The sequence below is a fragment of the Pantoea sp. ABR1s genome (assembly GCF_057812235.1).
In genome coordinates this window covers 2,916,799-2,974,020 of the sequence record NZ_CM173823.1, presented here as the reverse complement: position 1 = coordinate 2,974,020, position 57,222 = coordinate 2,916,799, and the positions used below count along the sequence as shown (strand labels likewise).

Sequence of the window (57,222 nt, the reverse complement as noted above, 5' to 3'; positions counted from 1 at the left end):
GATAGGCTTCTTTCGAACCTGGCGTGTTGAACGGGAAGCGGAAGTGAGCGGTAGCCAGCTGCTGATCGCTGATTTGCTTCGCAGCCACTTCTTTCAGTGAGTCGATCCAGCTGTAACCCACGCCATCCGAGAACTGCTCTTTCTGACGCCACGCCACGCTCTCCGGCAGGTAAGAGGAGAAACATTCACGCAGAATGTGCTTCTCCATTTTACCGTTGCTGCCGCACATTTTATCGGCCGGGTTGATTCGCATCGCCACATCCAGGAATTTTTTATCCAGGAACGGTACGCGGGCTTCAACGCCCCAGGCGGACATCGCTTTGTTGGCACGGGCGCAGTCGAACATATGCAGCGCCTGCAGTTTACGTACGTTTTCTTCGTGGAACTCTTTGGCGTTTGGCGCCTTGTGGAAATAGAGATAGCCGCCGAAGACTTCATCTGCGCCTTCGCCCGACAGCACCATCTTAATGCCCATCGCTTTAATTTTACGTGACATTAAGTACATTGGCGTAGAGGCACGAATGGTGGTGACGTCATAGGTTTCAATGTGATAAATCACATCGCGAATGGCATCCAGACCTTCCTGCACGGTGAAATGAATTTCATGGTGTACGGTGCCCAGATGCTCCGCCACCGATTTCGCCGCTTTTAAGTCGGGTGAACCTTCCAGCCCTACCGCGAAGGAGTGCAGCTGTGGCCACCACGCATCACTTTTATCCTGATCTTCAACCCGCTTCGCCGCGTAACGCTTGGTCACGGCTGAAATGATGGAAGAGTCCAGACCGCCTGACAGCAGCACGCCGTAAGGCACATCTGACATCAGGTGGCTTTTCACGGACTCTTCCAGCGCATGTTTCAGGCCAGCGGCGTCGGTGGTGTTGTGCTCAACGTTTTTATATTCCATCCAGTCGCGCTGCCAGTAACGGCGGATCTCGCCATCGGTGCTGGAGAGGTAGCTTCCCGGCGGGAACTCTTTGATTGAACGGCAGGCAGGCACCAGCGCTTTCATTTCTGAAGCAACAAACAGGTTGCCATGCTCATCGTTACCCATATAGAGCGGGATGATGCCGATGTGGTCGCGACCAATCAGGTACGTTTTTTTAACGGTGTCATAGAGGATAAAGGCGAACATGCCTTCCAGCTCATCGAGGAAATCGACACCTTTCTCCTGATAGAGCGCCAGAATCACTTCACAGTCAGAACCGGTCTGAAACGCGTAACGATCGCTGAGTTCAGCGCGCAGTGCCTGATGGTTATAAATTTCGCCGTTAACTGCCAGTACGTGGGTGTGATCGGCGTTGTACAGCGGCTGTGCGCCATTGTTAACGTCAACAATGGAGAGACGTTCATGCGCCAGAATAGCATGGTCATCGGCGTAGACGCCTGACCAGTCCGGGCCGCGATGACGCATTAAGCGTGAACATTCCAGCGCTTTTTTGCGCAGCTCAACAGGATCGGTTTTCAGATCCAGCACACCAAAAATTGAACACATAACTGACTCCTGAGCTCACCTTACGGCGATGTTATCTTTTGCGTTTGTCCGGCAGCCTGATGCTGCGTAATACATAAGAAAATGCGCTATTTGGTGCATTCAATGCAAGAGGAATCGTGATTTACTGATAAAAAGATTGCTTGCATGGCAATAAAATTGAATAAACGATAATTTTAAAGCCGATTAGTTGATGGATCAGCAATAAAATGGCTTTTTCGAGCAGAAATCAGACAGTAAAAGTGGGAGATATAGCGCAAAAAGGGGTGACGCATCACAGAATAGCCGGATGCGTCATAAGAGAAATGAATCAGAACAGGTCAATATCGGCCACAGAAGGGTAGATCCAGTCCGGACGGAACGGCATGGCATCGATATCACTCAGCGTCGAGACGCCGGAGAGCACCAGCACAGTCTCCAGACCCGCCTGAAAACCGGCCAGAATATCGGTTCGCAGATTGTCACCGACAATCACGGTCTCTTCCGAGTGGGCCTGCATTTTGTTCAGCGCGGCGCGCATGATGTAGGGGCTGGGCTTGCCGACAACAAACGGGCGACGGCCTGATATCTTCTCAATACCCGCACAGAGTGCGCCACAGGCAGGAATAAAACCGCGCGCATGGGTATCCGGATTGGTGGCAATAAAGCGAGCGCCATTAGCCACGAAGAAAGCCGCTTTATGCATCATGTCCCAGTTAAACGAGCGCGTCTCTCCGACAATGACAAAATCGGGATTCACATCGGTAATGGTAAAGCCCGCTTTGTAGAGTTCATGAATCAGTGCGCCCTCACCAATCACATACGCCTTTTTGCCCTCCTGACGGCGCAGGAAGTCGGCGGTTGCCATTGCGGAGGTATAGAAAACGGAGTCGGGCACCTCGACACCGGCCGAGGCAAAGCGGTTTGCCAGATCCTGCTCGGTTTGCGAGGGATAGTTCGTCAGCACCACCAGCGGCATCTCTTTGGCCAGAATGCGCTGTAAAAACTCCTGTGCGCCGGGAACGGCCGTGTTGTCGTGCATCAGCACGCCATCGATATCACAAATTACGCTTTTAATGGTCATAGTCAGATCCGATATGGCCCGCCACAGCAGCGGGTTAGCTTAGAGCCTATCCCATTAGGCTATTTTATTTGTCATTCTGAACCTGGGCAGTGCTCACAATCCTCACGTACTACGTGTACGCTCCGGTTGTTCCGCGCTGTCCGTGTCCAGACTGCCTGCACCAATTACGCCTACTGGGATAGGCTCTTAGTCTTCCAGAAGATGTTGCAGCAGAATGCCGTTAAGCATGGCACGTTTAGCGAGCGCAAAGGCGCCAATAGCGGAACGATGATCCAGGGTGGAACGCACGACCGGCAGATTTTTACGGAAGGCCTCTAATGCCTGAGTATTAATGCAGCCCTCAATCGCGGGCAGCAGCACTTTTTCTGCTTCAGTGATCTCACCCGCCAGCACCACTTTTTGCGGATTAAACAGGTTGATCGCAATCGCGATAGCTTTGCCAAGATAACGGCCAACGTGTTCAACCACTTCGCAGGCCAGTGCATCACCCTGATTGGCCGCTTTGCAGATGTGAGATATCTGGCACGCCTCCAGCGTCAGTACGCTGGGATAGCCCTGATTCAGCAGATGGCGTACCCGATTTTCAATGGCGCCGTTGGCAGCAATAGTTTCAAGGCAGCCAAAGTTGCCGCAGTGACAGCGCTCGCCAAGCGGGTCGACCTGAATGTGGCCGATCTCGCCAACGTTGCCGTTGCTGCCGAGAAAAATATGGCCGTTGGCAATAATGCCGGCGCCCGTGCCACGGTGTAAACGCACCAGAATCGAGTCAGCACAGTCGCGGCTTGCACCGAAATAGTGCTCAGCCAGCGCCAGGCTGCGAATATCATGACCCACAAAACTGGTAACGTTAAAACGTTTTTTCAGGCTGGCGACCAGCGGCCAGCGGCTGACAGAGATGTGTGGCATATAGCGGATCACGCCGTTAATCGGATCGACCAGCCCTGGCAGGATCACTGAAATCGCGATCAGCTCGCGAATTTTACGCTGGTGCTGCTCAATGAAGCTGCTGATGGCGTTAAACAGCGCATGTTCCAGCGTCTCCTGAGTGCGTTCCGGCAGCGCATAATCTTCCTGCGCCAGCGATTTACCGCTGAGGTCAAACAGAGTCAGGGTGGCGTCGTTGCGTCCGAGGCGGACGCCGATGGTATGGAAATGGCGGGTTTCAGTGATGATGGAGATGGCGCGGCGACCACCGGTAGACGCCTGCTGGTCTACCTCTTTGATCAGGCCGCGCTCAATCAACTGACGGGTAATTTTGGTGACGCTGGCGGGCGCGAGCTGGCTAAGTTCGGCAATCTGAATGCGCGATATCGGCCCCTGTTGATCAATCAGCCGGTAAACCGCTGCGCTATTGAGTTGCTTAACAAGATCGACATTTCCTATTTGTGACTGGCCGCCAGTGGTCATTCAGTGCTTACTCGCTCAGGACGTCGTCTCCGTTGACAAACGTCTTTATGATTTTAAAGTCGCGCGTAAACACAGTCAGGTTCGCGATTTTTCCTGCTTCGATCGAGCCTGACTGCCTTTCCACGCCCATCGCCCGTGCCGGGTAGAGTGTTGCCATGCGCAACGCTTCGTCCAGTGCGATCCCTGCATGCTCAACGCTGTTTTGTACCGCTTCAATCATCGTCAGGGCAGAACCACTTAATGTGCCGTTTTCGTCGACACAGAGCCCATCGCGATAATAGATTGTTTTGCCTGCAAAAATAAACTCGCTTATGTCTGCGCCAGCCGGTGCAGTGGCATCCGTGACCAGCACCAGTTTGTCGCCTTTAATGCGTTTTGCATTGCGCACGTTAGCGTAATGTACATGTAAACCGTCCGCAATAATGCCGCAGTATACATCAGGCGAATCAAACAGCGCACCGATAAGCCCGGGTTCACGTCCCGCAAAAGTGGGCATGGCGTTGTAGAGGTGCGTCGCGAAACTCACACCAGCAGAAAAGCCCGCTTTAGCTTCTTCATAGGTCGCATTCGAGTGACCGGCTGAGACAATAATCCCGGCATCAGTCAATTGACGAATCACATGGCTACCCGCATTTTCAGGGGCAAGCGTGACTTTGGTGATGACGTCCGCGTTGTCGCACAGGTACTGCACCATTGCCGCATCCGGCAGGCGAATCAGCGCCGGATCGTGGGTGCCTTTTTTCGCTTTGCTCAGCCAGGGCCCTTCCAGATGCAGACCCAGCGCCTGATTCTGATGTTTCTGCAGGTAGGCGCGCATGGTTTCAATCGCCCGTTTCATCAGGGCGTCGCTGCTGGTGATAAGCGTCGGTAAAAAGCTGGTGCAGCCAGACTTTTCATTGGCGCGCTGCATCGTTTCCAGCGTTTCAATGCTGAGCGCCTCAAGGCTGTCATTGAACTGCACGCCACCGCAGCCATTGAGCTGGAGATCGATAAAGCCTGGCGCAATATTTGCCCCTGCCATATCCCGCTGCTCAATATCCGCCGGGAGTGCTTCACGCGGACAGACGCGCGCTATACGCCCATCGGCAACTACCACCGCGTGATTATCCAGAACCTCATGGCCACTGTAGATTCGACCGTTAACTAATGCGTACATCTCTCTTCTCCCGTCCTGGCCTGCTGTCACTCAGCGTAACAGCAGGGCATGACAATGTTCTGTTACACGCCTTTCATATTTTCCGCTTCCATTTCGCGGAAATATTTCACGGTTTTCACTTTCAGTTCCATGGTGGCCGGCTCATCGCACACTACCACCGATTTCGCGTGCAGCTGCAGGCAGCTGATAGTCCACATATGATTAACGTTGCCTTCAACCGCCGCCTGTAATGCCTGCGCTTTAACATGGCCGGTAACCAGAATCATCACTTCCTCTGCATCCAGCAGCGTACCGACGCCGACCGTCAGCGCATATTTAGGCACCTGATCAACGTCACCGTTAAAGAAGCGGGAGTTCGCCACGCGGGTGTCATGGGTCAGGGTTTTAATGCGGGTACGGGAAGCGAGAGAGGAAGCCGGTTCGTTAAAGGCGATATGACCGTCGTTGCCGACGCCGCCCATGAACAGGTGAATTTTACCCAACGCGCGAATTTTCTCTTCGTACTGACGACATTCTGCGTCAATATCGGGGGCATTACCATTCAGCAGGTTGATATTTTCCGGTTGAATATCAACGTGATCGAAGAAATTGCGATACATGAAGCTGTGATAGCTCTCAGGATGCTCTTTTGGCAGGCCAACATATTCATCCATATTGAATGTCACGACGTTTTTAAAACTGACCTGGCCCGCTTTGTGCATATCAATCAGGTGTTTGTACGCTTCCAGTGGCGTACCGCCGGTTGGCAGCCCCAGGACAAAAGGTTTATCCGCCGTCGGGTTAAACGCATTGATACGATTAACAATATGTCGGGCGGCCCATTTTCCCACCTGGGTTGGTGTCGCTAAAGGAATCAGTCTCATGTTTCACCTCAATTGAAAATAGAAAGGGGATGGCTAAGCCGTTGCGTGAGTCACCAATCTGAACAGATGATTCATTGTCGCCATGGCCAGCGCATAATTCAATATTTCGGATCATAAAATAAGTTTACGGTCATAGCCAGATGTTGCCGTATGAAACGATGTTTTTTAGTGATAAAAATCACATTTACCAGGCTTTTAATTTGCGAGGCGAATTAATTTATCATTACACTTCGCTGCGTGATATGAAGTGTATTAACGATCTTTGCAGCTGACATAACAACATTAAGCAGCGCAAAGCGACAAGTCAGGCTCATAGGGGGGAGGGGATATGTTAGGTTACTTACAAAAGGTGGGGCGCGCACTGATGGTGCCGGTAGCAACCCTGCCAGCAGCAGCGATATTAATGGGCGTGGGCTACTGGATCGATCCAGACAGCTGGGGCGCAGGTAATGCGCTGGCGGCATTGCTGATCAAGTCGGGTGCTGCCATCATTGAAAACATGTCAGTGCTGTTTGCGATTGGTGTCGCGTATGGCATGTCGAAAGATAAAGATGGTGCGGCAGCCCTGACCGGCTTTGTCGGATTCCTGGTAGTCACCACGCTCTGCTCACCGGCCGCGGTGGCGATGATACAGAAGATGCCGGTTGACCAGGTGCCTGTGGCATTTGGCAAAATTAATAACCAGTTTGTCGGTATTCTGGTCGGTATCCTGTCGGCGGAGGTCTATAACCGCTTCAGCCACGTCGAGCTGCCGAAAGCACTCTCCTTCTTCAGCGGACGGCGACTGGTGCCGATTCTGGTCTCGTTCCTGATGATCCTGGTCGCCTTTATCCTGATGTATATCTGGCCGGTTATCTTTAACGGTCTGGTGGGCTTTGGTGAACATATCCAGAAGCTCGGCTCTGCCGGTGCCGGTATCTACGCCTTCTTTAACCGCCTGCTGATTCCGGTCGGTCTGCATCACGCCCTGAACTCGGTGTTCTGGTTCGATGTTGCGGGCATTAATGACATTCCTAAATTCCTTGGCGGTGCACAGTCACTGGCTGATGGCTCGGCAACAGTCGGCATCACCGGTCGTTATCAGGCGGGCTTCTTCCCGATCATGATGTTTGGTCTGCCGGGTGCTGCGCTGGCTATCTACCACTGTGCGCGTCCTGAGAACCGCGTCAAAGTGGGTAGTATCATGCTGGCCGCGGCGTTTGCTGCCTTCTTTACGGGTATTACCGAACCGCTGGAGTTCTCCTTCATGTTCGTGGCACCCGTGCTTTATCTGATCCACGCCGTCCTGACCGGTATTTCTGTCTTCATCGCTGCCAGCATGCACTGGATTGCCGGATTTGGTTTCAGCGCCGGGCTGGTGGATATGGTGCTGTCGACCCGTAATCCGCTGGCGACACACTGGTACATGCTGATCCCGCAGGGTCTGGTCTTCTTCGTTATCTATTATGTGGTGTTCCGCTTTACCATCAAAAAATTCAACCTGATGACGCCGGGCCGCGAGCTGGCGGTTGATGGTGATGAAACTGATGGTTATGACGTTAACGTTGATAAAACGGATAGCGGTGAAAGTGCCACAGAGTCACTGGCGCGCCGCTACATTGGGGCGATTGGTGGTTCAGCTAACTTAACCAGCATCGATGCCTGTATCACCCGTCTGCGTCTTAACGTGAATGACTCGGCGCAGGTGAATGAGGCGGTTGCTAAGCGTCTTGGCGCGTCCGGTGTGATCCGTCTTAACAAACAGAGCGTACAGATCATCGTGGGTACCCAGGCAGAAAGCATCGCCTCGGCCATGAAAAAAGTGCTGACCAAAGGTCCGGTCGCTGCAGCGGCTACCAGCAGTGCGCCGGCCGAGCCGGACGTTAAACCGCAGGCGGTGCTGAACAGTGAGAAGCAGGTCATCGCCACGCTGCTGGCGCCGGTCAGCGGTGAAGTCGTGGCGCTGGATGATGTGCCGGATGAAGCCTTTGCCAGCAAAGCGGTGGGCGACGGTCTGGCGATCAAGCCCAGCGACAAATGGGTAGTGGCACCGATTGCCGGTACGCTGGTGAAAATCTTTAACACCAATCATGCCTTCTGTCTGGAAACCGACAATGGCGTGGAGATTGTGGTGCACATGGGGCTGGATACCGTGGCGCTGGAAGGTAAAGGCTTTACCCGTCTGGTTGAAGAGGGGGCCAGCGTGGTCGCCGGTCAGCGAGTACTGGAGATGGACCTTGAATTCCTTAACGCCAATGCCCGCTCAATGGTGAGTCCGGTCGTGGTCAGCAACAGCGACGATTTCGCCGGTCTGACTTTACTGGCACAGGGTCAGGTAATAGCAGGGGAAACCCCGCTGTATGAAGTGAAAGGCTAATCCCCGCAACAGAACCCCACAGGCAGGAAGCGATTCCTGCCTTTTTTGTTTTAAAGGCTTAACAAACGGTTGTTTCCCTCAGACGCTTTGTGGATCATACTCCGTTACTTCGTGGTACAAATCACCCGTTATTCGTATTGAGGATTTTTGAGATGAGTGAGGCTGAAGCCCGCCCAACTAACTTTATTCGTCAGATCATTGACGAAGATTTGGCGAGCGGTAAGCACAGCAGCGTGCATACCCGTTTTCCGCCGGAGCCCAATGGCTATCTGCATATTGGTCATGCGAAATCGATCTGTCTGAATTTTGGCATCGCCCAGGACTATCAGGGGCAATGCAACCTGCGTTTCGACGATACCAATCCGGTTAAAGAGGATATGGAATTCGTTGAATCCATCAAGCGTGACGTTCAGTGGCTGGGTTTTGAGTGGAGCGGTGAGGTCTGTTACTCATCAAACTATTTCGATCAGCTCTACAACTATGCCATCGAGCTGATTTCCAAAGGACTGGCCTACGTTGATGAACTGAGTCCGGATGAGATTCGTGAATATCGCGGCACCCTGAAAGAGCCGGGTAAAAACAGCCCTTATCGCGATCGCAGCGTGGAAGAGAATCTGGCGCTGTTTGAGAAGATGCGAAACGGTGAGTTTGCCGAAGGCACCGCCTGTCTGCGCGCCAAAATCGACATGGCCTCTAATTTCATCGTGATGCGCGATCCGGTGCTTTACCGCATCAAGTTCGCGGAACACCACCAGACCGGCAATAAGTGGTGCATCTACCCGATGTATGACTTTACCCACTGCATCTCCGATGCGCTGGAAGGCATTACGCACTCGCTCTGTACGCTGGAGTTTCAGGACAACCGCCGTCTCTATGACTGGGTGCTGGACAACATCACTATTCCGGTTCATCCGCGTCAGTATGAATTCTCGCGCCTGAATCTGGAGTATGCGGTGATGTCGAAACGTAAACTCACTCAGCTGGTGACCGAGAAGCACGTAGAAGGGTGGGACGATCCGCGCATGCTGACCGTTTCAGGTCTGCGTCGCCGTGGTTACACCGCCGCTTCTATCCGTGAGTTCTGTCGTCGTATTGGCGTGACCAAGCAGGATAACATCGTGGAGATGGCCTCGCTGGAGTCCTGTATCCGCGATGATCTCAACGAGAATGCGCCCCGCGCCATGGCGGTTTTAGATCCGCTTAAAGTGGTGATCGAAAACCTGCCAGCAGGCCATAGCGAAATCGTCACCATGCCAAATCATCCGGGTAAACCGGAGATGGGCACGCGTGAAGTGCCGTTCAGCCGCGAGATCTGGATCGATCGCGCGGATTTCCGTGAAGAGGCGAACAAACAATATAAGCGTCTGGTGCTGGGCAAAGAAGTCCGCCTGCGTAACGCCTATGTGATTCGTGCTGAGCGGGTCGCCAAAGATGAAGCGGGCAACATTACCTGCATCTACTGCACCAGCGATGTTGATACGCTGAGCAAAGATCCAGCCGATGGCCGCAAAGTCAAAGGCGTGATTCACTGGGTTTCTGCGGATCACGCGCAGCCAGCTGAGTTCCGCCTGTATGACCGTCTGTTCAGTGTGCCAAACCCGGCTGCTGCAGAGGATTTCCTGGCGGTCATTAATCCTGAGTCACTGACCATCAAAAACGGCTTTGTTGAACCCAGCCTGCGCGATGTGGAACCAACAACACCGTTTCAGTTTGAACGTGAAGGTTATTTCTGCGCCGACAGCGTTTACTCGAAACCGACGCAACTGGTGTTTAACCGCACCGTCGGTCTTCGTGATACCTGGACCAAAACGGGCGAATAAATTTTTTGGGGCTGACCTCATAAAATGACAAAAGGGTGATTTATCGCCCTTTTTTATTGCCCCGATTTTTACCATCGCCGACGTTTATTCTGCACTAACCACAACCGGTTCAATACCGCCTTGTGGGAGTAATCTGAGTTTAAAAAAATTAATCAATTTCAGGATGTGAATTGTCAGCTTTCAGGTAGGCTATCCGCTCTCAGAGGTTGCAAAGCGGGTTACAGAAGGAAAAAAAATGACAGTTCTCGCCCAGGAAGCCAAACACAGTGTCGTCGTTTTACATCAGCTCATTGAACGTATTTTTAATCAGCCAGCCGGATCTGATGACAGTTTCCAGCTGCTGATGTCCTATTTTCATCCTGAATTTCGCATGGTGACCCCAAAGGGCAAAGAGTACAATCTGAACGAGGTCGAGGATCTTTTTCAGCAATTACAAGGGCAGCGGGAAGGGATGCGCATTGCCACCTGTGAACATGTCATTCTCTCTCATCATGAAAAAGAGATCGTCGTACAGTATCGCGAAATGCAGATGATGAACGGCAATAACCAGAGCCGCATTTCGCTGGCCATTCTGGATTGCAGCAGCTCCATTCCACGCTGGCGCTATCTGCAGGAGACGCTGGTCGCGTGAGGTGAGGGCAGAAAACAGACGAAAAAAAACCGGTGAATTCACCGGTTTTTTTATTTCAGGCCGCGCCAGCGTTACTGGTCGTGCAGCGTTTCGTCTTCACGGCAATCGCCCAGCGTACAGTGTCCATAGAGATAGAGGCTGTGGTTGGTCAGCTTGATGCCATGGCGGGTCGCGATTTCACGCTGACGCGTTTCAATCGATTCGTCGCTGAACTCGATAACCTTGCCGCAATCCAGGCAGATCAGGTGATCGTGGTGATGCTGCTGCGTCAGTTCGAAGACAGACTTGCCGCCTTCAAAGTTGTGACGAGTCACAATACCGGCATCATCAAACTGGTTCAGAACACGGTAAACGGTCGCCAGGCCAATCTCTTCGCCAATGTCGATCAGGCGTTTATACAAATCTTCCGCACTGACGTGATGGCACTCAGGTTCCTGAAGCACTTCCAGAATTTTCAGTCTGGGCAGCGTTACTTTCAGGCCAGCCTTCTTTAATGCGGTGTTGTTGTCAGTCATGCGGATTTTGTCCTGTTACTAATATTCACTTTTGTGGCTTATCGCCTTGAATGTCGATCTGTGCTCATTCTCATTTGCGTCTCATTATAGAACTGAAGCGATGAAATGAAAACCAGAGGGCGTGTCTGAATCATCATGGGCTATTGGGGATTCGTCACCGGGCCGGGGAAGATTCTGACAGAGGTCTGTTAGCACATCACTTAGTCTTGCCGCCTGAGAAAATAAGCGGAAGATCGATGCGGGTATTCTACAGATTAAACGGAGAAAGTTAAAAAAATGTGGCTATTATTTCTATAGGCATTTTCATTGCCTCAATGTGAGCTGGCGCTCACATTGAGTCGGGCAGGATCAGGCTTCGATGATCTCTTTCAGCTGCAGTTCATCAAAAATCTGCTTAACCCATTGGTCAACACGCTGGCTGGTCAGCTCAGGCTGGCGATCTTCGTCAATGGCCAGGCCCAGGAAGTGGGTGTCATCGGCCAGGCCTTTCGAAGCTTCGAAGTGATAGCCTTCAGTTGGCCAGTGTCCGACAATCACGGCACCGTGCGGTTCGATAATGTCGCGAATCGTGCCCATGGCATCACAGAAATACTCTGCGTAATCTTCCTGGTCGCCACAGCCAAACAGCGCAACCAGCTTGCCGTTAAAATCGATCTCTTCCAGCGTCGGGAAAAAGTCATCCCAGTCGCACTGCGCTTCGCCGTAGTACCAGGTCGGAATACCCAGCAGCAGGATATCAAACGCTTCCAGATCTTCTTTTGTGCTTTTTGCGATGTCATGGACTTCTGCAACATCTGTACCCAGCTGTTTCTGGATCATTTTTGCAATGTTTTCGGTATTGCCGGTATCGCTGCCGAAGAAGATGCCTACGAGTGCCATGAGTAAAATAACCTCTTAAATCCTGATGATGAGATGTGTGCCGCAGCACATTTCAGCGAATAATAGCAGACGAGAGAAAACCGGTGAACGGTTAAAGCCCCGACATTTGCCTCTGCGTGCGATTTGCCCGCATTAATCCAGTTTGAGCTGTGCCAGTAGCATCTGTTCAATCAGTTCGCTACGGCTGAGATTGCGCTGTTCTGCCAGCGTATTGAGTGCATCGACGGCGTCACTGTTCATTTTCAGTTCGACACGACGAAGTCCGCGTCCTTTGTCACGTTTCAGTTGATTGCGCTTGTTAATGCGCAGCTGTTCATCACGCGAAAGCGGACTGGTTTTGGGTCGACCAGGGCGGCGCTCATCAGCAAAGAGATCGAGCGTCGTGCGGTCAGTCTGTTCTTTTGCCATGGCTTAGTAAAACTGAATGGGGGCGGGCGCCAGACACTCACCGCGCAGATTATAAATTATTGGCCATTGCCGCAGCAAAACTGACCCGCGGCAAAATTTTAGCGCGCCATCATACTTCACGCTTACGCCGGACGCCAATCCTAAACCTTTGCCGCCATCTATTTGCTTTTAAAGCGCAAAAAAGCGACGGACACTGCGCAAAACGGCATCGGGTTTCTCTGCATGAACCCAGTGTCCTGCGCCACCGATCACATGCGCCTGAGCAGCCGGGAACTGCTGCAGCAACGCATCGCGATAGCTGTTATCCAGGTAGCTGGAGTCGCCGCCGCGAATAAACAGCGCCGGGTGATTCCAGGCGGGAACCGGCTGCCAGCCAGAGATCGTGGTGTAGTTATCCCACAGCACCGGAACGTTGAAGCGCCACTCCCCCTCCTGGAAGGATTTCAGCAGGAACTGGACCACCCCTTCTTCCTCGATCAGCGTTCGCATGACCTTCGCCGCCTCGCTGCGGGATGAGACGCCCGCATCGGTGACGGCACGAATGCCGGCAAATATCTGGTCATGACGGCGCGTCTGGTAATCCACCGGGGCGATATCGATCATCACCAGGCGCTCAATGCGTTCCGGCACCAGCGCGCTCATGGTCATGGCGATTTTACCGCCCATCGAGTGTCCGATCACCGCGACGCGATCAATGCCATGTGCATCCAGCGTATCGACCATATCCTGCGCCATTACAGCGTAGTTCATCTCGTCGGATCGTGGTGAAAGGCCGTGGTTGCGGACATCTACCTGCAGCAACGGACCGGCATCTTTCAGCCCGCGCGCCAGCACGCCAAGGTTATCGAGACTGCCAAACAGACCGTGAATAAGCAGGATGGGCAGAGAATCAGCAGGGGATTGTTCAGTTTGCAGACGGGCGTTCAAAATCATAGCAAAGTTCTTAAGTTTGAGACCTGAGCTTAGGTTATCATGGTTTCACCTTTTCAGGCGCGCCGGTTCCGGCGGCATTAGGACATATTCTGACTTTTGCCCGTAAACCGTTTGATTGCTAACAACCCGCCTGACTTTAACTTTATAATCCTGATGTTAGAACCCACACACCCTTTGAATTGCCTGACTATACTCAGAGCTTTTCAGGAAACAGGTGGTTCTGTCATGAGAAAGAACCGTACGGAATAAGATGAAAACGATCGAAGTTGACGAAGAGCTCTACCGTTATATTGCCAGCCACACGCAACACATTGGTGAAAGCGCATCCGACATTCTGCGTCGTATGCTGAAGTTCACGGCCGGTCAGACTGCACCCGCTTCGCCTGCACAGCCAGCCTCAAAAGATGCAGCGAAAGAGTCCCAGCCTGCGTCTGTGGGTTCGCGCCCGCAGGATCGTGTCCGCGCGGTGCGCGAGCTGCTGCTTTCCGATGAATATGCGGAGCAGAAGCGGGCGGTGAATCGCTTTATGCTTATCTTGTCAACGCTCTATCGTCTTGATACCGCAGCCTTTGCTGAAGCTACTGCATCTCTGCAGGGCCGCACCCGCGTCTATTTTGCAGGTGATGAGCATACGCTGTTGCAGAATGGCACCCATACTAAGCCGAAGCATGTGCCCGGCACGCCGTACTGGGTGATCACCAACACCAATACTGGTCGTAAATGCAGCATGATCGAACACATCATGCTCTCGATGCAGTTCCCTGCGGAACTGACCGAGAAAGTTTGCGGCACCATTTAAAACTTAAGCGTCAGGGAGCAGCGCCAATGGCCAATCACCCACGTGCCGGGCAACCCGCCCAGCAGAGCGATTTGATTAACGTTGCACAATTAACGTCACAATATTATGTCCTGCAGCCCGATGTGGCGAACCCGGAACATGCGGTGAAATTTGGCACTTCAGGCCATCGCGGCAGTGCAGGGCGTCAAAGCTTCAACGAGATGCACATTCTGGCGATCGCTCAGGCGATTGCCGAAGAGCGTAAAAAGAATGGTATCACCGGGCCTTGCTACGTCGGTAAAGACACCCATGCGCTGTCTGAACCCGCCATCCTGTCTGTTCTGGAAGTGCTGACGGCGAACGGCGTTGATGTGATTGTGCAGCAGGATAATGGCTATACGCCAACCCCTGCGATCTCGAATGCGATTCTTGAGCACAACAAAGCGGGTGGCGCGCTGGCTGACGGCATCGTGATTACGCCGTCGCATAACCCACCAGAAGATGGCGGCATCAAGTACAACCCACCTAACGGCGGACCTGCTGATACCAACGTCACCAAAGTGGTTGAAGATCGTGCCAATCAACTGATCAAAGATGGCCTGAAAGAGGTGAAACGTCTGCCGCTGGAGCAGGCGATGGCCAGCGGTCATGTGGTCGAGAAAGATCTGATCCAGCCTTATGTTGAAGGTCTGGCAGAGATTATCGACTTCCCGGCGATTCAGAAAGCGGGCCTGAAGCTGGGTGTGGATCCACTGGGTGGTTCCGGTATTGCTTACTGGCAGCGTATTGCTGAGCACTACAAGCTGGATCTGACGCTGGTGAATGACGCGGTCGATCAGACCTTCCGCTTTATGCATCTGGATAAAGATGGCGTGGTCCGCATGGACTGCTCGTCTGAAAGCGCAATGGCAGGCCTGCTGGCTTACCGTGACAAGTTCGATCTGGCGTTCGGCAACGATCCCGATTATGACCGTCACGGCATTGTGACCCCGGCGGGTCTGATGAATCCAAACCACTATCTGGCGGTGGCGATCAACTATCTGTTCCAGCACCGCCCACAGTGGGGTCAGGATGTTGCCGTGGGTAAAACCCTGGTCTCCAGCGCCATGATTGACCGTGTGGTCAACGACATTGGTCGCAAGCTGGTGGAAGTGCCGGTGGGTTTCAAATGGTTTGTTGATGGTCTGTATGACGGCAGCCTCGGTTTCGGTGGCGAAGAGAGCGCAGGCGCTTCATTCCTGCGTTTCGACGGTACGCCGTGGTCTACGGACAAAGATGGCATCATCATGTGTCTGCTGGCCGCTGAAATTACTGCCGTGACCGGTAAAAACCCGCAGCAGCACTATGACGAACTGGCAGCGCGCTTTGGCGCACCAAGCTACAACCGTCTGCAGGCATCAGCCACCTCAGCGCAGAAAGCCGCGCTGTCGAAGCTGTCACCGGAGATGGTCAGCGCTGATACGCTGGCAGGTGATCCTATCACCGCTCGTCTGACTGCCGCGCCAGGTAATGGTGCATCTATCGGCGGTCTGAAAGTGATGACGGAGAATGGCTGGTTTGCTGCTCGTCCTTCAGGCACCGAAGACGCTTACAAAATCTACTGTGAAAGCTTCCTGGGCGCTGAACACCGCGCGCAGATTGAGAAAGAAGCCGTTGAGATTGTCAGCGAAGTGCTGAAAAACGCCTGATTAGTCAGGCAGATAAAGAGGCGCATCGCGCGCCTCAGAGCTGCTGACAAACTCACATCAGGGTAAATCTGACCGCAACGGATTTATTTAACGCGCAGGGAACAGGGTCAGAAGAGGAAAGCGTCCCACGCCATGGATGGCGTGGGCCGAGCGTGTCATGGATGACGGCTTTTGCGTCTTTCCGATCTGACCCTGTTTCCTGAGCAAGCTCGGTCTCACAGCGAACCGGGCCAGAATTCGTTGACAGTCTCAGGCGCCTCTGGCGCCTTTTTTTATGGCATAAAGCGATAGCCGATCCCGGTTTCCGTCAGCAGATGAGCCGGTTGTGTCGGATTGGCTTCCAGTTTCTGGCGCAGATGTCCCATATAGATGCGCAAGTAGTGGCTGTGCTCCACCGCATTGGGTCCCCAGACCTGGCTCAGCAACTGCCGCTGCGTCAGCACCTTGCCGGCATTGTTAAGCAGAATACTCAACAGACGAAATTCAATCGGGGTAAGGTGAATCTCGCTGCTGCCGCGCTGTACCCGTCGTGCGGCGAAATCGACGCTGACGTCGGCGAACGTCACCCTGGCATCCGGCTGCTGGCCACTATGACGACGCAGCGCAACCCGGACACGCGCCAGCAGTTCGCCAATGCCAAAGGGTTTAGTCAGATAGTCATCTGCCCCCGCATCCAGTGCGGCGATCTTATCCTGCTCATCGCTGCGCGCTGACAGCACAATCACCGGTATGGCGCTCCACTGTCGCAGGTCACGAATGAAATCGGTGCCATCTCCATCCGGCAGACCCAGATCCAGGATCACTAAGTCCGGCTTGCGGGTCGCCGCTTCAATCAGTCCGCGTTGCAGTGTATCGGCATCAAACACCTTAAGGGCTTCATTTTCCAGCGCCAGCCGGACAAAGCGCCGGATCTCTTTTTCATCTTCAACGATCAAAACCGTGGTCACGCAATACCTGCCTTGAGTGGGGACCGAAGCGCTACTTTATCAACATTTTATGCTGGCGTCCGTGACCATAATCTGTCGGCCCTTTCAACGCTAACGCAACCAAGCGGTAACCTTTTTGTAACTTAATTACAGGTTGATTCTTAAACATCAAAAATAGCGGTAAATAAGTGGTCAGATGAGTAGTAAAATTACACAACCTGGCGTAAAGTTGAACACAGATCACATTCACACTATTTCACTTACCGGGAGGAGAAACCATGTATCGGGCTTATCCACGTTATAAAATTATTGCGCGACGTACGCTGGTGGTTCTTCTCGGCGTACTGGCGCTTCCTGTTATGCTGTTTCGACAGGATCGGGCACGTTTCTACAGCTATCTGCACCGCGTCTGGTGTAAGACCAGCGCCAAGCCGGTCTGGCTGGCGCAGGCTGAAGCGGGTGGTGGCGCGTTCTGGTGATTTCCCCTGCCGCAAAACAGGCCTGGTCAACTGACCGGGCTTTTTTTTGCGTTTTTTCTGAGAATAAGCGATCCGGAATCCCGTTTTAACCCTTTATTCCTGACCATTTTACGCTACACTTAAACCTCTACAAGATTTCGGAGGTTGTACAAGTATGAGCAAAAAAATCCCCGTTGGAATCAGTGCATGCCTGCTCGGCGACCGCGTCAGATTTGATGGTGGGCATAAGCGTCTTACTTTTGCGACCGACGATCTCACCCCATTTGTCCGTTTTGAGCCCATCTGCCCTGAGATGGCGATTGGTCTGCCAACGCCGCGCCCGGCATTGCGTCTGGTGAAGCAGGGCGATGATGAGCTGCATCTCTGCTTCAGCAAAGATGGCGGAGAAGAGGTTACGACGCAGATGCGTGACTGGTCTGCTGAGCGGGTAAAATCGCTGCATCACCTCTGTGGCTATATCCTCTGCGCCAAATCACCCAGTTGTGGCATGGAGCGGGTGCGGGTCTATGAGCCCGATAACAACAATAACCGCAAAGCAGGCACCGGTATTTTTACTGAATTCCTGCAGCGCGAGATGCCCTGGCTGCCGCTGGAAGAAGATGGTCGTCTGCACGATCCCGCCCTGCGTGAGAACTTTATCGGTCGTGTCTGCGCGCTGCATGAATTTAATCAGATGTGGGAAAGCGGTCTGACCCGGCAGGGACTGATCGCCTTCCACAGCCGTTACAAGCTGATGATGCTGGCGCATTCGCAGGAGAAATACCGCGAGCTGGGACCCTTTGTCGCCTCCATGAGCCAGTGGGAGTCGCTGGACGCCTTTGCCTTTGAGTACCGCAATCGCATGATGGAACTGATGTCACGTCCCGCCTCACGTCGCAATCACACCAATGTGCTGATGCATGTGCAGGGCTACTTCCGCACTCACCTGAGTTCACCGCAGCGCCAGGAACTGGCAACGCTGATTGACCGCTATCGTCAGGGCACACAACCGCTGCTGGTGCCGATTACCATTCTCAAACACTACATGGCGGAGTACCCGCACCCGTGGCTGGCCCAGCAACGCTATTTCGATCCCTATCCCGAAGCCTTGTGCTTACGCTACGGACAGTAATACAGGAGGAGTATGACCACCCATCTGGTCTGGCTGCGTAACGATTTACGCGTCAACGACAATCTGGCGCTGCACGCCGCCTGCCGCGACAGCGATGCAAAAGTGATTGCGCTCTACCTTGCCACGCCAGCACAGTGGCAGCAGCATGACATGTCACCGAAGCAGGCGGCGTTTATCCACGCCAGTCTGTTGCAGGTGCAGCGTGCGCTGGCGGAGCGGGGCATTGAACTGCACTACCAGGCGTGTCACGCCTTCAGCGACAGTATTGATGCGCTGGTGCAGTTCTGCGCTAAGCAGCAGGTCGATCAGCTCTTCTATAATTACCAGTATGAAGTTAATGAACGCCAGCGCGATGCGGAGGCTGAAAAGCGTCTCGACGAAGCGGGCGTGATTTGCCAGGGCTTTGATGACAGCCTGTTGCTGCCGCCCGGCAGTGTGCAGAGCGGCGATCGCTCGATGTATAAGGTATTTACCCCGTTCAGCAAAGCCTTTGTCCGCCGCTTACAGCAGGGGCTGCCTGAGTGCGTGCCTGCGCCGAAAGCGCGCGAAGGCGCACCGCTGAAAGCCTCCCCGATTCCCGCCTTTGACTATCCAACCGAAGCCTTTGATCAGAATCTGTTTCCGCCAGGCGAAGCGGCGGCGCTGAAGCGGTTGCGCCATTTCGCCACGCAACCGGTTATCGACTATCCCGCTAAGCGCGACCTTCCGGCGCTGGACGCCACCAGCCGTCTGTCGGTTTATCTGGCGACCGGCGTACTGTCGCCACGTCAGTGCCTGCATCGCGTGCTGCATGAACATCCCGATGCGCTGGACAACAGCCGCGCGTTCACCTGGCTGAACGAGCTGATCTGGCGTGAATTCTATCGTCATCTGCTGGTTGCCTGGCCGGCGCTGTGCCGACACAAGCCGTTTATCGACTGGACGCGAAACGTTGAATGGCAGCGTAACGACGCACATTTCGACGCGTGGAAAGCGGGTAAAACCGGCTATCCGATTGTCGATGCCGCAATGCGTCAGATGAAGGCGCTGGGCTGGATGCACAACCGCTTACGGATGATCACCGCCAGTTTCCTGGTCAAAGATCTGCTGATCGACTGGCGTGAAGGTGAACGCTATTTCATGCAGCAGCTGATTGATGGTGACCTGGCTGCGAACAACGGCGGCTGGCAGTGGGCGGCCTCGACCGGCACGGACGCGGCGCCCTATTTCCGCATCTTTAACCCGACCACGCAGGGCGAGCGCTTCGATGAGAAGGGGGATTTTATCCGTCACTATCTGCCGGAACTGGCCGGGGTGCCTGACAGCGATATTCACCAGCCCCATGTCTGGGCGGAGAAGCATCATAAGAAACTCGATTATCCGGCACCAATCGTGGATCATAAGGTGGCACGCAAAAAGACATTAGACGCCTTTGAGCGCGCCAAAAGCGCAGCCTGAGGCCTCGAAGGAGCCTGAATGAACCATTACGAATTAGAGACGCTGATCAATCAGCAACTCGATAGCCACAGTTTCAGCGATTACGCCCCCAACGGTTTGCAGGTTGAGGGACGCTGCGAGATCAAAACGATTATCACCGGCGTCACTGCCTGTCAGGCGCTGCTGGATGAGGCGGTGGCGCGTCAGGCCGATGCGATTATTGTCCATCATGGCTATTTCTGGAAAAGTGAACCGGCCACGATTAAGGGCATGAAGCGCCGTCGTCTGCGGACTCTGCTGGCCAACGATATCAATCTCTATGGCTGGCATCTGCCGCTCGACGCGCATCCTGAATTAGGCAACAACGCCCAGCTGGCGAAACTGCTGGATATCGAAGTGCGCGGCGAAGTGATGCCGCTGGTGTTCTGGGGTGAGCTGGCTGAGCCCCTGTCCGGCGAACAGCTGGCCCGCCGAATCGGTGAGAGGCTGGGACGTGAACCCCTGCATTGTGGTGACAACGCGCCAGCGCTGATCCGTCGTATTGCCTGGTGCAGCGGGGGCGGGCAGGGCTTTATCGACCAGGCGGCTGCGGCGGGCGTCGATGCCTTTATCACCGGTGAAGTCTCTGAACAGACTATTCACAGCGCGCGTGAGCAGGGGCTGCATTTCTTTGCCGCAGGCCATCACGCCACCGAGCGCGGCGGCGTAAAAGCGCTGGGCGACTGGCTGGCGCAACACCACGATCTTGATGTGACCTTCATCGATATCCCTAATCCTGCCTGACACTCTCCCTTGTCCTGCGCGCCTGCGCAGGACCTAAATCTGTTGACACATCCCTGTCACTTTCGCATAACTGTTTGCTTTACGTAGATAAGCAATGGGTTGCACCGGGCATCCGGTCAGGTCGGCCAGGCGCGATCTCAACTGAGCGGGAGGTAGCTGTTGCAACGAGCACGGTGTTATTTATTGGGTGAACGCGCTGTCGTGCTGGAGCTGGAACCGCCGGTCTCACTGGAGAGCCAGCAACGAATCTGGGGACTGAATCAGCGCCTGCACGACTATGCCAGCGTGCTGGAGGTGATCCCCGGCATGAACAACATCACCCTGATTCTGCGTGATCCCCAGCAGAGCGCGCTGGACGCGATAGAGCGGCTCCAGCGCTGGTGGGAAGAGAGTGAAGCGCAGTTGCCGGAGTCGCGTCAGGTGGAGATCCCGGTGATCTATGGCGGCGAGTCTGGCCCCGATCTGACGGTGGTGGCGGAACACGCCGCGCTGACGCCCCGTCAGGTGGTTGAGCTGCACAGCAGCAGTGACTATGTGGTCTTTTTTATCGGCTTTCAGCCCGGTTTTCCCTATCTGGGCGGACTGAATCCGCGCCTGCACATTCCGCGGCGTGCTGAGCCCAGGGTTGCGGTGCCCGCCGGCTCGGTGGGCATCGGCGGCAGCCAGACCGGCGTCTATCCGCTGGCTTCGCCCGGCGGCTGGCAGTTGATTGGCCAGACGCGCACCGCGCTGTTTGATCCCCTGCAGCAACCGCCCACGCTGCTCCGTCCCGGTGACAGGGTTCGCTTTGTGCCGCAACAGGAGGGCGTATGTTAAACATTCTGCGAGCCGGCCTGGCCGCGACTATTCAGGATGCGGGCCGTTACGGCTGGCGTCAGTATGGCATCAGCCCTGGTGGTGTGCTGGATCATCCCGCGATGTTCACCGCCAATGTGCTGGTGGGCAATGATCCCGACAGCGCGGTGCTGGAGATGGTGCTCGGCCAGTTCAAAGCGGAGTTTACCCGCGATGGCTGGTTTGCGCTGACCGGCGCAGGCTGCCATGCGGAGCTTGACGGCCAGCCGGTCTGGACGGGCTGGCGCACGCCGGTGAAACGGGGGCAGCTCCTGTCACTGGCGATGCCGCGGCGCGGTATGCGCAGCTATCTGGCAGTGCAGGGCGGTTTTGATATCCCCGCGATGCTCGGCTCCGCCAGCACCGATCTAAAAGCAAAATTTGGCGGATTTCAGGGGCGAGCCTTGCAGGATGGCGATCAGCTCCCGCTGGGTAAACCGACCCGCACGTTTGACTGTAAAGTCGGGGTGCGGCAACTGCTGTGGGGCAACCGCATCCGCGCACTACCTGGCCCGGAGTATCACGAGTTCAGCCGCGAAGCGCAGCAGGCATTCTGGCGTACCGCATGGAAACTCAGCCCGCAAAGTAACCGGATGGGATACCGGCTTGAGGGACGCAAGCTTGAGCGCGAGAGCCCGCGCGAGCTGCTGTCACACGGCGTGATGCCGGGTGTGATTCAGGTGCCGCCGAACGGACAGCCTATCGTGCTGATGGCGGATGCCCAGACCACCGGCGGCTATCCGCGCATCGCCTCGGTTATCGAAGCCGATCTCTATCACCTGGCGCAAATCCGGCTGGGTGAGCCGATTCACTTTATTCACTGCACCCTGCCAGAAGCGATGCTGGCACGTCAGCATCAGCAACGCGCCCTGGACCAGATGAAGTGGGGACTCAATGAAAATTGATTTAAACGCCGACCTGGGCGAGGGCTGCGCCAGCGATCAGGCGCTGCTGCAACTGGTGAGTTCCGCCAACATCGCCTGTGGCTTTCACGCAGGTGATGCGCAGACCATGCTGCAGTCGGTGCGCTGGGCACAGGCATCCGGCGTCGCGATTGGTGCACATCCCGCTTTTCCCGATCGGGAGAACTTTGGCCGCAGCGCCATGCAGCTGCCGCCGGAAACGGTCTACGCCCAGATGATCTACCAGATTGGTGCGCTGAAAAGTCTGGCGGAAAGCGAAGGTGCGCGGCTGCTTCATGTTAAACCGCACGGCATGCTCTACAACCAGGCTGCGGCCGATCCGGTGCTGGCGGATGCCATTGCCCGCGCCATCAGGGCGGTCGACAGCCAGCTGATTGTGGTGGGACTGGCTAACAGCGAATCGATTCGTGCGGCGGCGCACTACGGCTTACGCACGCGGGAAGAGGTGTTCGCCGACCGGGGCTATCTCAGCAGCGGTGCGCTGGTGCCGCGCAGCGAGCCGGGCGCGCTGATTGAAGATGAACAGCAGGCTATCAGTCAGACGCTGACGATGGTGCAGCAGGGCAAAGTTAAAAGTATCACCGGAGAATGGGTAGCGGTAAATGCACAGACCGTCTGCTTACATGGCGACGGCGCGCACGCCCTGCAATTTGCACAGCGGTTGCGTGATGCGTTTGCCGATCAGCAGATTCGTGTCACCAGCAACTGAATAACCACACTTAGCCCGGCGTATGCCGGGTTTTTCAACTCTGAGGGAAATCCATGGATAGTGCAGTAAATCTCTGGCCATTACTGGGCATCGCCGCCATCGTCGTCGGCTTCCTGTTACGGTTCAATCCGGTGCTGGTGGTGATTGTCGCCGGGTTTGTGACCGGTCTGGCCGCGATGATGCCGCTGGCGGACATTCTGGAAAAGCTCGGGGCAGGTTTTCTCAACACCCGCAACCTGCCACTGATCCTGCTGCTGCCGCTGGCTGTCATTGGCCTGCTGGAGCGTCACGGACTGAAAGAGCGGGCGCAGGCGTGGATTGCACAGATCAAAACGGCAACCGCCGGACGGCTGCTGATCGTCTACCTGTTTGTGCGCGAAATCACCGCCGCGCTGGGGTTAACCAGTCTCGGCGGACATCCGCAGATGGTGCGTCCGTTGCTGGCACCGATGGCGGAAGGAGCAACTGAAAGCCGCTATGGCGAGATCTCACCTGAGCTGCGCCATCGGCTGCGCGCGATGTCAGCGGCGACCGATAATGTCGGCCTCTTCTTTGGTGAGGATATCTTCGTGGCGTTTGGCGCGATTATCTTTATGCACAACTTTATGCAGGAGTCAGCCGGGATTCAGACCGAACCGCTGCACATCGCCTTATGGGGCATTCCGACTGCCGTCGCCGCGTTCCTGATCCACTCGGCACGTCTGGTGCGGCTGGATCGGCAACTGGCGCGAGAGCTGCAGCAGCTGAACCGTCAGGCGCTGAAAGCCAAAGGAGGTGAGTAATGTTCCAGCAACAATATCTGATGTGGCTGGCGGGCATTATCCTGCTGGTGGTGGCGGTGCTTTCCTGGCGTGACAGCGCGAATCCACGTCGCTTTACCACCGGACTGTTCTGGGCCTTGTATGGCCTGGTTTTTCTGGTCGGTGACTGGACGACGCAACTGATGAGCGCCTGGATGGGGTCAGATGCGGCGGGCACCCGTATGCTGCACATCGGCATCGGTGTCATTGTGGTGGTGATGGCGCTGATTGCCGGGTTTGGCGGTGTCAGGCTGGGTCGCTATCATCAGCGCAGCGATGAAGAGAAACAGGCCAGTGCGCTGCGTCTGCGCAATAAACTGTTTCTGCCTGCACTGTCGATTCCGGTCGTGACCGTGGCCGGTGTGCTGGCGTTTAACCATATTCCCGGTTTGCAGGATGCGGTGTTCGGCCCCGGTAACCACGCCACGCTGGTGACGCTGTTTTCAATGATGGTCGGTTGCGTGATTGGCTGGCTGGTGGCGTTAAAACTGACCCACGAGAAACCGGTGCAGTCGATGCAGGAGACCCGTCGCCTGCTGGATTCGATTGGCTGGGCCTTTATCCTGCCGCAGATCCTCGCCACCCTGGGGCTGCTGTTTACCAGCGCGGGCGTGGGCAGCGCCATTTCGCATCTGACAGAAACCTGGCTGGCGGTAGATAATCGCTTTGTCGCGGTCACCGTCTATGCCGTCGGGATGGCGCTGTTAACCATGATCATGGGTAATGCTTTTGCGGCGTTTCCGATTATCACCGCAGGCGTCGGCATCCCGATTCTGGTGTTGCAGCACGGCGGAAATCCGGCAGTGATGGCGGCAATTGGCATGTTCTCCGGCTATTGCGGCACGCTGATGACGCCGATGGCGGCCAACTTCAATATCGTCCCGGCAGCGCTGCTGGAACTGCCCGATCGTAACGCGGTGATCAAGGCTCAGATTCCGACCGGTGTGCTACTGTTAATCGTTAATATTTTCCTGCTCTATTTCCTGATGTTCCTGTGAGGTTGCATGAAAACTGTCCTGATGACCGCCTTTGAACCTTTTGGCGGTGAAACGATTAACCCTTCATGGGAAGCGGTGCGCGCGCTGGAAGGTAAACAGATTAGCGGGGCGACGATAGTTATCCGCCAGTTGCCGGTGGTATTCAGCGACGTACTCAGGGTGCTGAATCAGGCGCTGGAAGAGGTGAAACCGGATGCGATTCTGTCGGTGGGGCAGGCGGGCGGGCGAAGCGACATTACCGTTGAACGTATTGGTATTAATGTCGATGACGCCCGTATCCCGGACAACGCTGGTCATCAGCCGGTAGATGAGCCCGTTGTAGCAGGTGGCCCGGCAGCCTATTTTTCCCGTCTGCCCATCAAAGCGATTGTGGCGGCGGTGCGGGAAGCGGGGATCCCCGCTTCAGTGTCGCAAACGGCGGGCACCTTTACCTGCAACCGCGTAATGTACGGCCTGCTGCACTGGCTTGAGCAGCATGACAGTCCGGTGCGGGGAGGCTTTATCCATATTCCTTATCTGCCTGAACAGGCGGCGCAGCATCCGGGCGCACCGAGCATGGCGCTGGCGTCCATTATTCAGGCGCTGGAAATTGCGGTAAAGCTCACGCTGGAGACCGGCGAGGATATCAGACAGGCTGGCGGCGCCACCCATTAAGAGGATGAACGATGCCTGAAGGACCGGAAATTCGCCGCGTGGCGGATAAACTTGAAGACGCCATTGTGGGTCAGCCGTTAACGGAAGCGTGGTTCGCGTTTCCTCAGCTCAAAACCTATGAACCGGCATTGATTGGTGAGCAGGTTAATGCGATTGAGACGCGGGGTAAAGCGCTGCTGACTCATTTCAGCAATGGCCTGACGCTCTACAGCCATAACCAGCTTTATGGTGTCTGGCGCATTGTAAAACCCGACACCGAACTGAATTCCACCCGTCAGTTGCGGGTGCGACTGGCGACGGCGGGCAAAGCGATTCTGCTCTACAGCGCCTCTGATATTGAGCTGCTTAATGCGGATACGCTGGCGGCACATCCGTTTCTTAATCGTATCGGGCCGGATGTGCTGAACAGCGCGCTGACAGTGGAAGAGGTGAAAGAGCGGCTGCTGTCACCCCGTTTCCGGCGGCGGCAGTTCAGTGGTCTGCTGCTGGATCAGGCTTTTCTGGCCGGGCTGGGAAACTACCTGCGTGCCGAGATTCTGTGGCTGGCGCAGTTGCTGCCAAATCATCGGGCGCAGGATCTCAGTAACGATCAGCTGACTGCTTTCAGCGAAGCGCTGCTGTCGGTGCCGCGCCATGCCTATCGGATGCGTGGAACCATGAAGAAATATCATGAGGAAGCGGCGTTTCAGTTTGAGGTTTTTCATCGGCAGGGCAAAAAATGCCGACGCTGCGGCACGGTGATTGAGAAGGGCACGCTCTCATCACGGCCTTTTTACTGGTGTCCGGGTTGTCAGAGATAGACAGTAAAGTCAAAAGGGTAAAATGCTCTTACGGCTGACAGAGTCAAACCCGTGTGAATCTTACAGCAATAAAATAGCTTAACGCGCAGAGAACATGGTCAGAAGAGGAAAGCGTCCCGCGCCATGGACAAAAACGCCGGGAGCGTTTTTGAACAACGCAACGCGTTGGCCCGGCAACGGGCGCACCTCAGGGATGAGGTGCGTAATCGCGCGGGCCGAGCGTGTCATGGATGACGGCTTTTGCGTCTTTCCGATCTGACCATGTTCTCTGCGCAGGCGCGGTATCACAGCCAACCGCCCCCGGCTTTAAAGCAACATCAGGCGGAGATCCCTCTCCGCTATTAACTGAGCCTTACTTTTTCAGCTGTGAGCTGAATTCGCGCTCGGTATAACCGGTGTAGAGCTGACGCGGACGGGCAATCTTCATGCCTTCGTCGTGCATCTCTTTCCAGTGTGCAATCCAGCCAACGGTACGGGCCATCGCGAAGATCACCGTAAACATGGAGGATGGAATACCCATCGCTTTCAGAATGATACCGGAGTAGAAGTCCACGTTTGGATAGAGTTTACGCTCGATGAAGTACGGGTCGTTCAGCGCAATGTGTTCCAGCTCCATCGCCACTTCCAGCAGGTCATCCTTCATACCCAGCTCATTCAGGACTTCATGGCAGGTATCGCGCATCACGGTCGCGCGTGGATCGTAGTTTTTGTAAACGCGGTGACCAAAGCCCATCAGACGGAATGAATCATTTTTGTCTTTGGCGCGTTTAACAAATTCCGGAATGTGCTCAACGGTGCTGATCTCTTCCAGCATACGCAGGGTCGCTTCGTTGGCACCGCCGTGCGCCGGTCCCCACAGGGAGGCGATCCCGGCGGCGATACAGGCAAACGGATTCGCGCCGCTTGAACCAGCGGTACGAACGGTAGAGGTTGAGGCGTTCTGCTCATGGTCAGCATGCAGGATCAGGATGCGGTCCATGGCGCGCTCCAGCACCGGATTCACTTTGTACTCTTCGCACGGCGTGGCAAACATCATGTGCAGGAAGTTACCCGCATAGGAGAGATCGTTGCGCGGATAGACAAACGGCTGGCCGATAGAATATTTGTAACACATCGCTGCCATCGTCGGCATTTTAGAAAGCAGACGGAATGCTGCGATTTCGCGGTGGCGCTCAATGTTTACATCCAGCGAATCGTGGTAAAACGCAGCCAGTGCACCAGTGACACCGCACATTACCGCCATCGGATGCGAATCGCGACGGAAGCCGTGGAACAGGCGGGTAATCTGCTCATGAATCATGGTGTGGCGGGTAACCGTGGTACGGAACTCATCAAACTGTTTCTGGTTTGGTGCTTCGCCGTTCAGCAGGATATAGCAGACTTCCAGATAGTTAGAGTGGGTCGCCAGCTCAGAAATAGGGAAACCACGGTGCAGCAGGATACCTTCATCCCCATCGATAAAGGTGATTGCAGATTCGCAGGACGCGGTAGACGTAAAACCGGGATCGAAGGTGAACAGGCCACTTGAACCCAGAGTGCGGACATCAACGACATCCTGGCCCAGCGTACCTTTCAGCACGTCCAGTTCAATAGATGTTCCATCTTGCAGGGTTAGCGTTACTTTTTTATCTGTCATTTTCGTCTCCATAGCGCCTTATGTAGGTAAGGATCTTTAGACACCTGAAACGCGTTCATGTTGCGGTTGGCAAAACTACACAGTATCACTCTGCGGGGATAAAACGGGTGCAGGGTACAGAGTGAGCGGCGCGTTCCCAGCGGGAACCGGTGAGCCATGGACATGCTGCATATCGCGGTTGTTAAAGATCCGGTCAGGACATAACTTCTTGGTAACCAATAACCTGATGCTTTTTAATGCTCATTATCGCAATGTTACATAACTTGCGCTTAGGGGAAAGTGTATCCCCATAACTTTTGCGCATCATAGGAATTTACAGGCTTAGTTTGTAACTGAATTGTTGAACTATTGTCAAATCAGATAATTAAAATTGTATCAATTGTGAAAATCGTGAGTAGGATCACTGTTCCACCTAAAATATACCAAAGAGTTTGTAGGGGAATTGTAATCAGAATGTGATCCTCCTATACTCCAGGCAGGTCTCCGGAACACCCTGACACCAGGAGCCACCCAGCGTTTACTACCGCGTCAATTAACACTGGATGTTGCTTTTTTGGTGACGGTTAAAGTCTGCCACGCGTTGTGATTAGACTCCGCCTCAGGTCCGGAGGAAGCAAAATAAAAAAGAGCTGTGTGGGCAAAACCGTGAAAAAAAAAAGACCTGTCAACTTGGATCTCTCGACGATCCGGTTTCCCGTTACTGCAATATCGTCCATTCTTCACCGCGTCTCCGGCGTAATCACATTGGTTGCCATTGGCATCCTGCTGTGGCTGCTCGGTCTCTCTCTCTCCTCTCCTGAAGGTTTCCAGCACGCTGCGTCCATCATGGATGGCTTCTTCGCGAAGTTCATTATGTGGGGCATCTTAACGGCGCTGGCCTATCACGCGGTGAGCGGGATTCGTCATATGTTGATGGATTTTGGTTATCTGGCCGAAACGCTGCAGGTTGGTAAGCGTTCCGCTCATATGACTTTTGTGATCACTGTCGTGCTGGCAATTCTGGCGGGAGTCCTCGTATGGTAAGCAATGCATCCGCATTGGGTCGCAACGGCATTCAGGACTGGCTGCTGCTGCGGGCAACTGCAATTCTCATAACGCTCTACATCGTCTATATCCTCGGTTTCGTGGTGATGACAGACACGCTGACTTATGACCTGTGGCGTGGCTTCTTCGCTTCCGCATTCACCAAAGTGTTCACGCTGCTGACGCTGTTCTCCATTCTGATCCACGGCTGGATTGGCATGTGGCAGGTGTTAACAGACTACGTTAAATCACTGCCAACCCGCTTGTTGTTGCAGTTTGTGATTGTCGTGGCGCTGTTGTGGTATGCGATTTATGGATTTGTTGTGGTGTGGGGTGTGTAAATGAGTTTGCCAATCAGAGAGTTCGATGCCGTGGTAATCGGCGCAGGTGGCGCAGGAATGCGAGCCGCACTGCAAATCTCCCAGGGCGGCCAGAGCTGTGCCCTGTTATCTAAAGTTTTCCCGACCCGTTCCCACACCGTATCTGCGCAGGGCGGTATTACCGTTGCGCTGGGTAATACCCATGAAGATAACTGGGAATGGCACATGTACGACACCGTCAAAGGTTCCGACTATATCGGTGACCAGGACGCGATTGAATATATGTGTAAAACCGGCCCGGAAGCGATTCTGGAACTGGAACACATGGGTCTGCCTTTCTCGCGTCTGGAAGATGGTCGAGTCTATCAGCGTCCGTTTGGTGGCCAGTCAAAGAATTTCGGTGGCGAGCAGGCGGCACGTACGGCGGCTGCGGCTGACCGTACCGGTCACGCATTGCTGCACACCCTTTATCAGCAGAACCTGAAAAACAAAACCACTATCTTCTCTGAGTGGTATGCACTGGATCTGGTGAAAAACGCCGATGGCGCAGTCGTGGGTTGTACCGCTATCTGCATCGAAACCGGCGAAACCGTTTATTTCAAAGCGAAAGCGACCATTCTGGCCACCGGCGGCGCGGGCCGTATCTATCAGTCCACCACCAATGCACACATCAACACCGGTGACGGCGTAGGTATGGCACTGCGTGCGGGCGTACCGGTGCAGGATATGGAGATGTGGCAGTTCCACCCAACCGGTATCGCCGGTGCGGGCGTGCTGGTCACCGAGGGCTGCCGTGGTGAAGGCGGCTATCTGCTGAACAAACATGGCGAACGCTTCATGGAGCGTTATGCGCCGAACGCCAAAGATCTGGCGGGCCGCGACGTGGTTGCGCGCTCAATGATGATTGAAATCCGTGAAGGTCGCGGCTGTGATGGCCCGTGGGGTCCACATCTCAAACTGAAACTGGATCATCTGGGTAAAGAGGTGCTTGAGTCACGTCTGCCTGGCATCCTTGAGCTGTCACGCACCTTTGCGCACGCCGATCCGATTAAAGAGCCGATTCCGGTCATCCCGACCTGCCACTACATGATGGGCGGTATACCGACCAAAGTGACCGGCCAGGCCCTGCGCGTCAATGAGCAGGGCGAAGATGTAGTGATTCCAGGCCTGTTCGCCGTCGGTGAAATCGCCTGCGTATCGGTGCATGGTGCCAACCGTCTGGGCGGTAACTCACTGCTCGACCTGGTGGTCTTTGGCCGTGCAGCGGGTCTGCATCTGCTGGCGAGTATTCAGGAGCAGGGCGACCTGCGTGATGCCACAGAAGATGAGATCGCCGGGGCGATGGCGCGTTTCAACCGCTGGGAAAATAACACCACGGGTGAAGATCCGGTTGAGATTCGTAAAGCGCTGCAACGCTGCATGCAGAATAACTTCTCGGTATTCCGTGAAGGCGAAGCGATGGCACAGGGTCTGGAAGAGCTGAAAGAGATTCGCCAGCGCCTGAAGTCAGCGCGTCTGGATGACCGCTCACCGGATTTCAACACCCAGCGTATTGAGTGCCTGGAGCTGGATAACCTGATGGAGACGGCCTTTGCCACGGCGGTAGCGGCTAACTATCGCACCGAAAGCCGCGGTGCGCACAGTCGCTTCGACTTCCCGGATCGTGATGATGAAAACTGGCTGTGCCACAGTCTTTATGTCCCGGAAACCGAAAGCATGACGCGCCGTGAGGTGAACATGCAGCCGAAACTGCGCGCGGCCTTCCCGCCGAAAGTGCGTACCTACTAATTTCGGAGACGATCATGAGACTCGAGTTTTCAATTTATCGCTACAATCCGGACGTCGATGACAAACCGCGCATGCAGGATTACACCCTGGAAGCGGAAGATGGTCGCGACATGATGCTGCTGGACGCACTGATTCGCCTGAAAGAGAAAGATCCGACCCTGGCGTTTCGTCGCTCCTGTCGTGAAGGCGTCTGCGGTTCCGATGGCCTGAACATGAACGGTAAAAACGGACTGGCCTGCATTACGCCCGTCTCGGCGCTGGGCAACGGCAAACAGAAAATTGTTATCCGTCCGCTGCCAGGTTTACCGGTGGTGCGTGACCTGGTTGTAGACATGAGCCAGTTTTATGCACAGTATGAGAAAATTAAGCCTTTCCTGTTGAATAATGGGGAAAATCCGCCAGCTCGTGAACATCTGCAGTCGCCGGATGAGCGTGAACACCTGGATGGCCTGTACGAATGTATACTCTGTGCCTGCTGCTCAACCTCATGCCCATCATTCTGGTGGAATCCTGAGAAGTTCATCGGTCCTGCTGGCCTGCTGGCCGCGTACCGCTTCCTGATTGACAGCCGCGACACCGAAACCGAGGCGCGTCTCGACAATCTGAATGATGCTTTCAGCGTATTCCGCTGCCATAGCATCATGAACTGTGTGAGCGTATGTCCGAAAGGGCTGAACCCGACGCGCGCCATCGGCCATATCAAGTCGATGCTGCTGCAGCGCGGCGCATAAGCAGTTTCTGCCGGGAACCTCAGGTTCCCGGTGTTTTACGGAAGCCTCTGTAAGCGCGGTGATTACCACGTTTACAAAGGTTCCCTTACGGGCCACGCGCGCTGCGCAAAGTGCTCGTATCGCTGAACTCACTACGGCAAACCGCGAAAGCGGCAACAAATGAAACCTCAAAAAAGCATAGCAATGCTTAAGGGATCACAATGCAGAACAGCGCGATGAAGCCCTGGCTGGACTCTTCCTGGCTGGCCGGCGCGAATCAGTCTTACATAGAGCAGCTCTATGAGGATTTCCTGACCGATCCTGACTCTGTCGATGCAGTGTGGCGCTCGATGTTCCAGCAGTTACCGGGCACCGGAATGAAACCTGAGCAGTTTCACTCCACCACACGTGAGTACTTCCGTCGCCTGGCGAAAGACGCATCTCGTTACACCTCATCTGTCTCCGATCCTGAAATCAACTCCAAGCAAGTAAAAGTGCTGCAGCTGATTAACGCGTTTCGTTTCCGCGGTCATCAGCACGCCAATCTTGACCCGCTTGGTCTGTGGAAACAGGACCGGGTAGCCGATCTCGATCCCGCTTTTCACGATCTGACCGAGGCCGATTTTCAGGAAAGCTTTAACGTCGGCTCTTTTGCCATTGGCAAAGAGACCATGAAGCTGGCCGAACTGTTCGAGGCGCTGAGTCAGACTTACTGCGGCTCGATCGGTGCAGAATATATGCACATCAACAACACTGATGAGAAACGCTGGATTCAGCAGCGTCTTGAGTCAGTCGCGGGCCGTGCAGCCTTCAGCAATGAAGAGAAAAAAGGTTTTCTGAAAGAGCTGACCGCGGCCGAAGGGCTGGAAAAATATCTCGGAGCGAAATTCCCGGGTGCCAAACGCTTCTCGCTGGAAGGCGGCGATGCACTGGTTCCGATGCTGCGCGAAATGATCCGTCATGCCGGTAAGAGCGGAACCCGTGAAGTCGTACTGGGTATGGCGCACCGTGGCCGTCTCAACGTGCTGATCAACGTGCTGGGTAAAAAGCCACAGGATCTGTTCGACGAGTTCGCCGGTAAGCACAAAGAGCATCTGGGCACCGGTGACGTGAAGTACCACATGGGCTTCTCGTCTGACGTGGAAACCGAAGGCGGCCTGGTTCACCTGGCGCTGGCGTTTAACCCGTCGCACCTGGAGATCGTCAGCCCGGTGGTCATGGGTTCAGTGCGTGCCCGTCTGGATCGTCTGGATGAGCCAGCCAGCAATAAAGTCTTACCGATCACCATTCATGGTGATGCGGCCGTAATTGGCCAGGGCGTGGTTCAGGAAACTCTGAACATGTCACAGGCGCGCGGTTATGAAGTGGGCGGTACCGTTCGCATCGTCATCAACAACCAGGTTGGCTTCACCACCTCCAACCCGAAAGATGCGCGTTCGACCCCTTACTGCACCGATATCGGCAAAATGGTGCTGGCACCGATTTTCCACGTCAATGCTGACGATCCGGAAGCGGTCGCGTTTGTGACCCGCCTGGCGCTCGACTATCGCAACACCTTTAAGCGTGATGTGTTTATCGATCTGGTCTGCTATCGCCGTCATGGTCACAACGAGGCGGATGAGCCAAGTGCGACCCAGCCGCTGATGTACCAGAAAATCAAAAAACACCCGACGCCGCGTAAAATCTATGCCGACCGTCTGGAAGGTGAAGCCATTGCCACGCAGGAAGATGCGACCGAAATGGTCAATCTCTACCGTGACGCGCTGGATGCGGGTGAGTGCGTGGTGCCGGAATGGCGTCCAATGAGCCTGCACTCCTTTACCTGGTCACCTTACCTGAATCATGAGTGGGATGAACCTTACCCGGCTCAGGTCGACATGAAACGTCTGAAGGAGCTGGCGCTGCGTATCAGCCAGGTGCCGGAAGAAGTGGAAGTGCAGTCGCGTGTTGCCAAGATTTACAACGACCGTCGTCTGATGGCTGAAGGCGAGAAAGCCTTTGACTGGGGCGGCGCGGAAAACCTGGCATATGCCACGCTGGTTGATGAAGGCATTCCGGTGCGTCTGTCGGGTGAAGATACCGGTCGCGGAACCTTCTTCCATCGTCACGCGGTGGTCCATAACCAGGCGAACGGCTCAACCTATACCCCTCTGCACCACGTGCACAGCGGACAGGGTCAGTTCAAGGTGTGGGACTCCGTGCTGTCAGAAGAGGCGGTACTGGCCTTTGAATATGGTTATGCCACCGCAGAGCCGCGCATCCTGACCATCTGGGAAGCGCAGTTTGGTGACTTCGCCAACGGCGCACAGGTTGTTATCGACCAGTTCATCAGCTCCGGTGAGCAGAAATGGGGCCGGATGTGTGGCCTGGTGATGCTGCTGCCGCACGGTTATGAAGGTCAGGGGCCAGAGCACTCCTCTGCGCGCCTGGAACGTTATCTGCAACTCTGCGCTGAGCAGAACATGCAGGTCTGCGTGCCGTCTACCCCTGCGCAGGTTTACCATATGCTGCGTCGTCAGGCGCTGCGCGGTATGCGCCGTCCGCTGATTGTGATGTCGCCGAAATCACTGCTGCGTCATCCGCTGGCGATCTCCACGCTGGATGAACTGGCTAACGGCAGCTTCCAGCCTGCGATTGGCGAAGTCGATGATCTGGATCCGCAGGGCGTGAAACGCGTCGTGCTGTGCTCCGGTAAAGTCTATTACGACCTGCTGGAGCAGCGTCGTAAAAATGAGCAGACCGATGTGGCTATCGTGCGCATCGAGCAGCTCTATCCGTTCCCGCATCACGCGGTACAGGAAGCATTAAAAGCGTATGCTCACGTGCAGGATTTTGTCTGGTGTCAGGAAGAGCCACTGAATCAGGGCGCCTGGTATTGCAGTCAGCATCATTTCCGTGAAGTTGTGCCGTTTGGTGCCACTTTACGTTATGCAGGCCGCCCGGCATCCGCCTCACCGGCCGTGGGTTACATGTCCGTACACCAACAACAGCAGCAAGACCTGGTTAATGACGCGCTGAACGTTAATTAATTAAAAGGAAAGATAATGAGTAGCGTAGATATTCTCGTTCCCGACCTGCCTGAATCGGTTGCCGATGCCTCTGTGGCAACCTGGCATAAAAAACCAGGCGATGCAGTCACTCGCGATGAAGTGCTGGTCGAAATCGAAACTGACAAAGTTGTACTGGAAGTGCCAGCCTCTGCGGACGGTATCCTGGAAGCCGTTCTGGAAGAAGAGGGCGCCACCGTCACTTCCCGCCAGATCCTGGGTCGTCTGAAAGAGGGCAACAGCGCCGGTAAAGAGAGCAGCGCGAAGTCTGAAAGCAAAGAGTCTACCCCGGCTCAGCGTCAGACTGCATCACTGGAAGAAGAGAGCAACGATGCGCTCAGCCCGGCTATCCGCCGTCTGATTGCAGAGCACAATCTTGATGCCTCGCAGATCAAAGGCAGCGGTGTTGGTGGTCGTCTGACCCGTGAAGATGTTGAAAAACATCTGGCCAACAAACCGCAGGCTGCCAAAGCCGCTGCACCAGCTGCTGATGCGGCCGCCGCGCAGCAGCCAGTGGCTAACCGCAGCGAAAAACGCGTGCCGATGACCCGTCTGCGTAAGCGTGTTGCCGAGCGTCTGCTGGAAGCGAAGAACAGCACCGCGATGCTGACCACCTTCAACGAAATCAACATGAAGCCCATCATGGATCTGCGTAAGCAGTATGGTGAGGCCTTCGAGAAGCGTCACGGTGTACGTCTGGGCTTTATGTCCTTCTACATCAAAGCGGTTGTTGAAGCGTTGAAACGCTATCCGGAAGTGAATGCTTCTATCGATGGTGAAGATGTGGTTTACCACAACTACTTCGACGTCAGCATTGCGGTCTCTACGCCACGTGGTCTGGTTACACCCGTCCTGCGTGACGTGGATGCGCTGAGCATGGCGGACATCGAGAAGAAAATCAAAGAGCTGGCAGTGAAAGGCCGTGACGGCAAACTGACAGTTGAGGATCTGACCGGCGGTAACTTTACCATTACCAACGGCGGCGTTTTTGGTTCACTGATGTCCACCCCGATCATCAACCCACCGCAGAGCGCCATCCTGGGCATGCACGCCATCAAAGATCGTCCGATGGCGGTCAATGGTCAGGTTGTGGTGCTGCCGATGATGTATCTGGCGCTCTCCTACGACCACCGTCTGATCGATGGCCGTGAATCAGTTGGTTATCTGGTTGCAGTGAAAGAGATGCTGGAAGATCCGGCGCGCCTGCTGCTGGATGTCTGATTTTCACCGGGCGCGCCTTGCCGCGCGCCCAACCTCATTACTCTTTTCAGACCTGAATGGATAGAACATCATGAACTTACACGAATACCAGGCGAAACAACTGTTTGCACGGTATGGCATGCCGGCACCAACGGGTTACGCCTGTACTACACCACGTGAAGCGGAAGAAGCAGCCTCTAAAATTGGCGCAGGCCCGTGGGTAGTTAAATGTCAGGTTCATGCCGGTGGCCGCGGTAAAGCGGGCGGTGTGAAAGTGGTTAACAGCAAAGAAGAGATTCGCGCTTTTGCTGAAAACTGGCTGGGCAAACGCCTGGTTACCTATCAGACAGACGCAAACGGCCAGCCGGTAAACCAGATTCTGGTTGAAGCGGCGACCGATATCGATCAGGAGCTCTATCTGGGCGCTGTGGTCGATCGCGCAACGCGTCGCGTAATTTTCATGGCCTCCACTGAAGGCGGTGTGGAAATTGAAAAAGTGGCGGAAGAGACCCCGCACCTGATCCACAAAATGGCGCTGGATCCACTGACCGGCCCGCAGCCTTATCAGGGTCGTGAGCTGGCGTTCAAACTTGGCCTGACTGGCAAGCTGGTTGGCCAGTTCACCAAGATCTTCATGGGTCTGGCGACACTGTTCCTGGAGCGCGATCTGGCGATGGTTGAGATCAACCCGCTGGTGATCACCAAACAGGGCGACCTGATCTGCCTGGATGGCAAACTGGGTGCCGATGGCAATGCCCTGTTCCGTCAGCCAGAGCTGCGCGAAATGCGCGATCCAAGCCAGGAAGATCCGCGTGAAGCCCATGCTACACAGTGGGAACTGAACTATGTTGCGCTGGAAGGCAACATCGGTTGTATGGTTAACGGCGCAGGTCTGGCGATGGGCACCATGGACATCGTTAAACACCACGGCGGTCAACCGGCCAACTTCCTTGATGTCGGCGGCGGCGCAACCAAAGAGCGCGTGACCGAAGCCTTCAAAATCATCCTGTCTGACGATGCGGTTAAAGCCGTATTCGTTAACATCTTCGGCGGTATCGTACGCTGCGACCTGATTGCCGACGGCATCATCGGCGCAGTCGCTGAAGTGGGTGTGAACGTACCAGTTGTGGTACGTCTGGAAGGTAACAACGCCGAGCTGGGCGCCCAGAAACTGGCGGACAGCGGTCTGAACATCATTGCAGCAACCAGCCTGACAGACGCCGCACAGCGTGTTGTTGCTGCCGCGGAGGGTAAATAATGTCCATTCTGATCGACAAAAACACCAAAGTCATTTGCCAGGGTTTCACCGGTGGCCAGGGGACTTTCCATTCTGAGCAGGCGCTGGCATACGGCACCCAACTGGTTGGCGGCGTGACGCCAGGCAAAGGTGGCACGACCCATCTCGGCCTGCCTGTGTTCAACACCGTTCGCGAAGCGGTAGAAGCAACAGGCGCGACCGCCACTGTGATCTACGTTCCGGCTCCTTTCTGTAAAGATGGCATCCTGGAAGCGATCGACGCGGGCATCAAACTGATCATCACCATCACCGAAGGCATCCCGACCCTGGATATGCTGACCGTGAAAGTGAAGCTGGATGAAGCAGGCGTGCGGATGATCGGTCCAAACTGCCCAGGGGTTATCACCCCAGGCGAATGTAAAATCGGCATTATGCCGGGTCACATTCACCAGCCGGGCCGCGTCGGTATCGTGTCACGTTCAGGCACCCTGACCTATGAAGCGGTTAAGCAGACCACGGATATCGGCTACGGCCAGTCAACCTGCGTTGGCATCGGTGGTGACCCGATCCCAGGCTCTAACTTCATCGACATCCTGAAAATGTTCCAGGATGATCCACAGACTGAAGTTATCGTGATGATCGGTGAGATCGGCGGTAGCGCAGAAGAAGAAGCTGCAGCCTTCATTAAAGAGCACGTGACCAAGCCGGTTGTAGGCTACATTGCTGGCGTCACCGCGCCAAAGGGCAAGCGTATGGGCCATGCTGGCGCCATCATTGCCGGTGGTAAAGGTACAGCAGATGAGAAATTTGCTGCGCTGGAAGCGGCAGGCGTGAAAACCGTCCGCAGCCTGGCGGATATCGGTGACGCAGTTAAAGCCGTATTACCTGCTAAATAAGTCAGCGTCATCTGAGACTAAGCCACCTTTGGGTGGCTTTTTTTATGGCTGTAAATGAGAGCTATAACGCAGGAAGCTAAAGAGAATAGTGCGGGGTAAAATAGCTGGCCCGCGGCTCATTACGTTAAGAAAAAGTGTCAAAGGTAAATTATTTCTTCGCGCTTTATTTCATTACTGACATCTCATTAACAAGAAACCTACCTGACCCTATCTGGAAACTTATTGCGTTAATCCAGATCAATTAATCGCGACTTATATCCAACTATATCTCTGGCAAAGCGCAACGCTAAGGGCGTAAATTGCGCTGCATCAATCCAGCCTTTTACATAAATTTTCAAACGTCTGCTCAACCCGGGATAACACCCGCTTTCCTCCTGTTAAAGCACGCGTTAACGAAAGCGCTGATTGACAATTTTCTGAGCTGCTTCATTCGCTACTCGCCTGTTCGGGCAGCTCACAGACCTGTTCTGCGGGTAATAAAAAACTGGAATCAATAAACAGTCGTTGCTGACTCTGATTGCGTTCGATCTGTTCGCGCGCGTGACGGAGACAAAGCGAGGAGCAAGGAGTCCTTATGTTAGATATCGTCGAGCTGTCGCGGTTACAGTTTGCCTTAACGGCGATGTACCATTTTCTGTTCGTCCCTTTAACGCTGGGTATGGCGTTTTTGCTGGCGATCATGGAAACGGTATATGTCCTGAGCGGCAAACAAATCTATAAAGATATGACGAAGTTCTGGGGCAAGTTATTTGGTATTAACTTTGCGCTGGGTGTCGCCACCGGCCTGACCATGGAATTTCAGTTCGGGACTAACTGGTCATATTACTCTCACTACGTCGGCGATATCTTCGGCGCGCCGCTCGCCATCGAAGGTCTGATGGCGTTCTTCCTGGAATCCACCTTTATTGGCCTGTTCTTTTTTGGCTGGGATCGCCTGGGCAAAGTGCAGCACCTCGCCGTCACCTGGCTGGTGGCGCTGGGCTCAAACATGTCGGCGCTGTGGATTCTGGTGGCTAACGGCTGGATGCAGAACCCGATCGCCTCTGAGTTCAACTTCGAAACCATGCGCATGGAGATGGTCAGCTTCTCAGAGCTGGTGCTGAACCCGGTCGCGCAGGTGAAATTCGTGCACACCGTGGCAGCCGGTTACACCACCGGAGCGATGTTTATTATGGGCATCAGCGCCTGGTACATGCTGAAAGGCCGTGACTTCGCCTTTGCTAAACGCTCGTTCGCTATCGCGGCCAGCTTTGGCATGGCGGCGGTGCTGTCAGTCATCGTTCTGGGCGATGAGTCAGGTTACGAGATGGGGGACGTGCAGAAAACCAAACTGGCCGCTATCGAAGCGGAGTGGGAAACCCAGCCGGCACCGGCCTCGTTTACCCTGTTTGGCCTGCCCGATCAGGCAACTCAGGAGAACCGATACGCAGTACAGATCCCCTGGCTGCTGGGCCTGATCGCCACCCGATCTACCGATACGCCGGTAACCGGCCTGAAAGATCTGATGGCACAGCATGAAGTGCGCATCCGCAACGGCATGAAAGCCTATGCCCTGCTGAATGAGCTGCGCGGTGGCAGCCAGGATCCGGCGGTGCGTGACGCGTTCAACAGTCACAAACAGGATCTCGGCTACGGTCTGCTGCTGAAGCGTTATACCGACAACGTGGCTGATGCAACCGAAGCGCAGATTAAACAGGCGACGCAGGACTCTATCCCGCGTGTCGCTCCGCTCTATTTTGCCTTCCGCATCATGGTGCTGTGTGGCGTATTGCTGCTGGGCATTATCGCGCTGGCGTTCTGGAGCGTACTGCGTAACCGCATCGGCAAAAATCGCTGGTTACTGAAAGCGGCGCTGTTTGGTATTCCGCTGCCGTGGATCGCTATCGAATCAGGCTGGTTTGTGGCGGAGTATGGTCGTCAGCCGTGGGCTATCGGTGAAGTTCTGCCGACTGCGGTGGCCAACTCCTCCCTGACCGTTGGCGATCTGCTGTTCTCCATGATCCTGATCTGCGGACTCTACACAATGTTCCTGGTGGCTGAGATGTACCTGATGTTCAAATTCGCCCGCCTTGGGCCGAGCAGCCTGAAAACCGGGCGTTATCATCATGAGCAGATCACGGCAATCACCCAGCCGGTACAGGGATAAGGAGAGCGACCATGTTTGATTATGAAGTTCTGCGCTTTGTGTGGTGGCTGTTGATTGGCGTACTGCTGATTGGCTTTGCCGTCGCAGATGGTTTTGATATGGGTGTCGGGATGCTGACACGCATCCTGGGCCGGAATGATACTGAACGTCGCATCATGATTAACAGTATCGCACCACACTGGGACGGTAACCAGGTCTGGCTGATCACCGCAGGTGGCGCGCTGTTTGCCGCCTGGCCGATGGTTTACGCGGCAGCCTTCTCTGGCTTCTACGTGGCGATGATTCTGGTGCTCGCGTCGCTGTTCTTCCGTCCGGTTGGCTTCGATTACCGTTCGAAGATTGAAGACAATCGCTGGCGCGGTGCCTGGGACTGGGGGATTTTCATTGGCAGCTTCGTGCCGCCGCTGGTGATCGGCGTAGCGTTTGGCAACCTGTTACAGGGCGTGCCGTTCCATGCCGATGAGTATCTGCGCCTGTTCTATACCGGTAACTTCTTCCAGCTGCTGAATCCGTTTGGTCTGCTGGCAGGTGTGGTCAGTGTGGCGATGATTCTGGCGCAGGGTGCAACCTATCTGCAGATGCGCACTACCGGCGAACTGCATCTGCGTTCACGCACCGCAGCACAACTTGCCGCCCTGGTGATGATGGTCTGCTTTATCCTGGCGGGCGTCTGGGTGAAATATGGTATCGATGGTTATGTGGTGACCAGCACTATGGATCACTTCGCCGCCTCTAACCCACTGGGCAAAACCGTGGTGCGCGAAGCGGGTGCCTGGATGGTCAACTTCCAGAACCACCCTGTGTTGTGGCTGTTCCCGCTGCTGGGCGCTGTGCTGCCGCTGCTGACCATACTCTGCTCGCGGGTTGAGAAGGGCGCCTGGGCGTTCCTGTTCTCCTCACTGACGCTGGCCTGCGTCATCATGACAGCCGGTATTGCAATGTTCCCGTTCATCATGCCATCCAGCACGGTGCCGGGTGTGAGCCTGACCATGTGGGACGCAACGTCCAGCCTGCTGACGCTGCAAACCATGACCGTTGCCGCCGCTATCTTTGTGCCGATCATTCTGGCCTACACCACCTGGTGCTACTGGAAGATGTTTGGTCGTATCACCAAAGAGCATATTGAAAGCAACAGTCACTCACTCTATTAATTAAGGAGACGTCGCATGTGGTATTTTGCCTGGATTCTCGGCACGTTGCTGGCCTGTGCCTTTGGTATCGTGACCGCGCTGGCGATTGAGCACATTGAAGCGCAGGATGAGCCTCACTGATGCGAACGCTAATTCGGATGCTGTATGATCTGATGGATAAGGGCCCGTTACGGGCCCTTTCACTGCTGCTGGCGCTGCTGACCGCAGGCGGCGTGATGTGGGATCCGACACGCTTTGCCAATCAGGCAGGCCAGTTACCGGCTCTGCAGGGGCTGGTGCTGATCTGGGCGGTCTGCAGTGGGGTGATCCACGGTGTGGGCTTCCGGCCACAGCAAACCCGATGGCAGGCGCTGTTTGCCCCGTTACCCGCCATGCTGGTGCTATTTATTGCGCTTTACCGTTTTTATCTTTAAGACCCCGTCTCATCGGCGCTGTCAGTGAATTTTTGTCAGCGTCTGGTCAATTAATCTCCCTGAAATCGTTCCGTTTGTTACGGAGCGATAATTATTTTCGCCTGGCTCTGACGAGCCATTCCCAACCCCAATTCTCTTGCGTATAGTAACAACGTTTAAAACGAGGCCGGGATGTAGAGTGAGTACAACGCTGTTTCGCTGGCCGGTTCGGGTCTACTACGAAGATACTGATGCCGGTGGTGTGGTTTATCACGCCAGCTATATCGCTTTTTATGAACGAGCACGTACTGAAATGTTGCGACAGCACCATTTCAATCAGCAGACGCTGTTAGAACAGCAGATCGCTTTTGTGGTACGGCGTATATCGGTGGACTATCTGGCGGCGGCGCGTCTTGATGACCTTCTGGAGATCCAGAGCGAGGTCACATCAATGACACGGGCTACCATGACGTTCACTCAGCGTATCGTGAATACTGAAGGCAAAGTGCTCAATGAGGCAGAAGTCCTGATTGCCTGCATTAACCCACATCTAATGAAGCCGATTGCGCTTCCCAAGTCTATTGTCGCGGAGTTCAAGCAGTGACTGACATGAACATTCTTGATTTGTTCCTGAAGGCGAGCCTTCTGGTCAAACTTATCATGTTGATTTTGATCGGCTTTTCTATTGCCTCCTGGGCCATCATTATTCAGCGCACACGTATTCTGAATGCGGCGGGAAGAGAAGCGGAGGCGTTTGAAGACAAATTCTGGTCCGGCATCGAACTCTCGCGCCTCTATCAGGAGAGCCAGGAGCGCCGGGAAGAACTGGGTGGTTCGGAGCAGATTTTCTATTCCGGCTTTAAAGAGTTCGCCCGCCTGCATCGCGCCAACAGCCATGCGCCGGAAGCGGTCATTGATGGTGCGAGCCGTGCGATGCGTATCTCAATGAACCGTGAGCTGGAAGCGCTGGAAAACCACATTCCATTCCTCGGCACCGTCGGTTCTATCAGCCCTTATATCGGACTGTTCGGCACCGTCTGGGGGATCATGCACGCCTTTATCGCACTGGGTGCCGTGAAGCAGGCAACCCTGCAGATGGTTGCACCGGGTATCGCTGAAGCGTTGATTGCGACCGCTATCGGTCTGTTTGCCGCAATTCCGGCGGTGATGGCGTACAACCGTCTGAACCAGCGCGTAAACAAACTGGAGCAGGGCTACGACAACTTCATGGAAGAGTTCACTGCCATTCTGCATCGCCAGGCTTTCTCCAGCGATAGCGCTAAGTAAATAGAGGTTAATGATGGCCAGAGTACGTGGTCGCAAACGCCGCGACCTGAAGTCGGAAATCAACATCGTTCCGCTACTGGACGTCCTGTTGGTGCTGTTGCTGATCTTCATGGCAACGGCGCCCATTATTACCCAGAGCGTGGAAGTGGATCTGCCTGATGCGACCGATTCGAAAACCGTTGCCAGCGATGATAATCCGCCGGTGATTGTCGAAGTGGCGGGCGTGGGTCAGTACAGCCTGGTCGTGGATCACGATCGTATGGATCAACTTCCACCAGAGCAGGTCATCAGCGAAGCGCAGCGTCGACTGGAAGCGAATCCTAAGACGGTCTTTTTGATCGGGGGCGCGAAAGAGGTGCCTTACGATGAAATTATTAAAGCGCTCAACCTGCTGCACCAGGCGGGTGTTAAATCTGTCGGTTTGATGACGCAGCCGATTTAAAATCGAACCGTTTTTTGGGAACCGAGTGTGTCGAAGGCAACCGAGCAAAACGAGAAGTTAAAGCGCGCGATAATCATTTCGGTGATTCTGCATATCGTGCTGATCGCGCTGCTGATTTGGAGCTCGTTTAATGAGCACATTGACGCCAGCAGTGCGGGTGGCGGAGGCAGTGATATTGATGCAGTGATGGTCGATCCCGGTGCCGTCGTGAGTCAATACAATCGCCAGCAGAACCAGCAAAGTGACAGCCAGCGGGCTGAGCAGCAGCGTAAAAAGCAGGCGCAGCAGCAGGCTGAAGAGCTGCAACAGAAACAGGCTGCTGAACAGCAGCGTCTGAAAGCGCTGGAAAAAGAGCGTTTAGCCGCGCAGGAAACCGCGAAAGAAGAGGCAAAACAGCAGGCTGAGCAGCAGAAGGCTGCCGAAGACGCTGCTAAGCAGGCGCAGGAGCAGCAAAAAACGGCGGAAGCGGCGGCTGCCAAAGCCAAAGCGGATGCAAAAGCTCAGGCAGATGCGCAGGCAAAAGCCGCGGCTGAGCAGGCGAAACAGGCCGCAGCCGAAGCAAAGAAGCAGGCTGATCAGCAGGCGAAAGCCGCCGTTGCCGCTGCTGCAAAAGAGAAAGCCGTTGCGGAAGCGAAGGCGAAATCTGAAGCAGATGCGAAAGCCGCAGCTGAAGCCAAAGTGAAAGCGGCGGCGGATGCCAAAGCCAAAGCGGCTGAAGAGGCTAAACAAAAAGCTGCTGAAGCCAAAGAAAAAGCCGCAGAGGCGGCGAAAGAGAAAGCCGCAGAAGCAGCAAAAGAGAAAGCGGAAGCGGCTAAAGAGGCCGCCAAAGAGAAGGCAGAAGCTGCCGCGAAAGCGAAAGCCGATGCCGCGGCGAAAGCCAAAGCCGATGCTGCCGCTAAGGCCAAAGCGGATGCTAAAGCCAAAGCCGCCGCCGATGCTGCCAACGACAGCGATGTCGATGATTTGCTGGGTGGACTCGCTTCCGGTAAAAATGCACCGAAAAGCGGCACCTCTGGCGGCGCAGCAGGGCAGGGAAACCAGAAGAAAGCGGGTGCATCAGGCGCGGAAATCAACTCCTACATGGGTCAGGTTGTGAGTGCGATTCAGAGCCGATTCTATGATGCGGATCTGTATCGCGGAAAAACCTGTGATTTGCGGATTAAACTTGCGCCTGATGGCTTGTTGATTGATGTTAAGTCAGAGGGTGGCGATCCCGCGCTCTGTCAGGCCGCGATTGCTGCCGCAAAACAGGCACGTATTCCGAAGCCGCCTTCGCAGGCGGTCTACGAAGTGTTTAAAAACGCCCCAATGCGTTTTAAACCGCAATAATGCAGTAACGGGCGGCAAGTTGATCTATGTTTAGCGTGCCGTACTTAAGTTGTACTCGTGGTTTCCAGGAACAGTGCCAATTATCGTGGACTGAGGTTCAGATAAGGGAGATAAAATGAAGCAAGCTCTTCGCGTTACGTTAGGCTTTTTTATCCTGCTGTGGGCAGCCATGCTGCATGCAGAAGTTCGAATTGAGATCACCCAGGGTGTCAACACTGCGCGCCCGATTGGCGTGGTGCCGTTTAAATGGGCCGGTGCTGGCGCAGCGCCGGAAGATATCGGCGGCATCGTTGCAGCTGACCTGCGCAACAGTGGCAAATTTAATCCACTGGATCGCTCGCGTCTGCCACAGCAGCCTGCCAGCGCGCAGGAAGTTCAGCCTGCCGCGTGGAGTGCACTCGGCATTGATGCCGTGGTCGTCGGTCAGGTCGCGTCTAACCCGGATGGCAGCTATCAGGTTTCGTACCAGCTGGTCGACACCGGCGGTGCACCCGGTACCGTGCTGGCACAAAACAGTTATAAAGTGACGAAGCAGTGGCTGCGTTATGCCGCTCACACGGCCAGTGACGAAACGTTCCTGAAGCTGACCGGTATCAAGGGCGCTTTCCGTACCCGTATCGCCTATGTGGTGCAGACCAACGGCGGCCAGTTCCCGTATGAACTGCGCGTTGCTGACTACGATGGTTACAACCAGTTTGTCGTGCATCGTTCACCACAGCCTCTGATGTCGCCAGCCTGGTCTCCGGATGGCAGCAAAGTCGCTTACGTGACCTTTGAAAGCGGCAAATCTGCGCTGGTGGTACAGACGCTGTCGAACGGTGCTATCCGTCAGATCGCCTCCTATCCACGTCACAACGGTGCCCCAGCGTTCTCGCCGGATGGCTCTAAGCTGGCGTTCGCGCTCTCTAAAACCGGCAGCCTGAACCTCTATGTGATGGATCTGGCCTCAGGTCAGACGCGTCAGATTACCGATGGTCGCTATAACAGCACCGAACCAACCTGGTTCCCGGACAGCCAGACGCTGGCTTACACCTCCGATCAGGCTGGTGCTCCACAAATCTACAAAGTCGGACTTAACGGTGGCGCGCCACAACGTATTACCTGGGAAGGCGGTCAGAACCAGGATGCGGATGTCGCAACAGATGGTAAGTCAATGGTGATGATTAGCACCAACGGTGGTGCTCAACACGTCGCCAAACAGGATCTGGAAACGGGAGCCGTTCAAACGTTAACGGACACGTTCCTGGATGAAACGCCGAGCCTGGCACCCAATGGCACAATGGTAATCTACAGCTCTACTCAGGGTATGGGTTCCGTGTTGCAGTTGGTTTCTACCGACGGCCGTTTCAAAGCGCGTCTTCCGGCAACTGATGGACAGGTAAAATTTCCTGCCTGGTCGCCGTATCTGTAATGTCTGACAGTTCAGACATCACAAACAATAAACAATAATGGGATTTTGAAATGCAACTGAACAAAGTGCTGAAGGGTTTGATGCTGGCTCTGCCGGTTCTGGCAGTAGCGGCTTGTAGCTCACACAAGAACAACAACAATGACCAGACTGGCATGGGCGCTGATGGCGGCGCTTACGGTGCAAATTCTGGCATGAACGGCAACGGCGGCAACATGTCTTCTGACGAGCAGGCTCGTCTGCAGATGCAGCAGCTGCAGCAGAACAACATCGTGTACTTCGGCCTGGACAAGTATGACGTTCAGTCTGATTACGCACAGATGCTGGATCAGCATGCAACCTTCCTGCGCAGCAACCCGTCATACAAAGTGACCATCGAAGGTCATGCGGATGAGCGCGGTACGCCGGAATACAACATCGCCCTGGGCGAACGTCGTGCTAACGCGGTTAAAATGTACCTGCAGGGCAAAGGCGTGTCGGCTGATCAGATGTCTATCGTATCTTACGGTAAAGAGAAGCCAGCCGTTCTGGGTCATGACGAAGCAGCGTATTCTAAAAACCGTCGTGCCGTTCTGGTCTACTAAGAGAATCACATGGTTAGTAACTTCAGACATCACCTGTTGAGTCTGTCGTTACTGATTGGCGTAGCGGCCCCCTGGGCCGCTAATGCCCAAGCGTCAATCAGTAGCGTTGGCTCCGGCTCGGTCGAAGACCGTGTCACCACTCTTGAACGAATTTCTAATGCCCAGGCACAACTGATGCAGCAATTGCAGCAGCAGATGAGCGATAACCAGCGTGATATCGACGCGCTGCGTGGGCAAATCCAGCAAAACACGTATCAGTTAAATCAGGTGGTTGAGCGGCAGAAGCAGCTTTACCAGCAGATTGACAGCCTGAGCAGCACCAGCACCAGCGGCGGTCAGCAGGCAGCGGGCAGTAATGCCGCAGCGGATACCGGCGCAGCAGCAACCGCAGGCGCGGCAGCATCAACGGATAGCGCACCTGCGCAGACCGGTGACGCTAACAGCGATTACAATGCGGCTGTGGCGCTGATTCTGGAGAAGAAACAGTATGATCAGGCGATCAGCGCGCTCCAGGCGTGGGTAAAACGTTACCCGGATTCGACCTATCAGCCGAACGCCAATTACTGGCTGGGACAGCTGAACTATAACAAAGGCAAAAAGGACGACGCGGCTTACTATTACGCCACGGTAGTGAAAAACTATCCGAAGTCGCCGAAAGCTGCAGAAGCGTTGTTGAAAGTGGGCGTCATCATGCAGGAGAAAAAAGACACAGCGAAAGCTAAAGCGGTCTTCCAGCAGGTGATCAAACTTTATCCAGACACCGAATCTGCTAAGCAGGCGCAAAAACGTCTGACAAGTCTGTAATCTGTACGGTTCAGGCCAGATATCGTGTGATTTCTGGTCTTGCCGTATGAAAGGTAAGCAACTGAAGCATTTAGCAGAAATAAGAGTTGCGCTACCCCGCTAAATCAGTAATATATGCCGCCGTTGCCGGGACACATTGCAAAGTGTCTGGTAAGCCTGAAGATGGGTCGTTAGCTCAGTTGGTAGAGCAGTTGACTTTTAATCAATTGGTCGCAGGTTCGAATCCTGCACGACCCACCATCTTCCTCAGACGCGCTTTTACCGCGCAGTTTTAAGAAGAACACTTCAGCATTGCTTCACAACCTAAGATGGGTCGTTAGCTCAGTTGGTAGAGCAGTTGACTTTTAATCAATTGGTCGCAGGTTCGAATCCTGCACGACCCACCATCTTATCTCAACCGCCTGGCGTGTTGAACGGTTGTAAGCCCCCAGCGGGTCGTTAGCTCAGTTGGTAGAGCAGTTGACTTTTAATCAATTGGTCGCAGGTTCGAATCCTGCACGACCCACCAATTAAGAAAAAAGCGCCCTCAGGGCGCTTTTTTTGTTTATGCGGCACGGCGTTCCCCGTGCAGGGTGAGAACCTGCAGCAGGTTCGACTGAATCGCCAGGCGATTCAGGCTGATGCGACAGCATCACCCGAAGGGCGAGGCCCCGGATGGGCCGAGGCAATCCTGCACGACCCACCAATTAAGAAAAAAGCGCCCTCAGGGCGCTTTTTTTGTTTCTGCGGTATCTGAAAACTTTTTCAAAGCAAAACGTCACTGGTTTTTGAAGTTGTTGGCAAACTCTGGCCCGTTCCGCTGAGAGATCGAGCCTGCGCAGAGAACAGGGTCAGATCGGAAAGACGCTAAAGCCAATCCCTGACCTGCTCGACCCGCGCGATTACGGCCCGTAGCCGGGCCAACGCGTTGGGTTGTTCAAAAACGCTCCCGGCGTTTTTGTCCCAGGCGCGGGACGCTTTCCTCTTCTGACCCTGTTCCCTGCGCGTTGAGCATCTGTATTGCTGGCAGATTTGCCCCCACTCTAGCCGTCACGGCTTTTTCTTTGCCTTTGCCACTGCCAGGCTCTCCCAGATATGCATCACTGCATAGCTGCGCCAGGGACGCCATGACTGCGATCGCGCCTCCGCTTCTTTCGATGACATGCCGCCCAGGTTATTCCGGATGGCAATATCTTCTTTGGGAAAGGCATCCGGCCAGCGCAGGGCGCGCATCGCGATGTAGTGCGCGGTCCAGGGACCAATGCCCGGCAGGCTAATAAGTTTTTTTATGACCTCGTCTGGCGCCTGAGCGGCGCTGAGACGCAAATCTCCGCTGGCGCAGGCAGTTGCAAAGGCGATGATGGCGCGGGAGCGGGCGGCACTGACAATCCCCATCGGCGCGACATCGTCTACCGTCAGTCCGGCGATGCGTTCAGGATGGGCGGTGTAGCGGGTCAGATCGGCGAACGGCGTCTCACAGGGTTCGCCAAAGGCGGCGGCAAAACGGCTGCTGACCGTGGTGGCCGCTTTGACCGTCACCTGCTGGCCGATAATGGCGCGCACGCCCAGCTCAAAGGCGTCGAATGCGCCAGGCACACGCAGACCCGGATGCGAGATCAGGCTGGGTGCCAGCAGTGGGTCCTGCGCCAGACAGGCGGCGATACGCTGCGGCTGTGCGTCGAGATCGAACAGATCGCGCAGACGGCGCAGCAGCAGAGGCAGAACCGGCGTCAGCGAGGTTGAGAGCGTCACCTGCAACGCATTCTTTTGCGGCAGATGCGAAACAGAAACCCAGCCCCGGCAGCGGCCCAGCACCACGGTGCGTCGCCAGCTGCCATCTTCCACCGCCTCGACCTCTTTCATCAGATGCGTCTGCAAAAACCAGAGCATCGCCGCCCAGTCATAGGGAGGGCGATAGGCCAGCCGCAGCGTCACGCGGTCGCCGGGCTGCGCGCATTGAGTGCCCGTATCGTCCCTGCGCAGCGCGCCTGGCGTCATGCGGTAACGCGCCTGGAACACATCATTAAAGCGCCGCAGGCTGCCAAAGCCGCTGGCATAGGCAACGTCAATAATCGGCAGTCGGGTTTCGGTCAGCAGTTGTTTAGCCAGCAGCATGCGCCGCGTCTGCTTCAGCTCCAGCGGCGAGACACCCAGCTCCTGCTGCACGATACGGCGCAGCTGACGCAGGCTGATACCGAATTCAGCGGCAATCGCCTCCAGTCCTTCACGTTCCTCCAGCATGCCTTCCTCGATACGCTGCACCAGCCGCTCGGCCACACGGTGCGGCTGATCAACCGGCGCATTACCGGGTGCCAGTTCGGGCCGACAGCGCAGGCAGGGGCGAAAGCGGGCTTTCTCCGCCGCTTCGGCGCTGCTGAAGAAAAGGCAGTTCTTCTGCATCGGCGCTTTGACCGGGCAGACCGGACGACAATAGATACCGGTTGAGGTCACGCCAACAAAGAAAACGCCGTCAAAGCGGGTATCACGAGAGGTCAGCGCCTGATAGGCAATGTCGGGATCGAGCATGGCAGTTCTCCGGTAAATAAGCGCAGCCTACACCGGTGAATCCCGGCAGACTGGCTGTTTTCGGACAGCACAACAGTTTATCGCCATGACCGAAAACAGCCAGTCAGGCTGATGAAAAGTGCGATAATAGGCGACAGAACCGTGACGGGAGAATCACCATGTACTACTTCAAACCGATAGTCACCCCGGTGGGTGAACTGAAACTGGTCGCCAGCGATAGCGGCCTGGCGGGTATTTTGTGGGAAAACGACGATCCAAAACGCACCCGGTTTTTGCCGCAAACGCGCGATGACGATCATCCCATTCTGATCGAAACTGAGCGTCAGCTCAGCGAGTACTTCACCGGTGCTCGTTGCTGCTTTGAGCTGCCGCTCGATTTTGTCGGCACTGAGTTTCAGAAAAAAGTCTGGCAGGCGCTGGTGGCGATCCCGTTTGGTGAGACGCGCAGCTACAGCCAGATTGCGCGGGAGATCGGCCATCCGCTGGCGGTGCGTGCCGTCGGGGCGGCCAATGGGCGTAATCCGCTCTCGATTGTCGCACCGTGCCACCGCGTGATTGGAGCCAACGGCAAGCTGACCGGCTTTGCGGGCGGACTGGATATCAAAGCCTTTCTGCTGGCACTGGAAGCGCCGCAAAAACCGCTGGTACTGGCAGATGAAACGCAGCCCGGCAGGGTCGGCGCTGTGATGCAGACAGAATAAATATCGCACGACACAGCCAGGCTTTTCCGCTATCGTGTTTAGCATATAAAACACGATGGCGGATTGGACGCCATAAGTCGCCGGAACAGGCGATTTTCGTTAATTAGACAAAACGAGAGCTGTGTCATGAGTGTGATGTTCGATCCAGAAAGCGCCGTTTATCCCTTTCCGCCCAAACCCGCTCGCCTGAGTGACGACGAGAAGGCGTTCTACCGTGAGAAAATTAAAGCGCTGCTGAAGGCGCGAAACGCGGTGATGGTGGCGCACTACTACACCGATCCGGAAATTCAGGCGCTGGCAGAAGAGACGGGCGGCTGCGTTTCGGACTCGCTGGAGATGGCACGCTTTGGCAGCAACCATTCGGCGACGACACTGCTGGTGGCCGGCGTGCGCTTTATGGGGGAAACCGCCAAAATCCTCAGCCCGGAGAAAACCGTACTGATGCCGACGCTGCAGGCAGAGTGCTCACTGGATCTCGGCTGCCCGATTGAAGAGTTTAACGCCTTTTGCGACGCCCATCCCGATCGCACTGTGGTGGTCTACGCCAATACCTCGGCGGCGGTAAAAGCGCGGGCCGACTGGGTGGTGACCTCAAGCATTGCGGTCGAGCTGATTGAGCACCTCGACAGTCTGGGCGAAAAAATTATCTGGGCGCCGGATCGCCATCTTGGCCGCTACGTTACCCAAAAATCGGGCGCGGACGTGCTCTGCTGGCAGGGCGCGTGCATTGTGCACGACGAGTTCAAAACCCAGGCGCTGCAGCGTATGAAAGCGCTCTATCCCGACGCGGCAGTGCTGGTGCATCCTGAGTCACCGCAGGCGATTGTCGATCTGGCCGATGCGGTCGGCTCGACCAGCCAGCTGATTCAGGCCGCCAAATCCCTGCCGCATCCGCAGATGATTGTGGCGACCGATCGCGGCATCTTCTACAAAATGCAGCAGGCGGTGCCGGATAAAGAGCTGCTTGAAGCGCCGACCGCCGGTGAAGGTGCCACCTGCCGCAGCTGTGCTCACTGTCCCTGGATGGCGATGAACGGCCTTAAAGCCATCGCAGAGGCGCTGGAGTCGGGTGGGATGGAACATGAGATTCAGGTGGATGAGGCGCTGCGTGAGGCGGCGTTACTGCCGCTTAATCGCATGCTATCCTTTGCAGCGGAACTTAAACTCAACGTGAAGGGAAACGCGTAAGCGTTTTCCGGACAGGTGCTCAGCATGGACTTCTTCAGCACACACAATATTCTGGTTCACATTCCTCTGGGTGCCGGAGGCTACGATCTCTCATGGATTGAGGCTATCGGCACGCTGGCGGGCTTACTCTGCATCTGGTTTGCCAGCCTGGAAAAAATCATCAACTATCCCTTTGGCCTGATTAACGTCACGCTGTTTGCGGTGATTTTCTTTCAGATCCAGCTCTACGCCAGCCTGCTGCTGCAGCTCTTCTTTTTTGCCGCCAATATCTACGGCTGGTACGCCTGGAGTCGGCAAACCTCCGATCATCAGGCGGCGCTGAAAATCCGCTGGCTGCCGCTGCCTAAGGCGCTGGCCTGGACGGCGGGCTGTGTGATTGCGATTGCGCTGATGACCCTCTATATCGATCCGGTGTTTGCGCTGTTAACCCGTGCGGCCGTCACGCTGATGAACGGCGTTGGCCTGTCGGTGGCGATGCCCGCGCTGCAGCCGGATGCGTTCCCGTTCTGGGACTCCTGCATGATGGTGTTGTCGATTGCGGCGATGGTGCTGATGACGCGCAAATATGTTGAGAACTGGCTGCTGTGGGTCATCATCAACGTGATTAGCGTGATGATTTTTGCCCGTCAGGGCGTCTATGCGATGTCGCTGGAGTATGTGATTCTGACGCTGATTGCGCTGAACGGCTCACGCATGTGGATCCGCAGCGCGCGGCAACAGGGTTCCCGCGCGCTGTCGGCTCAGTGAGTGTGCACTTCGCCTTTAGCGTGAGCATGCTTATGGTCGTGTGAATGGCTATGGTCATGGCCGGTGGCGGCAGCACCGCTTAAGCCGAGTTCACACTCGGCACCGGCACAGGGCTGATACTCCATCTGCACGGTCGCATGCGCAATCTGATAGTGCTGGCGCAGATAGTCGTGGATACGATGCAGCAGCGCATCGTGATCGTAAGGCGGGATCACCTGCGCATGCAGCGTCAGCAGCGGCTTTTCGCCCACCTGCCACAGATGCACATGGTGAACATTGCGCACCTCTGCGATGTTCAGGGTGAGATCCCGTATCAGCCGGTTCACATCCAGCGATCGCGGCGCCCCTTCCAGTAACTCCTGCAGACTCTCACGCAGCAGCGCCCAGGCGCTGCGCAGCACCAGCAGTGACACCAGTAACGACAGAATCGGGTCGATTGGGGTCCAGCCGGTCAGCATAATAATCACCGCCGCGACAATCGCACCCACCGAGCCAAGCAGGTCGCCCATCACATGCAGCGCCGCGGCCCGCACGTTGAGATTCTTCTCTTCGCTGCCGTGATGCAGCAGCCAGAACGACAGAATATTGGCCAGCAGGCCGCCAATAGCAATCCCCAGCATCAGGCCGCCGGTCACCGGTTGCGGGTCGGCAAAGCGGCGCACCGCCTCCCAGACGATCAGTGCGGTAATGCCCAGCAGCGCAATGGCGTTAACAAATGCGGCCAGCGTGGTCAGACGCAGCAGGCCGAAGGTGTGGCGTGCATTGGGTTTACGGCGCGAGAACTGCACCGCCAGCAGGGCCATCAGCAGCGCGGCGGCATCGGTCAGCATATGCCCGGCGTCCGCCAGCAACGCCAGTGAACCCGAGAGCCAGCCGCCAATCACTTCAGCCACCATAAAGACAACGGTCACCCCGAAGGCGGCCGCCAGACGCGTGCGATTACTATCCTGCCCGCTATGAGTGTGGGTATGTGCCATAAGATTCCAGTTTTTTCAGTAACCTGTTTGCTAATAATATCAGTAATTGCCACGTCTCAGACGTGTCCTGATGCTGTTTTGCCTGCTCCGCCAGTTGCTGGCTGAGCTGTGCGCCGTGATCCAGTCCCACCAGTAACCAGCTTCCTTTCATCCGGTGCGCCGCTTCGGCGAACGGCATCCACTCCTCGCGCTCGCGTGCTTCGCGCATCACGGCCAGATCCTGTGTCACCGTGCTGTGCAGCGTCTGGCTCAGACGGCGGAGGAATTTCTCATTCTGCTGCGCCAGTTGCCATAGATTATCATCCAGTGCCGCCAGCGGATCTTCCTGCCACTCTGCCAGCAGCGCGCTGAGATCGGCTAACTGCACCGGTTTGATCACTACCCGCTCCCGCGCCTCCAGCGGTCGCGACAGCAGCTGGGCATCCGCGGAGCAGAGCACCCGCATCGCCTGACGCTTCCGCTGACGGTCACGCCGCCGCAATATCCGCAACAGCAGTGTGCCGTCAGGCCGCGGCATCATCTGGTCGATAAACAGCAGGTCATAAGGCTGTTGCGCATCGGCCTGCAGCAGCGCGCGTCCCTGCTCAAAGATGTCAGCCTGAATCGCAAAACGCGACAGCTGCTGCTGCATCACCAGCAGATTGGTCGGATGGTCATCGACAATCGCCACCCGCAGCGGTGGAAGGTCGGGAAGGGCGGTTTCATCCACGTGGTTTGCTGGTGCGCAGACCTCCAGTGGCAGCGTCACGGTGACCTGGGTGCCGTGACCGGGTTCAGAGGCGAGCCGGATGTCGCCGCCCATCCGCTGCACCATTTCCCGGCAGATAAACAGCCCCAGGCCGCTGCCCTGCACCGAAACCGATTTACCGGACGGCGCCTGATACCAGGGATCGAACAGCTTCTGCTGCTCCTCTGGCGGAATGCCGCTGCCGCTGTCGCTCACCGTCAGAATCAGCTGTTGTTGCTGTGCGGCCAGCGTCAGGCGAATCGCGCCGTGGCGGGTAAATTTCAGCGCATTGGTCATCAGGTTGTTGACCACCTGCTGCAGGCGATCGGCATCGATCATCACGGCATCAGGCAGCGGCGTCAGCGCCTCGACGATCAGATGCGGGCCGTCTTCGCGCATTAACGGATGATAAAAGTGCTGCTGCTGATTGAGCCACTGCGCCAGCGCCAGCGGACGGGGCGCCAGGGTAAAACTGTTGCTCTCGATGCGCGCATGATCCTGCAGATCATTCAGCAACGTCAGCAGCGATTGCGCACTGCTGTGCAGCAGCGTCAGGTTCTGGCTGCTGTGCTGCTGCTTCTCCAGCTCCAGCAGTCCGAGGATCGCCTGCATCGGCGTGCGCAGCTCATGGCTGACGGTCGCCAGGAACTGGCTCTTCATCGCATTGGCGTGCTCAGCCTGTTCACGCTGCTGACGCTCCCGACGCTGTTGCCAGTAGCGGCGCGCCAGCAGCAGCAGCAGCAGCGCAATGGCCGCACCTGCCACCGCCAGCACCATCATCGGCAGCGAACGCATCACCATCACGCTGCCGGGCTGTGGCGGGGTTGACCAGCTGTCGCGCATCTGACTCTGTGTGTCAGCCGGGATCTGCTGCAGCGCGCGATCCAGCAGGGTGCGCAGCACCGGCTGGTCAGGTGTCACACCCAGCGCGATCGGCCAGGCGATGTCGCTGGCGGCAAAGGCGAGGTGGATGCGCGCATCATCGCGGCTGGCGATACGCCAGCGGGCGGAGAGCACGTTATCGACCAGCGCATCGATCTGCCCTTTTGCCAGCGCGTCATAGAGGCTATTACGATCGGCAAACTGCAGCGGCTGCAGATCCGCAGGCAGCAGACGCAGCGCCAGGTCATCCTGTAACACGCCGACCCGCTTGCCGCGCAGGTCGCGCCAGTGCGCCAGCGTATCGGGCTGGAGGGTGTAGATGCCCCACAGCGCGCGCCACACCGGCAGCGAGGTGCTCTGCATCGCATCGCCGTTCAGCGGCTGCATCAGCTGCAGCATCGCCTGCTGCTGGCCTATCAGCGTGTTCGCCTGACGCGGATTGCTGACCCACACCGGTTCAAACTGCAGGCCGGTGCTCTGAGCTATCGCTTTCAGCAAATCCACGCCATAGCCTCTGGCGGTCCCGCTGGCATCGCGATAACTCCAGGGATAGTTGTCCGGTTCGGCGGTGTAAGTAATACGCGGATGATCGGCAATCCAGGCGCGTTCAGTGGGGCTGAGCATCAGGGTCTGCGTATCCTGATAGCGCGGCAGGGTACTGCTCCAGCGCGCCTGCAGCGTGTTCATCAGTTCTGCTGGCAACTGACGCAGGCTCTGATTAATCCAGCTGATAAGCTCCGGATCGCGGGAGACCGCGCGCAGGTTGAGCTGTCCGGCCTCGATGTGTGAGGCGATCTGATAAATCTGGCCTTGTTGCAGCTGGCTCAGCAGAAAACCGGCGCTGGTCTCATCCGCCACCACATAATCATTCTGCTGATTCAGCAGGGTATAGAGCGCCTGCAGATCACTGCTGTAGTGTCGCCAGCTGTGGCGGGCCGCCAGCGCAGGCGGCAGTTGTGCCAGCGTGCTTTCGCTGATCGCCAGTTGGGCATTCTGGCTGTTAAACATCACGGCACGCTGGTTTTGCTGATTGCGGTAGACCCGAAGCGGGCTGCTGTACCAGTTATCGCTGCTCAGCGCGCCGGCTGGCAGGGGAGAAATCCACATGCCAAGCGCAAAATCGATCTGGCCGCTGTTCAGCGCCTGCATCAGATGCGGCTGATCGCTGTAGAGGTTGAGGCTGAACTGCGCGCCAGTCAGCTGGCGCAGTGCGGAAAGATAGTCAGCATTGATGCCATACAGGTCGTTGCCGATGCGCATCGCCCAGGGGGCGTGGTTCTCTTCCAGCAGGCCAACACGCAGAATTTTGCCCTGCATGGTTTCCGCGTGTGTCACCGGCAGCATCATCGGCAGATTGATGCTGCTCACCGGACGCACCTCAGCCAGAACGGAGCCGCATAGCAACAGCAGCATCAGCAGGAGAGTTCTCACTGCTGCGCCTTCCACAGGTCAGCCAGTTCCACCACCGAACGAGCGCCGGTTTTTTCCAGAATGTTCTTTTTATGGGTGCTGACCGTTTTGTTACTGATGTGCAACTGGGCGGCGATTTGCAGATTGGACAGGCCGCTGGCCAGCAGCGCCAGAATCTGACGCTCTTTCTGGGTCAGCGGGAGTTCCGGCTCATCATCCATCACCGGAAACGCCGTCTGACCGCCCAGCACCGCCAGGATAGCGCT

53 protein-coding genes, 3 tRNA genes and 1 other RNA gene (2 of these 57 cut by a window edge) are annotated in these 57,222 nt (G+C 55.7%); 42 read left to right on the top strand and 15 right to left on the bottom strand.

Features of this window, described 5'->3' with window-relative positions; all coding sequences use genetic code 11:
- The 5 genes from asnB to nagB form a co-directional block, all read right to left on the bottom strand.
- Nucleotides 1–1,492: the 5' portion of an asparagine synthase B gene (asnB, locus tag ACXKZD_RS14010; RefSeq protein WP_010671283.1), read on the bottom strand. 176 nt of this gene lie to the left of the window's left edge; the window shows 1,492 of its 1,668 coding nt (coding positions 1–1,492); the start codon lies at nt 1,490–1,492; its stop codon lies beyond the left edge, outside the window.
- A 307-nt stretch (nt 1,493–1,799) separates the two neighbouring features.
- Complete coding sequence (locus ACXKZD_RS14005; RefSeq protein WP_010260664.1) at nt 1,800–2,552, bottom strand: HAD-IIA family hydrolase; 753 nt, start codon at nt 2,550–2,552, stop codon at nt 1,800–1,802.
- A 186-nt stretch (nt 2,553–2,738) separates the two neighbouring features.
- Nucleotides 2,739–3,959 (bottom strand): DNA-binding transcriptional regulator NagC, encoded by a 1,221-nt coding sequence (nagC, locus tag ACXKZD_RS14000; protein ID WP_010260667.1) that lies wholly within the window; start codon nt 3,957–3,959, stop codon nt 2,739–2,741.
- Between the two features lie 7 nt (nt 3,960–3,966).
- A complete protein-coding gene (nagA, locus tag ACXKZD_RS13995) occupies nt 3,967–5,115 on the bottom strand; it encodes an N-acetylglucosamine-6-phosphate deacetylase (protein WP_159227180.1) in 1,149 nt (382 codons plus the stop codon).
- A 62-nt stretch (nt 5,116–5,177) separates the two neighbouring features.
- A complete protein-coding gene (gene nagB / locus ACXKZD_RS13990; RefSeq protein WP_010260676.1) occupies nt 5,178–5,978 on the bottom strand; it encodes a glucosamine-6-phosphate deaminase in 801 nt (266 codons plus the stop codon).
- A 328-nt stretch (nt 5,979–6,306) separates the two neighbouring features.
- Between nagB and nagE the strand changes: the two genes are divergently transcribed.
- The 3 genes from nagE to ACXKZD_RS13975 all read left to right on the top strand — a co-directional run bounded on the left by nagE (nt 6,307) and on the right by ACXKZD_RS13975 (nt 10,785).
- Nucleotides 6,307–8,334: an N-acetylglucosamine-specific PTS transporter subunit IIBC gene (nagE, locus tag ACXKZD_RS13985; protein WP_031293061.1), complete on the top strand. Its 2,028-nt coding sequence runs from the start codon at nt 6,307–6,309 to the stop codon at nt 8,332–8,334.
- A 152-nt stretch (nt 8,335–8,486) separates the two neighbouring features.
- Nucleotides 8,487–10,154 carry a glutamine--tRNA ligase gene (glnS, locus tag ACXKZD_RS13980; protein ID WP_010671287.1) on the top strand — a complete coding sequence of 556 codons (1,668 nt, stop codon included), beginning with the start codon at nt 8,487–8,489 and terminating at the stop codon, nt 10,152–10,154.
- A 235-nt stretch (nt 10,155–10,389) separates the two neighbouring features.
- The gene (locus ACXKZD_RS13975) at nt 10,390–10,785 is read left to right on the top strand and encodes a hypothetical protein (RefSeq protein ID WP_010260686.1); all 396 of its coding nucleotides are present in this window, start codon (nt 10,390–10,392) and stop codon (nt 10,783–10,785) included.
- Between the two features lie 71 nt (nt 10,786–10,856).
- On the opposite strand, the gene fur is transcribed toward ACXKZD_RS13975, so the two are convergent.
- From fur to ybfF, 4 genes are all read right to left on the bottom strand, one after another.
- On the bottom strand, nt 10,857–11,300 hold the full coding sequence (gene fur, locus ACXKZD_RS13970; RefSeq protein WP_009091454.1) for a ferric iron uptake transcriptional regulator: 444 nt from the start codon (nt 11,298–11,300) through the stop codon (nt 10,857–10,859).
- A gap of 348 nt (nt 11,301–11,648) precedes the next feature.
- A complete protein-coding gene (fldA, locus tag ACXKZD_RS13965) occupies nt 11,649–12,179 on the bottom strand; it encodes a flavodoxin FldA (RefSeq protein ID WP_010260687.1) in 531 nt (176 codons plus the stop codon).
- Between the two features lie 132 nt (nt 12,180–12,311).
- Nucleotides 12,312–12,587 carry a LexA regulated protein gene (ybfE, locus tag ACXKZD_RS13960; RefSeq protein WP_010260688.1) on the bottom strand — a complete coding sequence of 92 codons (276 nt, stop codon included), beginning with the start codon at nt 12,585–12,587 and terminating at the stop codon, nt 12,312–12,314.
- Between the two features lie 168 nt (nt 12,588–12,755).
- Nucleotides 12,756–13,520 carry an esterase gene (gene ybfF / locus ACXKZD_RS13955; protein ID WP_187499861.1) on the bottom strand — a complete coding sequence of 255 codons (765 nt, stop codon included), beginning with the start codon at nt 13,518–13,520 and terminating at the stop codon, nt 12,756–12,758.
- A 250-nt stretch (nt 13,521–13,770) separates the two neighbouring features.
- Here ybfF and seqA point away from each other — a divergent pair, with 250 nt between their 5' ends.
- Nucleotides 13,771–14,319 carry a replication initiation negative regulator SeqA gene (gene seqA / locus ACXKZD_RS13950; RefSeq protein ID WP_010260690.1) on the top strand — a complete coding sequence of 183 codons (549 nt, stop codon included), beginning with the start codon at nt 13,771–13,773 and terminating at the stop codon, nt 14,317–14,319.
- A 26-nt stretch (nt 14,320–14,345) separates the two neighbouring features.
- Nucleotides 14,346–15,986 (top strand): phosphoglucomutase (alpha-D-glucose-1,6-bisphosphate-dependent), encoded by a 1,641-nt coding sequence (gene pgm, locus ACXKZD_RS13945; RefSeq protein ID WP_132499465.1) that lies wholly within the window; start codon nt 14,346–14,348, stop codon nt 15,984–15,986.
- Nucleotides 15,987–16,258: 272 nt separating this feature from the next.
- Here pgm and kdpE read toward each other — a convergent pair whose 3' ends face one another.
- A complete protein-coding gene (kdpE, locus tag ACXKZD_RS13940) occupies nt 16,259–16,933 on the bottom strand; it encodes a two-component system response regulator KdpE (RefSeq protein ID WP_010260694.1) in 675 nt (224 codons plus the stop codon).
- A gap of 257 nt (nt 16,934–17,190) precedes the next feature.
- On the opposite strand from kdpE, the gene ACXKZD_RS13935 reads away from it, so the two are divergent.
- The 11 genes from ACXKZD_RS13935 to nei all read left to right on the top strand — a co-directional run bounded on the left by ACXKZD_RS13935 (nt 17,191) and on the right by nei (nt 26,419).
- Nucleotides 17,191–17,391, top strand: a complete 201-nt coding sequence (locus tag ACXKZD_RS13935; RefSeq protein WP_010671290.1) for a DUF2517 family protein — start codon at nt 17,191–17,193, stop codon at nt 17,389–17,391.
- Between the two features lie 154 nt (nt 17,392–17,545).
- Complete coding sequence (locus ACXKZD_RS13930; RefSeq protein ID WP_010260698.1) at nt 17,546–18,502, top strand: YbgA family protein; 957 nt, start codon at nt 17,546–17,548, stop codon at nt 18,500–18,502.
- 12 nt (nt 18,503–18,514) lie between these two features.
- Complete coding sequence (gene phrB, locus ACXKZD_RS13925) at nt 18,515–19,939, top strand: deoxyribodipyrimidine photo-lyase (protein WP_346448839.1); 1,425 nt, start codon at nt 18,515–18,517, stop codon at nt 19,937–19,939.
- Between the two features lie 18 nt (nt 19,940–19,957).
- A complete protein-coding gene (locus tag ACXKZD_RS13920) occupies nt 19,958–20,701 on the top strand; it encodes a type 2 GTP cyclohydrolase I (RefSeq protein WP_488981687.1) in 744 nt (247 codons plus the stop codon).
- 159 nt (nt 20,702–20,860) lie between these two features.
- A complete protein-coding gene (gene pxpB, locus ACXKZD_RS13915) occupies nt 20,861–21,517 on the top strand; it encodes a 5-oxoprolinase subunit PxpB (protein ID WP_122459049.1) in 657 nt (218 codons plus the stop codon).
- Nucleotides 21,511–22,440, top strand: coding sequence for a 5-oxoprolinase subunit PxpC (pxpC, locus tag ACXKZD_RS13910; protein ID WP_488981686.1), 930 nt, complete (start codon nt 21,511–21,513; stop codon nt 22,438–22,440). Before pxpB ends, pxpC begins: the two co-directional genes overlap by 7 nt.
- Nucleotides 22,430–23,167, top strand: a complete 738-nt coding sequence (pxpA, locus tag ACXKZD_RS13905) for a 5-oxoprolinase subunit PxpA (RefSeq protein WP_010260713.1) — start codon at nt 22,430–22,432, stop codon at nt 23,165–23,167. The genes pxpC and pxpA overlap by 11 nt, the downstream gene beginning before the upstream one ends.
- Before the next feature lie 53 nt (nt 23,168–23,220).
- A complete protein-coding gene (locus ACXKZD_RS13900) occupies nt 23,221–23,949 on the top strand; it encodes a DUF969 domain-containing protein (RefSeq protein WP_010671295.1) in 729 nt (242 codons plus the stop codon).
- Entirely contained in the window at nt 23,949–24,965 is a 1,017-nt protein-coding gene (locus tag ACXKZD_RS13895; protein WP_488981685.1) for a DUF979 domain-containing protein, read from the top strand. The genes ACXKZD_RS13900 and ACXKZD_RS13895 overlap by 1 nt, the downstream gene beginning before the upstream one ends.
- Nucleotides 24,966–24,971: 6 nt before the next feature.
- Nucleotides 24,972–25,619 (top strand): pyroglutamyl-peptidase I, encoded by a 648-nt coding sequence (gene pcp / locus ACXKZD_RS13890; RefSeq protein WP_033756900.1) that lies wholly within the window; start codon nt 24,972–24,974, stop codon nt 25,617–25,619.
- 11 nt (nt 25,620–25,630) lie between these two features.
- The gene (nei, locus tag ACXKZD_RS13885) at nt 25,631–26,419 is read left to right on the top strand and encodes an endonuclease VIII (protein WP_010671297.1); all 789 of its coding nucleotides are present in this window, start codon (nt 25,631–25,633) and stop codon (nt 26,417–26,419) included.
- A gap of 352 nt (nt 26,420–26,771) precedes the next feature.
- On the opposite strand, the gene ACXKZD_RS13880 is transcribed toward nei, so the two are convergent.
- The gene (locus ACXKZD_RS13880; protein WP_010260725.1) at nt 26,772–28,055 is read right to left on the bottom strand and encodes a citrate synthase; all 1,284 of its coding nucleotides are present in this window, start codon (nt 28,053–28,055) and stop codon (nt 26,772–26,774) included.
- Between the two features lie 633 nt (nt 28,056–28,688).
- Here ACXKZD_RS13880 and sdhC point away from each other — a divergent pair.
- From sdhC to ACXKZD_RS13765, 23 genes are all read left to right on the top strand, one after another.
- Nucleotides 28,689–29,078, top strand: a complete 390-nt coding sequence (gene sdhC, locus ACXKZD_RS13875; RefSeq protein ID WP_488981684.1) for a succinate dehydrogenase cytochrome b556 subunit — start codon at nt 28,689–28,691, stop codon at nt 29,076–29,078.
- Nucleotides 29,072–29,419: a succinate dehydrogenase membrane anchor subunit gene (gene sdhD / locus ACXKZD_RS13870; RefSeq protein WP_009091417.1), complete on the top strand. Its 348-nt coding sequence runs from the start codon at nt 29,072–29,074 to the stop codon at nt 29,417–29,419. The genes sdhC and sdhD overlap by 7 nt, the downstream gene beginning before the upstream one ends.
- On the top strand, nt 29,420–31,186 hold the full coding sequence (gene sdhA, locus ACXKZD_RS13865; RefSeq protein WP_022626042.1) for a succinate dehydrogenase flavoprotein subunit: 1,767 nt from the start codon (nt 29,420–29,422) through the stop codon (nt 31,184–31,186). It abuts the gene before it with no gap.
- Nucleotides 31,187–31,200: 14 nt separating this feature from the next.
- Nucleotides 31,201–31,917 carry a succinate dehydrogenase iron-sulfur subunit gene (locus ACXKZD_RS13860; RefSeq protein ID WP_010260736.1) on the top strand — a complete coding sequence of 239 codons (717 nt, stop codon included), beginning with the start codon at nt 31,201–31,203 and terminating at the stop codon, nt 31,915–31,917.
- A gap of 200 nt (nt 31,918–32,117) precedes the next feature.
- Nucleotides 32,118–34,925: a 2-oxoglutarate dehydrogenase E1 component gene (sucA, locus tag ACXKZD_RS13855; protein WP_033785471.1), complete on the top strand. Its 2,808-nt coding sequence runs from the start codon at nt 32,118–32,120 to the stop codon at nt 34,923–34,925.
- A 15-nt stretch (nt 34,926–34,940) separates the two neighbouring features.
- Nucleotides 34,941–36,164 (top strand): 2-oxoglutarate dehydrogenase complex dihydrolipoyllysine-residue succinyltransferase, encoded by a 1,224-nt coding sequence (odhB, locus tag ACXKZD_RS13850; protein WP_010260740.1) that lies wholly within the window; start codon nt 34,941–34,943, stop codon nt 36,162–36,164.
- A 70-nt stretch (nt 36,165–36,234) separates the two neighbouring features.
- Nucleotides 36,235–37,401, top strand: a complete 1,167-nt coding sequence (gene sucC / locus ACXKZD_RS13845) for an ADP-forming succinate--CoA ligase subunit beta (RefSeq protein WP_003853151.1) — start codon at nt 36,235–36,237, stop codon at nt 37,399–37,401.
- Nucleotides 37,401–38,276: a succinate--CoA ligase subunit alpha gene (gene sucD / locus ACXKZD_RS13840; protein WP_010260744.1), complete on the top strand. Its 876-nt coding sequence runs from the start codon at nt 37,401–37,403 to the stop codon at nt 38,274–38,276. Before sucC ends, sucD begins: the two co-directional genes overlap by 1 nt.
- Before the next feature lie 574 nt (nt 38,277–38,850).
- Nucleotides 38,851–40,422 carry a cytochrome ubiquinol oxidase subunit I gene (cydA, locus tag ACXKZD_RS13835; protein ID WP_192033405.1) on the top strand — a complete coding sequence of 524 codons (1,572 nt, stop codon included), beginning with the start codon at nt 38,851–38,853 and terminating at the stop codon, nt 40,420–40,422.
- A gap of 11 nt (nt 40,423–40,433) precedes the next feature.
- Nucleotides 40,434–41,573 (top strand): cytochrome d ubiquinol oxidase subunit II, encoded by a 1,140-nt coding sequence (cydB, locus tag ACXKZD_RS13830; RefSeq protein ID WP_010260752.1) that lies wholly within the window; start codon nt 40,434–40,436, stop codon nt 41,571–41,573.
- Nucleotides 41,574–41,588: 15 nt separating this feature from the next.
- Nucleotides 41,589–41,693: a cytochrome bd-I oxidase subunit CydX gene (cydX, locus tag ACXKZD_RS13825; RefSeq protein WP_010260755.1), complete on the top strand. Its 105-nt coding sequence runs from the start codon at nt 41,589–41,591 to the stop codon at nt 41,691–41,693.
- A complete protein-coding gene (ybgE, locus tag ACXKZD_RS13820) occupies nt 41,693–41,986 on the top strand; it encodes a cyd operon protein YbgE (RefSeq protein ID WP_061704228.1) in 294 nt (97 codons plus the stop codon). Before cydX ends, ybgE begins: the two co-directional genes overlap by 1 nt.
- Nucleotides 41,987–42,164: 178 nt before the next feature.
- The gene (gene ybgC / locus ACXKZD_RS13815; RefSeq protein ID WP_010260759.1) at nt 42,165–42,569 is read left to right on the top strand and encodes a tol-pal system-associated acyl-CoA thioesterase; all 405 of its coding nucleotides are present in this window, start codon (nt 42,165–42,167) and stop codon (nt 42,567–42,569) included.
- On the top strand, nt 42,566–43,252 hold the full coding sequence (gene tolQ, locus ACXKZD_RS13810; RefSeq protein WP_010260762.1) for a Tol-Pal system protein TolQ: 687 nt from the start codon (nt 42,566–42,568) through the stop codon (nt 43,250–43,252). The genes ybgC and tolQ overlap by 4 nt, the downstream gene beginning before the upstream one ends.
- Nucleotides 43,253–43,265: 13 nt before the next feature.
- A complete protein-coding gene (gene tolR / locus ACXKZD_RS13805) occupies nt 43,266–43,694 on the top strand; it encodes a colicin uptake protein TolR (RefSeq protein WP_010260764.1) in 429 nt (142 codons plus the stop codon).
- Between the two features lie 27 nt (nt 43,695–43,721).
- Nucleotides 43,722–45,023, top strand: a complete 1,302-nt coding sequence (gene tolA, locus ACXKZD_RS13800) for a cell envelope integrity protein TolA (protein WP_223564146.1) — start codon at nt 43,722–43,724, stop codon at nt 45,021–45,023.
- Between the two features lie 115 nt (nt 45,024–45,138).
- Nucleotides 45,139–46,434 (top strand): Tol-Pal system beta propeller repeat protein TolB, encoded by a 1,296-nt coding sequence (tolB, locus tag ACXKZD_RS13795; protein WP_010260769.1) that lies wholly within the window; start codon nt 45,139–45,141, stop codon nt 46,432–46,434.
- Nucleotides 46,435–46,484: 50 nt separating this feature from the next.
- On the top strand, nt 46,485–47,015 hold the full coding sequence (gene pal, locus ACXKZD_RS13790) for a peptidoglycan-associated lipoprotein Pal (RefSeq protein ID WP_010260771.1): 531 nt from the start codon (nt 46,485–46,487) through the stop codon (nt 47,013–47,015).
- A 9-nt stretch (nt 47,016–47,024) separates the two neighbouring features.
- Nucleotides 47,025–47,819 carry a cell division protein CpoB gene (cpoB, locus tag ACXKZD_RS13785; RefSeq protein WP_443485170.1) on the top strand — a complete coding sequence of 265 codons (795 nt, stop codon included), beginning with the start codon at nt 47,025–47,027 and terminating at the stop codon, nt 47,817–47,819.
- Nucleotides 47,820–47,983: 164 nt separating this feature from the next.
- A tRNA-Lys gene (locus ACXKZD_RS13780) sits at nt 47,984–48,059 on the top strand.
- Nucleotides 48,060–48,129: 70 nt separating this feature from the next.
- Nucleotides 48,130–48,205, top strand: a tRNA-Lys gene (locus ACXKZD_RS13775).
- Nucleotides 48,206–48,251: 46 nt separating this feature from the next.
- Nucleotides 48,252–48,327 (top strand) — tRNA-Lys (locus ACXKZD_RS13770).
- A gap of 43 nt (nt 48,328–48,370) precedes the next feature.
- Nucleotides 48,371–48,504: non-coding RNA, RtT sRNA (locus tag ACXKZD_RS13765), on the top strand.
- 344 nt (nt 48,505–48,848) lie between these two features.
- On the opposite strand, the gene ACXKZD_RS13760 is transcribed toward ACXKZD_RS13765, so the two are convergent.
- On the bottom strand, nt 48,849–50,324 hold the full coding sequence (locus ACXKZD_RS13760) for an AlkA N-terminal domain-containing protein (protein ID WP_488981683.1): 1,476 nt from the start codon (nt 50,322–50,324) through the stop codon (nt 48,849–48,851).
- A gap of 158 nt (nt 50,325–50,482) precedes the next feature.
- On the opposite strand from ACXKZD_RS13760, the gene ACXKZD_RS13755 reads away from it, so the two are divergent.
- From ACXKZD_RS13755 to pnuC, 3 genes are all read left to right on the top strand, one after another.
- The gene (locus ACXKZD_RS13755) at nt 50,483–51,025 is read left to right on the top strand and encodes a methylated-DNA--[protein]-cysteine S-methyltransferase (protein ID WP_033771153.1); all 543 of its coding nucleotides are present in this window, start codon (nt 50,483–50,485) and stop codon (nt 51,023–51,025) included.
- 126 nt (nt 51,026–51,151) lie between these two features.
- Nucleotides 51,152–52,213, top strand: a complete 1,062-nt coding sequence (nadA, locus tag ACXKZD_RS13750) for a quinolinate synthase NadA (RefSeq protein ID WP_010260151.1) — start codon at nt 51,152–51,154, stop codon at nt 52,211–52,213.
- A gap of 24 nt (nt 52,214–52,237) precedes the next feature.
- Nucleotides 52,238–52,960: a nicotinamide riboside transporter PnuC gene (gene pnuC / locus ACXKZD_RS13745; RefSeq protein WP_033785474.1), complete on the top strand. Its 723-nt coding sequence runs from the start codon at nt 52,238–52,240 to the stop codon at nt 52,958–52,960.
- Here pnuC and zitB read toward each other — a convergent pair.
- The 3 genes in view from zitB to ACXKZD_RS13730 are tightly spaced (at most 14 nt apart) and all read right to left on the bottom strand, a layout consistent with a single transcriptional unit that may run on beyond the window.
- Nucleotides 52,954–53,937 carry a CDF family zinc transporter ZitB gene (gene zitB, locus ACXKZD_RS13740; RefSeq protein WP_122889089.1) on the bottom strand — a complete coding sequence of 328 codons (984 nt, stop codon included), beginning with the start codon at nt 53,935–53,937 and terminating at the stop codon, nt 52,954–52,956. The genes pnuC and zitB overlap by 7 nt on opposite strands.
- A complete protein-coding gene (locus tag ACXKZD_RS13735) occupies nt 53,915–56,959 on the bottom strand; it encodes a hybrid sensor histidine kinase/response regulator (RefSeq protein ID WP_488982088.1) in 3,045 nt (1,014 codons plus the stop codon). Before ACXKZD_RS13735 ends, zitB begins: the two co-directional genes overlap by 23 nt.
- Before the next feature lie 14 nt (nt 56,960–56,973).
- Nucleotides 56,974–57,222, bottom strand: the end of a protein-coding gene (locus ACXKZD_RS13730; RefSeq protein WP_033756983.1) for a response regulator transcription factor. Its footprint extends 333 nt past the window's final position; only the last 249 of its 582 coding nucleotides appear in the window; the start codon falls outside the window, past its right edge — the gene reads right to left on this strand; the stop codon is at nt 56,974–56,976.

Excerpts from the sequence above, each read along its gene's own strand:
- ACXKZD_RS13755 (WP_033771153.1), top strand. The coding sequence starts at position 50,483 with ATGTACTACTTCAAACCGATAGTCACCCCGGTGGGTGAACTGAAACTG.
- seqA (WP_010260690.1), top strand. The coding sequence starts at position 13,771 with ATGAAAACGATCGAAGTTGACGAAGAGCTCTACCGTTATATTGCCAGC.
- nagA (WP_159227180.1), bottom strand. The coding sequence starts at position 5,115 with ATGTACGCATTAGTTAACGGTCGAATCTACAGTGGCCATGAGGTTCTG.
- nadA (WP_010260151.1), top strand. The coding sequence starts at position 51,152 with ATGAGTGTGATGTTCGATCCAGAAAGCGCCGTTTATCCCTTTCCGCCC.
- pal (WP_010260771.1), top strand. The coding sequence starts at position 46,485 with ATGCAACTGAACAAAGTGCTGAAGGGTTTGATGCTGGCTCTGCCGGTT.
- sucD (WP_010260744.1), top strand. The coding sequence starts at position 37,401 with ATGTCCATTCTGATCGACAAAAACACCAAAGTCATTTGCCAGGGTTTC.
- pxpA (WP_010260713.1), top strand. The coding sequence starts at position 22,430 with ATGAAAATTGATTTAAACGCCGACCTGGGCGAGGGCTGCGCCAGCGAT.
- ybfE (WP_010260688.1), bottom strand. The coding sequence starts at position 12,587 with ATGGCAAAAGAACAGACTGACCGCACGACGCTCGATCTCTTTGCTGAT.
- nagB (WP_010260676.1), bottom strand. The coding sequence starts at position 5,978 with ATGAGACTGATTCCTTTAGCGACACCAACCCAGGTGGGAAAATGGGCC.
- pxpC (WP_488981686.1), top strand. The coding sequence starts at position 21,511 with ATGTTAAACATTCTGCGAGCCGGCCTGGCCGCGACTATTCAGGATGCG.
- cydB (WP_010260752.1), top strand. The coding sequence starts at position 40,434 with ATGTTTGATTATGAAGTTCTGCGCTTTGTGTGGTGGCTGTTGATTGGC.
- ACXKZD_RS13760 (WP_488981683.1), bottom strand. The coding sequence starts at position 50,324 with ATGCTCGATCCCGACATTGCCTATCAGGCGCTGACCTCTCGTGATACC.
- sdhD (WP_009091417.1), top strand. The coding sequence starts at position 29,072 with ATGGTAAGCAATGCATCCGCATTGGGTCGCAACGGCATTCAGGACTGG.
- nei (WP_010671297.1), top strand. The coding sequence starts at position 25,631 with ATGCCTGAAGGACCGGAAATTCGCCGCGTGGCGGATAAACTTGAAGAC.
- fur (WP_009091454.1), bottom strand. The coding sequence starts at position 11,300 with ATGACTGACAACAACACCGCATTAAAGAAGGCTGGCCTGAAAGTAACG.
- ACXKZD_RS13895 (WP_488981685.1), top strand. The coding sequence starts at position 23,949 with ATGTTCCAGCAACAATATCTGATGTGGCTGGCGGGCATTATCCTGCTG.
- ACXKZD_RS14005 (WP_010260664.1), bottom strand. The coding sequence starts at position 2,552 with ATGACCATTAAAAGCGTAATTTGTGATATCGATGGCGTGCTGATGCAC.
- cpoB (WP_443485170.1), top strand. The coding sequence starts at position 47,025 with ATGGTTAGTAACTTCAGACATCACCTGTTGAGTCTGTCGTTACTGATT.
- tolR (WP_010260764.1), top strand. The coding sequence starts at position 43,266 with ATGGCCAGAGTACGTGGTCGCAAACGCCGCGACCTGAAGTCGGAAATC.
- cydA (WP_192033405.1), top strand. The coding sequence starts at position 38,851 with ATGTTAGATATCGTCGAGCTGTCGCGGTTACAGTTTGCCTTAACGGCG.
- fldA (WP_010260687.1), bottom strand. The coding sequence starts at position 12,179 with ATGGCACTCGTAGGCATCTTCTTCGGCAGCGATACCGGCAATACCGAA.
- nagC (WP_010260667.1), bottom strand. The coding sequence starts at position 3,959 with ATGACCACTGGCGGCCAGTCACAAATAGGAAATGTCGATCTTGTTAAG.
- ACXKZD_RS13920 (WP_488981687.1), top strand. The coding sequence starts at position 19,958 with ATGAACCATTACGAATTAGAGACGCTGATCAATCAGCAACTCGATAGC.
- sucA (WP_033785471.1), top strand. The coding sequence starts at position 32,118 with ATGCAGAACAGCGCGATGAAGCCCTGGCTGGACTCTTCCTGGCTGGCC.
- phrB (WP_346448839.1), top strand. The coding sequence starts at position 18,515 with ATGACCACCCATCTGGTCTGGCTGCGTAACGATTTACGCGTCAACGAC.
- tolB (WP_010260769.1), top strand. The coding sequence starts at position 45,139 with ATGAAGCAAGCTCTTCGCGTTACGTTAGGCTTTTTTATCCTGCTGTGG.
- nagE (WP_031293061.1), top strand. The coding sequence starts at position 6,307 with ATGTTAGGTTACTTACAAAAGGTGGGGCGCGCACTGATGGTGCCGGTA.
- glnS (WP_010671287.1), top strand. The coding sequence starts at position 8,487 with ATGAGTGAGGCTGAAGCCCGCCCAACTAACTTTATTCGTCAGATCATT.
- zitB (WP_122889089.1), bottom strand. The coding sequence starts at position 53,937 with ATGGCACATACCCACACTCATAGCGGGCAGGATAGTAATCGCACGCGT.
- pcp (WP_033756900.1), top strand. The coding sequence starts at position 24,972 with ATGAAAACTGTCCTGATGACCGCCTTTGAACCTTTTGGCGGTGAAACG.
- odhB (WP_010260740.1), top strand. The coding sequence starts at position 34,941 with ATGAGTAGCGTAGATATTCTCGTTCCCGACCTGCCTGAATCGGTTGCC.
- ACXKZD_RS13930 (WP_010260698.1), top strand. The coding sequence starts at position 17,546 with ATGAGCAAAAAAATCCCCGTTGGAATCAGTGCATGCCTGCTCGGCGAC.
- ACXKZD_RS13935 (WP_010671290.1), top strand. The coding sequence starts at position 17,191 with ATGTATCGGGCTTATCCACGTTATAAAATTATTGCGCGACGTACGCTG.
- pgm (WP_132499465.1), top strand. The coding sequence starts at position 14,346 with ATGGCCAATCACCCACGTGCCGGGCAACCCGCCCAGCAGAGCGATTTG.
- cydX (WP_010260755.1), top strand. The coding sequence starts at position 41,589 with ATGTGGTATTTTGCCTGGATTCTCGGCACGTTGCTGGCCTGTGCCTTT.
- sucC (WP_003853151.1), top strand. The coding sequence starts at position 36,235 with ATGAACTTACACGAATACCAGGCGAAACAACTGTTTGCACGGTATGGC.
- ACXKZD_RS13900 (WP_010671295.1), top strand. The coding sequence starts at position 23,221 with ATGGATAGTGCAGTAAATCTCTGGCCATTACTGGGCATCGCCGCCATC.
- ybgE (WP_061704228.1), top strand. The coding sequence starts at position 41,693 with ATGCGAACGCTAATTCGGATGCTGTATGATCTGATGGATAAGGGCCCG.
- sdhA (WP_022626042.1), top strand. The coding sequence starts at position 29,420 with ATGAGTTTGCCAATCAGAGAGTTCGATGCCGTGGTAATCGGCGCAGGT.
- ACXKZD_RS13735 (WP_488982088.1), bottom strand. The coding sequence starts at position 56,959 with ATGCTGCTGTTGCTATGCGGCTCCGTTCTGGCTGAGGTGCGTCCGGTG.
- ACXKZD_RS13860 (WP_010260736.1), top strand. The coding sequence starts at position 31,201 with ATGAGACTCGAGTTTTCAATTTATCGCTACAATCCGGACGTCGATGAC.
- ACXKZD_RS13975 (WP_010260686.1), top strand. The coding sequence starts at position 10,390 with ATGACAGTTCTCGCCCAGGAAGCCAAACACAGTGTCGTCGTTTTACAT.
- ACXKZD_RS13880 (WP_010260725.1), bottom strand. The coding sequence starts at position 28,055 with ATGACAGATAAAAAAGTAACGCTAACCCTGCAAGATGGAACATCTATT.
- ybfF (WP_187499861.1), bottom strand. The coding sequence starts at position 13,520 with ATGATTTTGAACGCCCGTCTGCAAACTGAACAATCCCCTGCTGATTCT.
- pnuC (WP_033785474.1), top strand. The coding sequence starts at position 52,238 with ATGGACTTCTTCAGCACACACAATATTCTGGTTCACATTCCTCTGGGT.